The following is a 57671-nucleotide window of genomic DNA, read 5'->3' on the forward strand; positions in this document are numbered from 1 at the left end:
CCCGAGCACCGCACCACCTCCGCACGGACACCACGCCCTCCACCCCGAGCACGCCCAGTCCCCTGAGTCCATCCAGCCCCCTCAGTCCCTCCAGCCCACCCAGCCCGGCTGGGCCGCCCAACCAGCCCCATCCGCCCGAACCGCCCACCCCGCCTCCCACGGCAGGAGCCGACCGTGACCGGCCCGCTGCCCGACGTCCCGCCGGTCCAGGTCGTCGGCCCGCCCCGGCTGACCGCGGGCTTCGACGAGGCCGAGCGCCTCGACCGCCGGGCCCACCTGCTCACCCACGGCTCGCCGCCGTCCCTGTCCGCGAGCCGGCTGGCCGAGCTGGCCGGCGCCATCGCGCTGCGCGGCCGGGGCGGGGCGGGCTTCCCCCTCGTACGGAAGCTGGAGGCGGTGGCCCACCACGCGCGGCGCTCCGGCGTGCGGCCCGCGGTCGTCGTCAACGGCTGCGAAGGGGAGCCCGCCTGCCGCAAGGACACCGTCCTGCTGTGCCGGGCGCCGCACCTCGTCCTGGACGGCGCGCTGCTCGCCGCCGACGCCCTGGGCGCCCGCACGCTGGTGGTCGGCGTGACCAAGGACACGGCCGAGCGGTCGGTACGGGACGCGCTGGCCGAACGCGGCCTCAGCGACCGGCGCCGCGGGCGGTCGCTGCGCGCCCGGCTCGTCCGCGTACCGGAGCGGCTGGTCTCCGGTGAGGCGTCCGCGCTGATCCGGGCCGCGGAGGGCGGGCCGGCGCTGCCGCCGGGGCGGCGCGTGCGGGCCGCCGAGTCCGGGCTGGGGGGCGCGCCCACGCTCTTCTCCAACGCCGAGACGTTCGCGCAACTCGCCGTCGCGGCCCGGATGGGCGCCCACCGCTACGCCGCCACCGGGGCACCCAGCGAGCCCGGCACCCTGCTCCTGACCGTGTCCGGCGCGGTGCCCTCCCCCACCGTCGTCGAGACGCCGAGCGGGGTGCCGCTTCCGTACGTCCTCCAGATGTGCGCCGCCGACCCGGCCCCCGGCGGCGTCCTGGTGGGCGGCTACCACGGCGCCTGGCTGGACGCCGCGACCGCGTACGCGACGGTGGTCACCCGCGAAGCGCTCGCGGCCGGCGGCGGAGCGCTCGGCGCGGGCGCGGTGCTGCCGGTGCCCGCCGGCACCTGCCCGCTCGGCGAGACCCTGCTCGCAGCGCGCTGGCTCGCGGCCGAATCGTCCGGCCAGTGCGGGCCCTGCCGGCTGGGCCTGCCCTCCATGGCGCGCGCACTGGCGGACATCCTGGCGGGCGGCGGCCAGGAAGCCCTGGAGGGCGTACGGCGTGCCGCACAGACCGCGAACGGGCGTGGCGCCTGCAAACACCCCGACGGAGCCGCACGGTTCGTACGCTCCGCCCTGGACGCCTTCGCGGACGATCTCGCCGCGCACACACTGGGCGGCGGATGCGGCCGGGAGACCGCCGGCGTACTGCCCCTCCCCGCACCGGAAGCGGCGGACGCGGCCGACGGTACGGGCACGGGGGCCATGGCACCGACGGCTGCCGCAGGGCGACTGGCGGTGGACTGGACGCTGTGCGAGGGGCACGGCCTGTGCGCGAAGCTGCTGCCGGAGGCCGTGAACCTCGACCCGGACGGCTATCCGCTGATCACAGAGACCGCCCTGCCGGCCCGCCTCCACCAGCGCGCCCAGCGCGCGGTCAGCCGCTGCCCGGCCCTCGCCCTGCGCCTGGAGAAGTCCTGAGGGAGCCCGCGGGCCGGCGGCGGACCTGACCGCTGTCCACCAGGGCCCGGAAGGCGTCCACGTCCCCGATGACCTGCGGCAGTTGGAACGCGACGGCCTCGTGACCCGTACCGTCCATGCCTGCGTCCCGCCCCGCGTGGAGTACGCGTTGACGGAACTGGGCGCGACGCTGCTGGACTCCGTCGTCGCACTCGGGGAATGGGCCACCGCCCACCGGCAGGAGATCGGCGACCACCGCCGCCGCTACGACGCGGCCCACCCGCCACGGACGCGGCCCTGAGGTCGGCGCACCGACCCCAGCGCAGCGCCGTGACCGGGGCAGGCACGTGCCCCCTGGAGTGGGCGGGCGTGGGCGGTGGTGTCAGGTGGTGCGGGTGTAGACGGGCACCACGGTCCTGTGCAGCTTGGTCTGCTGGCTGCTGTCGGTGCAGCCCCAGACGTAGCGGTAGAGATTGAGTTCCTTGGTGGGCACGGTGTGGGTGATCTGCCCGCCGGTGGCGTCGGCGGCCCCGAAGGGCTTGTGGGCCGTGTGGTGGTGGGAGGCTGCGGTCCGCCAGCGGTCTTCGTGGGCGTCGTAGCGCTCCAGGGCACTGGTGAAGCGGATGTCGGTGGCACTGATGTCCGGGACGACGCTTACGTTCCGGGAGGCGGTGACCTCGGCGCTGACCTCCGTCTCGGTGGCCGAGGTGCGGCGGGTGGTGACCTCGGCGAAGGCTTCCAGGTGGTGCCCGATGACCCGGCCGTCTCCCGTGCTGTGGTGGCGGCCGGTGTGCGGATCGCGCAGGGTGCCGAACTCCAGGCCCTGCATCGAGGGCGGCACGAAGAGCACCAGGCGGCCGTGGACACGGGCCCCGGACAGCAGGCTGCCGCCGATGTGTTCGTCGGTGCCGAAGGTCCACTGGAACGCGTAGTCGCTGAGCCGGTCCGCGTCCAGCTTCGCGGAAAGACCGACCGGGACGTCCGGCTGCAGGCCGGGATCCTCGCGGAAGTTCTCCCGTTCTTCGACCACGGTGGTGAAGCGGCCGTTGATGTCCCGGCGCAGCAGCTTGAGCCAGCCCCGCGACCGGTAGGTGCCGGTGCGCTTCCAGGGCGCGTCACCGCTCTCGCTGTCACGGTGGTGGGCTGTGCCCCGCACGTGGCCGACGACCCAACGCTTGCCGTTGCTGTCCGGCTCTTCGATGTCGACCACCAGGTGCGCGTCCGCGCGCCAGCGGCCCACCGCGTTGGAGCCGCCGATACGGTGCCAGCCCACCCGCGCCCGGTCCTCCGCCGGATCACACAGGCGGATCACGCCCGGCTCGGCCGGCTCCGGCGCCTCGATCGGCACCTCGGCCTCGGCACCGTCCTTGATGGGCTGCGTCTGCGTCGTCATGCCGCCTCCGTCACTCGCGTACGAAAGATCACACGACGACGCCTGCTCCACCGCGCGCCGCCCACGCATCGCTTTTCAGCCCCGCTCGGCCGGCCGCGGCGGCGCCGTTCCGGGCGGGCCCGCAGCCGCCCGCGGCGGCCGAGCGCTCTCCACCCCGGGCGCCGTGATGTCCGCACGTGAACAGCCCCACCCGGGCATCGCGATGATCCGCACGTGAACAGCCCCACCCGGGCACCGTGATGCTCCGCACGTGAACAGCCCCACCCACCACCGCCACGCGACCGTCCCGGCCCCGCAGCCACGCCACCCGCACGCTCCACGGCACGAGCCGTCCCCGGACAGCGCCGCAAGGAACTGCGGAGCCGGCCCCTCAGTCGCGGTCGGCCCCGACTCGGCCTCGAAAACCAGAAGATCCCGCCCGATCGAATCGATCGGACGGGATCCCGTGGACCGGACCTGAGAGATCTCAAGAACGGTCCTGCTGTGGAGCTAAGGAGAATTGAACTCCTGACCTCCTGCATGCCATGCAGGCGCTCTACCAACTGAGCTATAGCCCCTTGCTGTGGTCCGCCGCGGTTCTTTTCCTTGCGGCTCCCCGCTGCGGCATCGCCTACATTACACGGCCCTCCCCGCCTTCTGCCAAATCGGTTGTCCAGGGGCCTGCGGAGAGGGGCCGATGTACTGTCGGCGGGCCGTGCCCGATTCGTCCTGGGGAGCTGTTCGTCGTGTCCGCGCTGGAGCTGGAACAGTCCGCTGCACCCGGCGGCGCCTCCCCGCTGAGGAGCTTCGTCCGCCGCCGTCCGCTGCTGGTGGCTGCCGTCGGCTGTGTGCTGTCCTTCGCCGCCTTCTGGATCACACAGCGGCTGGTGAACGTGACGATGATCGATCTGATGGTCTACCGCGCCGAGGGCTGGACGGCCCGTAACGGCGAGGACCTGTACGACATGGTCGCGACCTCCGCGAACCTGCCCAACACCTATCCGCCCTTCGCGGCGCTGCTGTTCACGCCGCTGACGCTGGTCGATGTACCGACGATGCGTACGCTCGCCACCCTCGGCAACCTCCTGCTGATGGTGGCGGTCGCCCACCTCGGGCTGCGGCTCGCCGGGCGCCCGAGGCGGGTGCCGCCGCTCGCCGCGGCGCTGGGCGTGGCCGCGCTGCTGGTCTGGTGCGAGCCGGTGTGGACGACGCTGCGCTACGGCCAGATCAACCTGCTGCTCGCCGTGCTGGTCCTGTGGGACCTGACCCGTAAGGACACCAACCGGTGGGCCGGTGTCGGCATCGGCCTGGCGGCCGGCATCAAGCTCACCCCGGCCCTCTTCGCCGTCTTCCTCGCGCTGGCCGGGCTCGTACGGGCTGGGCAGCGGCTGCGGGCGGGGGCGGGACCGCGGGCCGCGTGGAACCCCTGGCTGCGGCAGGCCGCCGTCGCCTGCCTCACCTTCCTCGGCACCGCGCTGCTGTCCGCGTTCGTGCTGCCGCACGACTCCCGGCGCTTCTGGACGGAGATCATCTTCGCTGCCGACCGGGTCGGCGAGGTGGAGATCACCGCCAACCAGTCGCTGCGCGGCGCGCTGGCCCGGCTGCTGCACACCCACGATCCCGGCCTGTGGTGGCTGGTGACCGCGGCCGTCGTGGCCGTCTTCGGGCTGACCGTGGCGGTCGGCGCGCTGCTGCACGGCCGCCGGGCCTGGGCAGCCGTCGCCTGTGCCGTGACCGCGCTGCTGGTCAGCCCGATCTCCTGGTCGCACCACTGGGTGTGGGGCGTACCGATGCTGATCCTGCTCGGGTCGGAGGCGATCGGCCGCGGCGGCTTCGGCAGCCGGACCGGGCGGCGCTGGTGGACGGGGACGCTCGCGGCGGGCCTCCTCTTCTGTTCGTTCGCCCTCTGGTACGTGCCGCACCGCTACCACCACCACGAGGAACTGCACCAGAACGGCGGCCAGATGCTGCTGTCCGGGATCTATCCGATCACCGGGCTGGTCTTCCTGGCACTGACCGCCGTCCTGGTGCGGCGGGACCGTGCGGGTGGAGGCGGGTCGCTGCCGGACACCGGGCACGGCACAGCCGCGCCCGGCAACAGCCGCAGGACGGTCACCCCGCGGCCCTGAGCCGCCTCCGGAGGACTGGGCACTGGGCGCCGGGCACCGCCCGGCGCCCCGAGCACGTGCCCGTCCCCGCCTCGGCGCGTGCACCGCCCCCCTCAGCGAGCTCCGTGGCCGTGCCCGCCCGGCTGGTGATGATGGAACTTCAGCACCTCACCCGGCATGACGACGAACGGGCGCATCATCCCCATGTCCTCGTGCTCCAGCAGGTGGCAGTGGTACATGAACCGCCCCTTCGCACCCTGGAAGCGGGCGAGCACGTTCACCAGCTGGCCCGGCGGGACCTGTATGACGTCCTTCCAGCCCTGGTCGCCCGGCGATATCGGGGCCGTACCGCCGTATTCGAGCGGGGCGCGGGTGCCGCCGACCTCGTTGTCGTACGGGCTGTTCGGGTCGCCGTCCGCCGGGTAGCGGTCCCGGCTCAGCACCTGGAAGTCGACGAGGTGGATGTGCATCGGGTGGGTGCCGGCGCCGCCCAGGTTCAGGAAGCTCCACTGCTCCCAGTCGCCGTGCCGGACCATGTGGCCCAGCGTGTCGTCGAACATCCGGGCCGTACGGCGGTACGTACGGACCTTCCCGTCCGCGCCGCGTATCTGGATGATCCCTTCGGTGGGCTCCTGGACGGGCGGGGTGGGGATCTCCTGCATCTCCCACATCTCCGGGTGGAAGTTGCCGACCGGTCCGGGCGGAGTGAGGGCGACCAGCCGGTGCTCGTGCCGGGGTACCGAGTCGTGGGTGAGCCGCTCGAAGGACGGGGAGATCACCTGCGGGAGCACGAACGGGTCGCGCACCTGCGCCGTGCCCACCCGGAACTGCATCACGTCCGGATACGTGACCCCGGGCGCTGCGTTGACGAGCCGGAGCGTACGGCCGCGCAGCCGCCCGAAGTCGATGAGCAGGTCCATCCGCTCGGCGGACGCCAGCGACAGCGGGCCGTCCACCGGGACCGGCCGCGGCAGCAGGCCGCCGTCCGAGCCGATCTGCCACACCGCGCCCGTCACCGGCGCACCGGTCGCGTCGTCCACCAGCCGGAGCTGGAAGGTGCGGCTGTTCGCCGCGTTCAGCACGCGGAAGCGGTACCAGCAGGCCGCGACATCGGCATGGGGCCAGATGACCCCGTTGACGAGGGTGTACGGGCCGGTGAAGGGCAGGGAGACGTTCTTGCCCTGCTTGTCCTGGGCCACGACCTGCGTCTTGTGCAGCAGACGGCCCGTCAGGCGGCCGTCCGCGTCCGTGTCGAGGTTGCGGTCCTGGATGACGAGCGGTATCTCCCGCCTGCCGGAGGGCAGTTGCAGCACGTCCTCCTCGTCGTCGCGGATCAGATACATGCCGGCGAGGCCCGCGAAGACGTTCCACCGGGTGATGTCCATGGCGTGGTCGTGGTACCACCAGCACGTCGCCCGGTGATCGTTGGGATACTCCGAGAGCTGGCTGTCGCCGGGCGAGACCGCGTTCTCCGACCAGCCGTCGTTGCCGCCGCCGGTCACCGCGCCGTGCAGGTGGGTGACCGTCCAGGGCGGGAGGTCGGCGACACCCTCCACGAGGGTGCTGTTCGCCCGGCCCGGCTCGTCGGTGGGTAACGGCGCGCCGTCCAGGGGCTTGGCCTCGGCGGCGGTGACCGGATAGCCGCCGGTGAGGCGGTTGTTCCAGTTGACGCGCAGCCGCCGGCCGCGGCGTACCTCGATGGTCGGGCCCGGGTAGTGGCCTTCGTACGCCCACACCTTCGTCGGCGGCAGCTCGGAGTGCAGCCGGACCCAGGTGGTGGTCTGGTCGATGTCGATGCCGCGCAGGGCCTCCTTGCGGCTGGGCCGCAGGACGGGCGGGATGCGCAGCTCGTCGACGAAGGGTGTCAGCCCGGCCGCGGCCGCCCGCTTGGGCGGCGCCTCGGACGGCCGGTCCGCCGCCGCTTCCCGGACAGGTTGAATGGTCATGTCACTCACGATGCGACCCCCGTAACGCTTCCCCCGTGCCGCCGGCCGTCTCCGGCGGCAGCTTTCCCACGGACAACGCCCCGCCGTTCGCACGGAGTTCCGCCTTCAACGGGAAATTTCGCACTGATGCCCGCAACACCACCGCACCCGGTAGGAGACCCCTCATCCCGTAGGACGCCACCCCATTCGGTTCATCCCGTAGGACGCCACCCCATTCGGCGGGACACCACCCCATCCAGCAGGTATGCCGACATCTTTGGCCAAAGCCAGAAGCCCTGCCCGAGCCGGAGGCCCCGCCCGAGCCGGAAGCCCAGCCCAACCTGGGAACCCGTCAGGACCCGTCACACCACTCGCTGCTGGACGGCACCGCGCTCGGCCCCGCCGCACCGCCGACCGCACCGCCGACCGCCCCGCCACCGCCCTCAGGCGGTCGCGAAGGAATAGAAACGCTTCAGCGTGCAGTGCTCGTCGAGCAGACGTCCGTAGATCGGCTCCCCGTCGAGTTCGCGGTACGTCTCGATCGGGTCGCCTTTTATGACCAGGGCCCGGGCGCACTCCTCGCACCAGTACTGGTAGTCGGGGTTGACCGGCTCCATGTCCCGGACGATCGGCGTCCCGCTGCCGCACCAGTCGCATTTCCTGCTGTGAGCGCCCATCAGTCAGCTCCAGCTGTGGCCGCAGGCCGTACACACGAACGAGATGCCGCCGTTGTCGCCGAGCACCTGCGCCACGTGGGCCGAGCCGCAGGACGGGCACTGGAGTGCGGCGCTGCCCGCGCCGTACGTACCGTCGGCGGGGCGGGCGGCGTGGCCGGGGCGGTCGGTGCGGGGCCGGAGAGCATCCTCGGGCAGCGGGCCGGCGCCCTGCGCGGGAGCGGCCGCGTCGAGCAGGTCATCGACCTCCTCCATGATGCTCGTGGGCATCGCGTTCTCTCCTCCCCTGCCGGCGCCGTCCGAATTCTGCCACGGACCGCCGACCGGGTCAGTCCCGCCGCCGCACCCGTTGTACCGGCCGCCCTGCTTCGTACCGGGGGCTTCGCACCCGCCGGTGCACGAAATGATCCCGCCTCCCAGAGTGGGAGACGGGATCATCCGAGGTGTGGAGCTAAGGAGAATTGAACTCCTGACCTCCTGCATGCCATGCAGGCGCTCTACCAACTGAGCTATAGCCCCGGGTCTTGTTCCGCTCCTCCGGGGTTTTCCCCGGCGGCGCCGCGAACAAGAAGAACTCTAGCCTGCGACCAGCCCAATTGTGAAATCCGGTCGTCCCGGCCGCTCGGAGAGGCGGTCCGCGGGACCGCGGGGCCGGGTCACGGGGCCGCTCAGGCGTCGTCGCCGAGGACCGGCTCCGGCAGGGTGCCGGCGTTGTGCTCCATCAGGCGCCAGCCTCGGGCGCCCTCGCCCAGCACGGACCAGCAGCAGTTCGACAGGCCGCCCAGCCCCTCCCAGTGGTGGGACTCCAGGCCCAGCAGCCGCCCGATGGTCGTACGGATCGTGCCGCCGTGGCTGACGACCACCAGGGTGCCGCCGTCCGGCAGCTTGTCGGCGTTGCGCTCCACGACGGGGGCCGCGCGGTCGGCGACCTCGGTCTCCAGTTCGCCGCCGCCGCGCCGTACGGGCTCGCCGCGCTTCCACGCCGCGTACTGCTCGCCGTACTGCGCCACGATCTCCTCGTGCGTCAGGCCCTGCCAGGCGCCCGCGTACGTCTCCCGCAGCCCTTCGTCGTACGTGACCTCCAGGCCGGTGACGGCCGCCAGCTCACGGGCGGTGGCCACGGCTCGGCTGAGGTCGGAGGCGATGATCGCGTCCGGCTCCAGGGCCGCGAGCAGCCGGGCGGCGCGCCGCGCCTGCGCCACGCCCTCCTCGGTCAGCTCGATGTCCGTGGAGCCCTGGAAGCGGCGCTCCAGGTTCCACGCCGTCTGGCCGTGGCGCCACAGGACTATCCGGCGGCCACGGCCGCCCTTGGTGCCGTTCAGCTCAGGTCTCCGTCCTGCTCGGCAGCGGTGGCCTCGGCGTGCGCCGCGGCCTTGCCGCGGGTGGCCTTGGCCTCCTCCGGGAGGTCCAGCTCGGGGCAGTCCTTCCAGAGGCGCTCCAGGGCGTAGAAGACGCGCTCTTCGCTGTGCTGGACGTGGACGACGATGTCCACGTAGTCGAGCAGCACCCAGCGGGCCTCGCGGTCGCCCTCGCGGCGCACCGGCTTGGCGCCCAGGTCCTTGTTCAGCCGCTCCTCGATCTCGTCGACGATCGACTTGACCTGGCGGTCGTTGGGGGCCGAGGCCAGCAGGAACGCGTCGGTGATGGAGAGCACGTCGCTGACGTCGTACGCGATGATGTCGTGCGCGAGCTTGTCGGCGGCCGCCAGCGAGGCGGCCTTGATCAGCTCGATGGAGCGGTCGGTGGCGGTCACAATCCAGCTTTCGGGATCGGTGGTCAGGTACTCACCAAGGGTCTCACGGACCGCCGACACTCCCACCGGGCTTTACGGGCGGGCCCCGGCGGCCGTCCCCGGCCGCTCCGCAGGCCGGGCAGCCAGGGGCGGCCCGGACCCGTCCCGGACCGCCCTCCCGGCGCCCTCAGCCCTTGTAGTCCTGGCCCAGGACCACCGACACGTCCGCGTTCGAGGCGACCTTGCCCTGCTTGACCGCGCCCGCCGGCAGCCCCAGCGTCTTGGCGGCCTCCTCGGCCTTCGCCTTCTGGGCGGCGTCCGCATACGTCACCTCGGACGCGGGCTTCGCCGCGGCGGTGCCGCCGTCGACGAACGAGTACCCGCCGTTGACCAGGGAGATCCGTGCCTTGTCGGTCGCTTCCTTCTTGCCGGTGGCGTTCTGGACGCTGATCCGGGGGGTCGAGCTGGGGTCGGCCTTCTTGACCGTACCGCCGAGCACCTCCTTGACCACGCCGTCCGCCGCCTGCCGGCTGAGCGTGCCGTCCTGCTGCACGGGCAGCAGGGTGGTCCCGTAGGCACCCGCCTTGGCCAGCTCGGCGCGCTGCGCGAGCGAGCTGCCCAGCTCCGCCTCGGTGAGCGGCGGGTCCAGGACCTGGAGCAGCGACTTCACGGTGGCCGTGGCGCCGTCCGCGTCGCTGGAGACCTTCTTCAGGGTGGCCTGCATCACCTGGCCGAAGCGCTCCAGCTGCTTGTTCTGCGGTTCGCCGGGCGCCTGGTAGGTGGCGTACGCCACGGCCGCCTGGCCGTTCAGCTCCTGGGCCCTGCCCTGCTTGACGAGCGGCTTGTCGTCCTTCTTGGCGCCGGGAACGGTGGCGTCGGTGTCCAGGGTGATGCCGCCGGTCGTCTCGACCAGGTTCTCCAGGTACGGGGTGTCCAGCCGCCAGCTGGCCTTGATGTCGGCGCCGAGGAGGGTGTTCAGGGCCTCCCGGGTGGGGTCGATGCCCTGGTCCTTGACCGACTTGGCCAGCGTCGTGGACCCGCCGTCCTCGGTGGAGACGACCAGACTGTTGGGGAGCAGGACGGTGGTGCCCTTGTGGGCGCTCTCGTTGTCGACGAGGAGTGCGGTGGAACTGTTGCCCTTCGGGTCCTTCAGATGCACGACGAGCACGTCGCGCTTCTCCCCGGCGCCCCCGGCCTCCTTGCCCGCCCCGGCACCCGAGAGGCCGGGCAGTTTGCCCGCCCACCACAGGTAGCCGGCGCCGCCGAGGAGCAGCAGGACCAGCAGCACGATCAGCATGACCTTGCGGCTGCGGCCGCGCCGCTTGGCCTCCTCACGCCGCTCGGTCCGGCTCTCGGTGAACTTGAGCCAGTCGATGACGTCCTCGGAGTCCTCGGTCGGCTCCTCGATGAACGAGAACTGCTCGGTGCGGTAGTCCGTGTCCGGGGCGCTCCCGGAAGCCGGCGCGGCGCCCTGGCCCGGCGCCCGGCCGCCGGGGCCCGACGCCCCGCCGCGCGGGGTCCGCCCGGCGGTCTCCTGGCCGGCCTGCCCGTACGGCTGCTGCTCCGGCTCCTGGTAGGCGACCTGCTCGTACGGGGGCTGCGCCGACTGCTGCGGAATCCAGCCCTGCTGCTGGGACTGCTGAGGCTGATGAGACGGCTGGGCCTGGTGAGGTTGCTGGACCTGCTGGACCTGGTGGGGCTCCTGGAACTGTTGGGGCTGCCCGTACGGGTCGTACTGCTGAGGGTGCTGAGGGCTCTGAGGGTGCTGAGACTGATGCGTCTGCTGAGAATGCTGCGCCTGCGACGGGTGGTGCTGCGCCTGCTGGGGGTACTGAGCCTGCTGAGGCACCTGCTGCTGACCGTACGGGTCATAGCCGTACCCCTGCTGCCCGGCGCCGCCCTGCCCCGCCCCCTGCTGCCCCGGAATCTGCCCACCGGTGCCGTGCTGCCCGCCCTGCTGCTGACCGTACGGGTCGTACCCGGCCTGCGTGCCGTACGGGTCGTAGCCCACCGGCTGCCCGTACTGGTCGTACGCGACCTGTTGCGGCGCCTCCGGGTACACCGGCTGCCCGTAGGCGTCGTAGGTGTACCCCGGCTGCCCCTGCTGGTCCTGGGCATACGGGTCCTGCGGCACGTACGGGTCGTGTCGGTCGTTCACCGGTGCCCCTTTCCGTGAGCCCCGTCGGCGGCCGTCGTCGCGGCCGTCGGCAACAGATGTCAACGGCCGTCGTGGCCGGTCAGGTCCTCGCGGTACAGCTCGCGCTTGTCGATGTAGCGCACGACACCGTCCGGCACCAGGTACCAGACCGGATCCCCCTGGGCGACGCGCGCCCGGCAGTCGGTCGAGGAGATGGCCAGGGCCGGCACCTCGACCAGGGACACCGCTCCTTCGGGCAGCCCGGGGTCGGCGAGTATGTGCCCGGGCCTGGTCACCCCGATGAAGTGGGCCAGCGAGAACAGCTCCGGCGCGTCGTGCCAGGTCAGGATCTGGCCGAGCGCGTCGGCGCCGGTAATGAAGAAAAGGTCCGCGTCACGGTGCAGGTCGTGCAGTTCCCGCAGCGTGTCGATGGTGTAGGTCTTGCCGCCGCGGTCGATGTCGATCCGGCTGACGGAGAACTGCGGATTGGACGCGGTCGCGATGACCGTCATCAGATAACGGTCCTCGGCCGGCGACACCGTCTTGTGGCTCTTCTGCCACGGCTGCCCCGTCGGGACGAATATGACCTCGTCGAGGTGGAACTGGCTGGCCACCTCGCTGGCGGCGACCAGGTGTCCGTGATGGATCGGGTCGAACGTCCCGCCCATCACTCCGAGCCGCCGCTTCACGGGCCCTGTCTGCTCTCCCATGCGTGCAGACCCTACTGGGCGCTGCGCGGTGCCGGTGCCCGCCCTCAGCGGTCCCGGTTGAAGCGAGTGGTGATCCAGAGCAGCAGGAGCAGGGCGATCAGCGCGCCGCCGCCCGTGACGAACGGGCTCAGGCTCTCGTGCCCGCCGCCCTTCTCACCGCCTTCGGCGAGGGTGACCAGGTGCTGTGCGGTGGTGTGCAGGCTCATCGTCGGCAGAACCAATCCGGGATGGGGTCGGACAGAGACTTCCGCCACATCGTATGCGCGAGCTCACCCGCGTCTCACGCCGACTCCGCCACGGAGGGCGTTCGTACGCCCGTCCGCGGGCCCCTCGGGGCCGCGGGCAGGCGGGGCGGCCGGGAACGGGGCGGTGTCAGCCCCGGTCGTCCCTGACGTTCTTGGCACCCCTGACGTCCTTGGCGTCCTTGGCGTCCTTGGCGTCGTTGTTCCCGTAATTGTGCAGCAGGACCCATGCGAGGAGCACGGCCCCGAGGATGCCGACGATCAGGACGGTGCGCAGGATCCATCCCGGGCCGTCGTTCTTCGAGGTCTCCGCCGCGGCGGCGAGCAGCACGCTCGGGTTCGGCATGACTGAAGCGCTCCCTTTGTACGGGCATGTGGGCATCTGCGGGCCCCTGGTGCGCTCGCCAGCGTACGCCTGGGCATCCAAATGGCTGTCAGTGGCGTCCTCTAGTCTGAATCACACGCAGTCGAACAGGGGGAGGCCCCAATGACGGAGAGCCCAGGCGGCAGCGAGCGCGTACCGAGCCGGGACCGCAGGAGGTTCCCCGGGATCTCGTCCCGCGCCTACGAGCACCCTGCGGACCGTTCCGCGCTCGTGGCCCTGCGCAAGCTGAGCGGGTTCGACACCGTCTTCAAGACGCTCAGCGGTCTGCTGCCGGAGCGCAGCCTGCGGCTGCTGTTCCTGTCGGACTCGGTGCGGGTCAGCGACCAGCAGTTCGCGCACCTCAACGACATGCTGCGGGACGCCTGTTACATCCTGGACCTGGAGAAGGTCCCGCCGATGTACGTGAACCAGGACCCCCAGCCGAACGCCATGTGCATCGGCCTCGACGAGCCCATCATCGTGCTGACCACGGGTCTGGTCGAGCTGCTGGACGAGGAGGAGATGCGCGCGGTCATCGGCCACGAGGTCGGCCACGCCCTCTCCGGCCACGCGGTGTACCGCACGATCCTGCTGTTCCTGACGAACCTCGCGCTGAAGATCGCCTGGATTCCGCTGGGCAATGTCGCGGTCATGGCGATCGTGACGGCGCTGCGGGAGTGGTTCCGCAAGTCGGAGCTGTCGGCGGACCGGGCCGGTCTGCTGGTCGGGCAGGACCTGCAGGCGTCCATGCGCGGTCTGATGAAGCTGGCCGGCGGCAACCACCTGCACGAGATGAACGTGGACGCGTTCCTCAAGCAGGCCGAGGAGTACGAGGCCGGCGGCGACCTGCGCGACTCCGTGCTGAAGGTGCTGAACATGCTGCCGCGCAGCCACCCGTTCACCACCGTGCGGGCGGCCGAGCTGAAGAAGTGGGCGGCCAGCCGCGACTACCAGCGCATCATGGACGGCCACTACCCGCGCAAGGACGAGGACAAGGACACCTCGGTCTCCGACTCCTTCCGCGAGTCCGCCGCGCACTACGCCGAGTCGGTGCGCACCAGCAAGGACCCGCTGATGGGCCTGGTGCGCGACATAGCCGGCGGCGCCGGTGACCTGGGCGGCAAGCTGCGGGACACGGTCTTCCGCGGCGGCTCCCGGCCCGGCGGCTCCGGCGGTACGGGCGGCTCCGGCGGCGCGAACGGTTCGGACGGCGCTAACGGGTCGGACGGTCCGGGGCCGGCCGGCCAGTAGCCGCCAGCCTTCCGCACAGCCCGGTGTTCGAACGGCCGCGGGCGTACGGGTCGGTGGCCGCCGGCCCGGCACCCTCGGCCCGCTGCCCCGCGAGCAGCGGACGCAGCGTGCCCGACGCGTCGGCGGAGCAGGACATCGGCCCCGCCTGGAGGTTGCTCTGCAGCACCTCCAGGCGGTGGTCGCCCAGGTCGTCACGGCTGATACGGAAGCGCAGTTCGCGGCGGACGGTGAACAGCGAGGCGGCAGCAGCCTGTTGGCCCGGTGCGGCTCCGGCGGTGGCCGGACGCAGGGCGTAGGCGAAGGTGAAGTCGGCGCTGACCTCCAGCGTGTCCGCGCTGACCTCGGTGGCCGAAAGTGTCCCGCTGACCCGTACGGCGGGATCCGCCAGCTCCACCTGCCCCGGGTCGAAGCGGGTCAGCCAACCGGTGGCCGCGTGCCGTCCGTCGTCGGCCGGGTGCGCCAGACTCCGGTCGAACTGGTCGAGTTGGCCGGGGTCGAGCAACAGCCCCACCGGCCGTACGGACCCGCCCGTCAGGGTGGCCGGGTCGATCGAGGAGCGCACGATGTAGTCCTTGGCCAGGGTCAGGGCGGAGACGACCTGGCCGTCGGAGAAGTGCTCGGTCCGCTCGACGGCGGGCAGGTTCACACCCGCCGCGCCGATGCGGTACTGCGCCGCGGGGCTGCGCGCGAAGAGGTCCGCCGGTTTCCCGCCCGGCACGGCGCCGTCCGGCGCCAGCGGTACGACCGTGGACCGCAGCGGCTCCGCCGCCATCGGCTCGGGCGGCCGGTAGGGGTGGCGGACGCCCATGTAGATGGCGGTGCCGAAGGCGATGACGATCAGCAGGGCGAGGAGCACGGCCTGCCGGGCGCCGCCGAGCCGGGCCCAGACGTGCCGGGTGCGTACGGCCCGCGCGTGGTCCTCCATGCGCTCCCTCGCCGAGTACTCCTGAAGGCGTGCAGCTCGTACGAACGATTCGTCGAAGACGACGGATCGGTATTCGTCCTCTCCGCCTCCCGCGGCGCCCTCGGGAGTCCCTTCGGGAGGGTCACCAGCACCGGCCATACCACAAGAGTAGGTCTGCGGAGGCGCCGGTAAACGCCCTGGTACGGGACAAGTTCGGCGGATTCTTCCGGAGCTGGGTCTGCCGCTTGCGGCGGCCGGGCCCGCTCAGGGAGCCCGTCCGGCTCTGCCGTGCGCGCTCAGCCCGTACGCGGCGTGGCCGGCGCGGGCGGCGGCGTCGACTCGGCCGAGGCGGACGCCGACGGCAGGAGGCTGGAGCGCACGGGCGGCACGCCGTCCACACCGCTGGTCGCGGGCGGTGGTGTCGGATTCTGCGTGCGCCCCCCGGATGCGCCGCGGTAGACCGCGGAGAAGGCCAGCGCGACCAGACCAATGCCCATGAGGACGGCGAGCACCCAGGCCACCGGGCGGTGCCAGCGGACACTGCCGCGGTAGGGGCGCAGGGCGCCGCCGTACGGCCCGTACGGTCCATGGGGGCCGTACGCGTCCGGGTCCGCGCCCCGCTCGCGGGGGTCGTCGGCGCCGCGGCCGTAGCGGCGGCCCGTGGCGCGGGGCCGGCCGTCCGGGGGGTCATCGGCGTCCGGGTCGGTGCCGTAGCCCGGGCGGGCGCGGGCGGCGTCGGCCTCGGCGCGGGCCTGGGCGGCGGCCAGCATCCGTTCCACCGCGGTGGGTTCGTGGAAGCGCGCGGACCGCACGAAGTCCTCGTCGAGGACCACGGAGGCGAACTCCTCGTCCGCTTCCCCGTGGCTCGGCTGACTGTGCTCGTCGGGCTCCTCGCCGTCCGGGAACGGCTTGCCCCCCACGTCGTCCGGCACCCGTCCAGACTAGCCCGGGGCGGCCGGTCATGGGCGGGGAGCACGGGAATTCGGCCGCGGACCGGGGCGCTCGGCGCCCGTGGGGCCGACGGACGGCGTGCTCACCGCCGTACCGCCGGCGCCGGCAGCGGAGACCGGACTTCCCCCGCGTCACGGACGTCCCGCCCCACCGTCAGCGCGTGCCGTGCCCCCGCCCTACCGTCAGCGCCTGCCGTACCCCCGCCCCCGTCAGCGCGTGTGACCGTCCCCCGTGACGATGTACTTCGTCGAGGTCAGCTCCGGCAGTCCCATCGGGCCGCGGGCGTGCAGCTTCTGCGTGGAGATGCCGATCTCGGCGCCGAACCCGAACTGGCTGCCGTCGGTGAAGCGGGTGGACGCGTTGACCGCGACCGTCGTGGAGTCCACCAGCTGCGTGAAGCGGCGGGCGGCGGCCTGCGAGGTGGTGACGATCGCCTCGGTGTGCCCGGAGGACCAGCGGCGGATGTGCGCGACCGCCGCGTCCAGGTCCTGCACGACGGCCGCCGCGATGTCGTACGAGAGGTACTCCGCCGCCCAGTCCTCGTCCGTGGCGGGCGCGACCAGGCCGGGCCCGGCCTGCTGCCAGGCCGTGTCGCCGTGCACGATCACACCGGCCTGGGTGAGCGCCTCCAGCGCCCGCGGCAGGAACGTCTCGGCGATGCCGGCGTGCACCAGAACCGTTTCGGCGGCGTTGCACACGCTCGGCCGCTGCGCCTTGGAGTTGATCAGGATGTCCAGCGCCATGTCGATGTCGGCGTGCTCGTCCACGTAGACATGGCAGTTGCCGGTGCCGGTCTCGATCACCGGGACGGTCGACTCCTCCACGACCGTACGGATCAGCGAGGCGCCGCCGCGCGGGATCAGCACGTCGACCAGGCCGCGCGCCCGCATCAGCTCGCGCACCGAGTCGCGGCTCTCCCCCGGCACCAGCTGGACGGCGTCGGCGGGCAGCCCGACGCTCGCCACCGCGTCCCGCAGCACCTCCACGAGCGCGGTGTTCGAGGCGTAAGCGGAGGAGGAGCCGCGCAGCAGCACCGCGTTCCCCGCCTTCAGGCACAGCGCGGCGGCGTCCACCGTCACGTTCGGCCGGGCCTCGTAGATGATCCCGACGACGCCCAGCGGGACGCGCACCTGCCGCAGGTCGAGGCCGTTGGGCAGGGTCGAGCCGCGCAGCACCTCGCCCACCGGGTCCGGCAGCGCCACCACGTCGCGGACGTCGGCGGCCATCGCCGTGACCCGCTCGGGCGTCAGGGTGAGCCGGTCCACCAGGGACTCGCCGGTGCCCGCGGCGCGGGCCTTGGCGACGTCCCCGGCGTTGGCCTCGACGATCTCTTCGGTGCGGGCCACCAGGGCGTCGGCGATGGCGAGCAGCGCGCCGTCGCGCGCGGTGCGCGGCTGCGGCGCCAGGACGGCTGCCGCTTCCTTGGCGCGCCGGGCGGTCTCGATGACGGGTGAGGAGTGCGCTGATTCGCTGGTCATGGCTCACAGCGTAGCCGGACGGCGGAACCCGGCCCGGCCGCATCTTGCCTGGCGGGACGCGGCCGGGCCGGTACGAGGACCGGTGCGGGTGTCAGTACGGATGCACGCCCACCCGGGAGGCGGGCGGCGGCCCGTACCCCTCGGCGACACGCTGGTGGTACGTCTCCCGGTCGATGACCTCCAGGCCCACGATCTCCCACGGCGGCAGCCCGGCCGAGGAGCGGTGCTCGCCCCACAGCCGCAGCGCGACCGCCGCCGCGTCGTGCAGGTCACGGGCCTCTTCCCAGTAGCGGATCTCGGCGTGGTCGTGGGCGTAGCGGCTGGTCAGCAGGAAGGGGTGGTCGTGGGCGAGCTGTTCGAGCGCCCGCCGGACCTCCTGGACGGGGGCCTCGGCCCCCGAGACGCTGAGGGTGACGTGCCACAGCCGGGACGCTTCCCGCCGGGCGGCCACCGGCCGCTCGGACGGCGTCCGGCCCGGCCCCGCACGGTCCCCGGACGCGGCACCGCCGGCCGCTGCGGCGGTTCCCACGCTGGTCAGTGTGCGCTCCGCCGTCCCTCGGGGCAGCGCCCCTGAGCGCCCTCGTCTCACCGGCGGCCTCCTGGTATGCGTATCGCTCCGCTCGTACGTACGGGGGCGGAGCCGATCGGTGCTGTCGTCCTTCACCGGCACCGGACCGCCGCCGGATGCGCCGCCGCGTGCGGACCTCCCGGGTCACCGCGGGGCGCGCTGCTCCGGGGCCCGGTCGCGGGCGGTTCCTCGGCAGTGGTCCGGCACTGCTGTCCCACGGCGCGCACTCGCGCGCGGCGGACGGCGCTCCCCTGACGCCGTCCCCGCAACAAAGTTGACCAGCCCGCGGGCCGTCGCGGGGGCATTTTCGAGAAGGTCTCCGTGGAAAGGCTGGTCTTTGGACCTTTCCTGCCACTTGTTTCCCTGTTGTGACGACCGTCAGTGGTGCAGGACGACCAGATCGTCACGGTGCACGACCTCGCGTTCGTACGCGGGGCCCAGCTCGCGGGCGAGATCGCGGGTGGAGCGGCCGATCAGCCGCGGGATCTCCCGGGCGTCGAAGTTGACCAGGCCGCGGGCGACGGCGCGGCCCGCGGTGTCCCGCAGCTCCACCGGATCACCCGCGCTGAACTCCCCTTCGACGGCGGCGATGCCGGCCGGCAGCAGCGAGGAGTGCCGTTCGACCACGGCCGTCACGGCGCCGTCGTCCAGCACCAGCGCGCCGCGTGGGGTGGAGGCGTGCGCGAGCCACAGCAGCCGGTCGGCGGAGCGGCGGCCGGTGCGCAGGAAGTGGGTGCCGGTGGGGCCGCCGGCCAGCGCGTCGGCGGCGTGCACGGCGGAGGTCAGCACGACCGGGATGCCGGCCGCGGCGGCGATCCGGGCCGCCTCGACCTTGGTGACCATGCCGCCGGTGCCGACGCCGGCCCGGCCCGCGCTGCCGATCGAGATGCCCTCCAGGTCGGCCGGGCCGCTCACCTCGGCTATCCGGGAGGTGCCGGGGGTGCTGGGGTCGCCGTCGTAGAGCCCGTCCACGTCCGAGAGCAGTACGAGCAGGTCGGCGCGGACGAGGTGGGCGACCAGGGCGGCCAGCCGGTCGTTGTCGCCGAAGCGGATCTCGTCGGTGGCGACGGTGTCGTTCTCGTTGACGATCGGTACGGCGCCCATGGCCAGCAGCTGGTCCAGGGTGCGGAAGGCGTTGCGGTAGTGGGCGCGGCGGTTGGTGTCGTCGGAGGTCAGCAGGACCTGGCCGACGCGGCGGCCGTAGCGCGCGAAGGAGGCGGTGTAGCGGGCGACCAGCAGGCCCTGGCCGACGCTGGCGGCGGCCTGCTGCCGGGCCAGGTCGCGCGGCCGCCTGTCCAGGCCGAGCGGCGCGAGGCCGGCCGCGATGGCGCCGGAGGAGACCAGCACGATCTCCTTGTCCTGGTGTTTGGCCAGCACGTCCACGAGCGCGTCCACCCGGTCCGCGTCCAGGCCGCCGCTCGCCGTGGTCAGCGAGGACGAACCGACCTTGACCACGATCCTGCGGGCGTCCGTCACGTCCTGCCTTGCGCCTGCCACTGCCTACCCCTGTGCTCGCCTGTCACCGCCGGGTACGGGACGTCCCGTGGGCGGGAGGTTCCGTCCGGGTGTTTCCGTACGTCCGCAAATCTACGGCAGCCGGGCGGCCCGACGCCCGCGGGAGCCCCGCGGCCCCGGCAGCGCGGAAGGCCCCCGGTGCTCCCGGGGGCCTTCCGCGTACGCGTTCCCGTGTGTCAGAACGGACGGAAGTCCTGGAACTCGCCCTCCGCCTCGTCCCGCGCCGCCTCGCGGTCGCGGCGGCGCACCGCGGCCGGACGCGGCGCGTCCATGCGGTGGTCCTCGCCGCGGCGGCCGAGCATCTCGGCGCCCGCCGCCATCATCGGCTCCCAGTCGAAGACGACCGCGTTGTCCTCGGGGCCGATCGCGATGCCGTCGCCGGCGTGCGCGCCGACCTTGCGCAGCTCGTCCTCGACGCCGAGGCGGTTGAGGCGGTCGGCGAGGTAGCCGACGGCCTCGTCGTTGTTGAAGTCGGTCTGGCGCACCCAGCGCTCCGGCTTCTCGCCGCGCACGCGGAAGAAGTTCTCGCCCTCCGGGGTGACGGTGAAGCCCGCGTCGTCCACGGCCTTCGGGCGGATGACGATACGGGTGGCTTCCTGGACGGGCTTGGCGGCGCGGGCCTCGGCGACGATGCCGGCCAGCGCGTACGACAGCTCCTTGAGGCCGGTGCGCGCGACGGCCGAGACCTCGAAGACGCGGTAGCCGCGCTCCTCCAGGTCGGGGCGGATCATGTCGGCGAGGTCCTGCCCGTCCGGGATGTCGATCTTGTTGAGGACGACGACCCGCGGCCGGTCGTCCAGGCCGCCGTACTGCGCCAGCTCCGCCTCGATGATGTCGAGGTCGGAGACCGGGTCACGGTCGGACTCCAGGGTCGCGGTGTCCAGGACGTGCACGAGCACCTCGCAGCGCTCGACGTGCCGCAGGAACTCCAGGCCCAGGCCCTTGCCCTGGCTGGCGCCGGGGATCAGGCCGGGTACGTCCGCGATGGTGTAGACGGTGGAACCGGCCGTGACCACGCCGAGGTTGGGCACCAGGGTGGTGAACGGGTAGTCCGCGATCTTCGGCTTGGCGGCCGAGAGCACCGAGATCAGCGAGGACTTGCCGGCGCTCGGGTAGCCGACCAGCGCGACGTCCGCGACGGTCTTGAGCTCCAGCACGATGTCGCGGGCCTCGCCGGGCTCGCCGAGCAGCGCGAAGCCGGGGGCCTTGCGGCGGGCGGAGGCCAGCGCGGCGTTGCCGAGGCCGCCGCGGCCGCCCTGCCCGGCGACGAAGGTGGTGCCCTGGCCGACCATGTCGGCGAGCACGTTGCCCGCGCGGTCCAGGACGACGGTGCCGTCCGGGACGGGCAGGACCAGGTCCTGGCCGTTCTTGCCCGCGCGGTGGTCGCCGGCGCCCGGCTGGCCGTTGGTGGCCTTGCGGTGCGGGTGGTGGTGGTAGTCCAGGAGGGTGGTGACGTCCTGGTCGACGACCAGGATCACGTCGCCGCCGCGGCCGCCGTTGCCGCCGTCCGGGCCGCCGAGCGGCTTGAACTTCTCGCGCATCACGGAGGCCACGCCGTGGCCTCCGTTACCCGCGGCGACATGCAGCTCGACGCGGTCCACGAAGGTGGTCATGGTGGGGATGCCTCCAGATACGACGGGATTGTCTCTGTACTAACACGCCAAGGGCGGACCGGCCTTCCCGCGTACTGCGGGGAGAGGCGGTCCGCCCTCGGAGTGGTGCTGCTGAGCTATCGCTCGATACCGAAGTGGTGGGTCACTCGGCGATCGGGACGATGTTCACGACCTTGCGGCCACGGTGGGTGCCGAACTGCACCGCGCCCGCGTCCAGGGCGAACAGGGTGTCGTCGCCGCCGCGGCCGACGCCCGTGCCCGGGTGGAAGTGGGTGCCGCGCTGGCGGACCAGGATCTCACCGGCGTTGACGGCCTGACCGCCGAAGCGCTTCACGCCGAGCCGCTGAGCGTTGGAGTCGCGACCGTTCCGAGTGGACGATGCGCCCTTCTTGTGTGCCATGTCTCCTCAGTCCCTTACTTCGCCGGCGAGTCGATGCCGGTGATCTTGATCGCCGTGTACTGCTGGCGGTGACCGATCCGCTTGCGGTAGCCGGTCTTGTTCTTGTACTTCAGGATGTCGATCTTGGCGCCCTTGTGGTGGTCCACAATCTCCGCCTGGACCTTCACCCCGGCCAGCACCCACGGGTCGCTGGTAACCGACTCGCCGTCGACGACGAGCAGCGTCGAGAGCTCGACCGCGTCGCCCACCTTGCCGGCAGAAATCTTGTCAACCTCGACGATGTCGCCGACAGCAACCTTGTGCTGGCGACCACCGCTACGCACGATTGCGTACACGCGGATCTCACTCTCTCGCTAGATACGGGACCACTGATGCCAGCCGCCCACACGGGTTCAAGACGATCCCGTGAAATCCGAATGGACGAGCGGCCTCCCCCGGCGGACCGGGAGGTGTTTGCTCAGGGGTTTGGCGTGCTACAGACGCCGACGGTCAAGGTTACGGGGCCTTGACCGGGGGGTCAAACCGGCCCCGGGCCGCGTACGGCCCGGAGCGCGGTCCACCCGCTCAGTCCTCCGTCGAAGCCGACACCGACGCGGCCGGGGCCTGCTCGGCGGCAGCGGTCTTCTTGGCCGCCGCCTTCTTCGTCGTGGCCTTCTTCGTGGCGGCCTTCTTGGCAGGCGCCTTCTCGGCCGCGGTCTTCTTGGCGGTGGTCTTCTTCGCCGCCGTCTTCTTCGCGGGCGCCTTCGTGGCCGTCTTCTTGGCCGCCGTCTTCTTCGCGGGCGCCTTCTTGGCCGCCTTCTTCGCCGCGGTCTTCTTGGCGGGCGCCTCCTCGGCGGCCTCCTCGACGGCCTCGGCGGCTTCGGGCGCCTCGGTGACCGCGACGTCGCCCGTGCGCACGGCGTCGTCCGCGGGGACGGCGTCCGTGGGCGCCTCGACAGCCGGTTCGGCGACCGGCTCGACGACGGCTCCGGCGACCGGCTCGGGCGCGGCTTCCGCCGCCGGAGCCTCCTCGGCGACCTTGGGCGAACCCGCGGGAGCCGACGCCTTACGGGTCGCACGGCGGCGCGGACGGGCCGGCGCGGGCTCCGCGGCCGGTTCCGGCGCCACGGCGGGCTCCGGCTCGGCGGCCGGTGCCGGGGCGGGCTCCGGGGCCTCCACCACGATCGCGGCGGCCTCGGACGCCTTGGGCGCGCCCGCCGGGGCGGTCACCTTGCGGCCGGCGCGACGACGGCCACGGCCGCGTACGCCACCGGCTGCCGCCTCGGCCTCCGCCGGGCTGCCGAACCACTCGTCGGTGTCGGCCACCGCGGGCTGCAGCTCCGCCTCGGTCACCGCGGCCGGCTCCAGCTCCGGGTGCTCACCGGCCCGCGCGCTCTCGGCGGCGTCCTGGTGCTCGTCGTGGTGCTGGTGGTCGTGGTGCTGGTGGTCCTGGCCGGACGCGCCGCCCTTGCCGCCCTTCTTCTTGCGCTTGCCGCCGCCACCGCCGCCGACCGAGGACGGCTGGTCCATGTGGACGATGACGCCGCGGCCGTTGCAGTGCACGCACGGCTCGGAGAAGGACTCCAGCAGGCCCTGGCCGACCCGCTTACGGGTCATCTGAACCAGGCCCAGCGAGGTGACCTCGGCGACCTGGTGCTTCGTACGGTCGCGGCCCAGGCACTCCAGCATCCGCCGCAGCACCAGGTCCCGGTTGGACTCCAGCACCATGTCGATGAAGTCGATGACGACGATGCCGCCCAGGTCGCGCAGCCGCAGCTGGCGCACGATCTCCTCGGCCGCCTCCAGGTTGTTCCTGGTCACGGTCTCTTCGAGGTTGCCGCCCTGGCCGGTGAACTTTCCGGTGTTCACGTCGATGACGACCATGGCCTCGGTCTTGTCGATCACCAGCGAGCCGCCGGAGGGCAGCCAGACCTTGCGGTCCAGCGCCTTCATCAGCTGCTCGTCGATGCGGTACGTCGCGAAGACGTCGACGTCCGAGGTCCACTTCTGCAGGCGGTCGACCAGGTCCGGCGCCACGTGCGAGACGTAGCCGTGGATGGTCTCCCACGCCTCGTCGCCGCTGACGATGACCTTGGAGAAGTCCTCGTTGAAGATGTCACGGACCACCCGGACGGTCATGTCCGGCTCGCCGTACAGCAGGCTCGGCGAGCTGGTGGAGCCCGCCTTGGCCTTCTTCTGGATGTCCTCCCACTGCGCCTGGAGGCGCTCCACGTCGCGGCGCAGCTCGTCCTCGCTGGCGCCCTCGGCGGCGGTCCGGACGATGACGCCCGCGTCCTCGGGGACGATCTTCTTCAGGATCTGCTTCAGGCGCGCCCGCTCGGTGTCCGGCAGCTTGCGGCTGATGCCGGTCATCGAGCCCTCGGGCACGTAGACCAGGTAGCGGCCCGGCAGCGAGACCTGGCTGGTCAGGCGGGCGCCCTTGTGGCCGATCGGGTCCTTGGTGACCTGCACCAGCACGGACTGGCCGGACTTCAGCGCGGTCTCGATGCGGCGCGGCCCGTTGGCCATGCCGAGCGCCTCGAAGTTGACCTCGCCCGCGTACAGCACGGCGTTGCGGCCCTTGCCGATGTCGACGAAGGCGGCCTCCATCGACGGCAGGACGTTCTGCACCTTGCCGAGGTAGACGTTGCCGACGTACGAGGTCGCCTGCTCCTTGTTGACGAAGTGCTCGACGAGCACGTTGTCCTCGAGGACGCCGATCTGGGTGCGCTCGCCGCTCTGGCGGACGACCATGACGCGCTCGACGGCCTCGCGGCGCGCCAGGAACTCCGCCTCGGTGATGATCGGCACCCGGCGGCGGCCCTGCTCGCGGCCCTCGCGGCGGCGCTGCTTCTTGGCCTCCAGACGCGTCGAGCCCTTGATGGACTGGACCTCGTCGGACGGCTCGTCCTTCTTGCGCGGCTCACGGACCTTGACGACCGTACGCTCCGGGTCGTCGCCGCCCTGGGCGGCGTCCCCGTCACCGAGGTCGCCGCTGCGACGGCGGCGGCGCCGACGCCGACGGCTGCTGCTGGAGCCGCCGCCCTGCTGCTCGTCCTCCTCGGCGGGCGCGGCCTGCTCGGCCGGCTCCTCCTCGGCGGCGAGCTCCCCGGCGTCGGACTGCGGCGCCTCGCCCGGCTGCTCGTCGCTGCCGTCGGCGGCCTCACCACGACGGCGGCGGCGGCCACCGCGGCGGCGGCGGCGCGAGGGGCGGTCGCCCGACTCGTCGTCGCCCTGTGCGGTGTCGCCGCGCTCGTCGTCGGTGTCGTCCTCGTCGTCGTCCTGGAGGTCCTGCGCGTCCTGGACAGGCTCGGCCTGCTCGGCCTTCTCGGCCTTCTGAGCAGGCGCCTGCTCGGCGGCGGGCTGCTGCTCGGCCTCGACGGCGGCACCCCGGCGGCGACGGCGACGGCCACCGGCCGCGGGCTGCTCGTCCTGCTCGGCGGGCTCCTCGACAGCCTGCTCGGCCGCCGCGGCGGCGGCAGCGGCAGCGGCCGTCTCCGGGGTCTGGAACATCGGCTCGGTGAAGACCGGCGCCTGGAAGACGGCCGTCGGCGGGCGCCGGTCGCGGCGGCGGGAGCCACGGACGGGCTCCTCCGGCGCGGCCTCGGCCTCGGCACGCGGCTGCTCGGCGGCGGACTGCTCCTGCTGCGGGGCCTCGGCGGCACGCTCGGTACGGCGGCGCGAGCGGCGGCGCGGCGCGTCACCGGAGCCGGCCGCGGCGGCCTGCTCGGCGGCCTCAGGGGCGGCAGCGGCGGCCGGAGCGCTCTGCGCGGCGGCGTCCGCCTGCGGGGAGCCCGCGGGGGCGGTGGCCTTACGGGTGGCACGGCGGCGCGTACGGGCGGGCTTGGTGTCCTCGACGGGCGCGGCCGGGGCCTCGGCGGCCTGGACCTCGGCGGTCTCCTCGGCCTCTTCCTCGTCCTCGGCGTCGGTCTGCGCCGGGGCCGCCACGGCGGGCTGCTCGGCGGCGGGCTGCGGCGAGCCGGCCGGAGCGGTGGCCTTACGGGTGGCACGGCGACGCGTACGGGCCGGCTTGGCGTCCTCGCCGGAGACGACCGTGGAGGCGTCGCTCCGGCCGTCCTGCGCGGCGCTCACAGCCGCGCCGTCCGCGGTTCCGGCGCCGCTGTCCGCGGTCACCGGGCTCTCGGCCGGAGTGCTCGCCGCCGTGGGCGGGCCGGCCGGCCGGGAGGCCGCACGGCGCCGGCGGCGCGGCGGCAGCGTGTCGCTGGGGGTGCTGCCTCCGGAGGACTGCTCCGAAGGGCCGCTGGGTTCGTTGGGCTCAATGGGTTCGAGCATGCGGGCGGTTCTCCCGTCACGCTCCCGGGCGCCACGCCTGATTCCGGACGCGGCCCGCCGATGATGCGCGGTGCCGCCCTCCGGGGCGCGGGCGCCGCACGGGAGCTGTCGTCTCGCTCGCCGGGCCCGTAGGTCGGGGACCGGCGAAAGTCTGCTGGTCAGTGCGTCTGCCGGACCGGGGTGGCTCCCTGGTTGATCGGCGACGCGACGACGGCGGTCCTGAGCAGGACCGTCCGGCGCCTCGCGGCACTCAGCCGGCGGCCGTTGTCGTGCCGGCCTCGGCAGCGTCGCGGTCGGGCGCGAGCGGGTCGGTCACCGCGCCGGTCTCCTCATCGAGCAGCCCCTGCGCCAGCCTGGTCACCGCTGCGGGGACCGGCGGCGCCAGGTCGGCCGTAGCTCGGAGGCCGGACAGGACGTCGTCGGGTCGTACGGCAGGTGTCAAATGCCGAACAACCAGCCGCAGTATCGCACAGGCTTTGCCGTCCGGCCTATCGCCCTCGGGGGCGGCGGCTTCGAGGCGGGTGACCGCTGCCCGCGCGTCGAAGGTCCGCATGCCGTTCTTCGTACGGCGTTCGACCTGCACGTCCTCGGCGGCCAGGAACGCCTCGACGGCCCGTGCCGCCTCGGCGGGCTCGACGCCGTCGAGCCGCAGCTCCCACACCGAGGCCTGCAGCCGGTCGGCGAAGCCGGAGGTGCGGGCCTCGACCGCGTCGGTGATGTCCAGACCGGCCGGCAGCGACGCGTCCAGCAGCTCCCGGAGCAGCGCCGGGTCGCGGCGCTCGGCGAGCTGGATCTCCAGGTACTCGGCCTCGCTGCCGGTACCGGTCGGCGCGGCGTTGGCGTACGACACCTTGGGGTGCGGGGTGAAGCCCGCCGAATAGGCCATGGGGACCTCGGCGCGGCGCAGCGCCCGCTCGAAAGCGCGCTGGAAGTCGCGGTGGCTGGTGAACCGGAGGCGGCCGCGCTTGGTGTAGCGCAGTCGGATGCGCTGCACCGCCGGTGCGGGCGGCGGGCCTTCGGGCTGTCGCTTGCCCAGTGTTACTTCTCCTTGTGTGAGGGCGCTGCTGGACGTGACCCCCGCGTGAGGCGGGGACGGTCCCGGATGACACCTACCCGGCGTCGACCGGTCCAGGCCCCCGCCCAGGCGGGGACACGTCGCGCCCGGACGTCTTACCTAGAGTACGTGCCTGCGGTACCGCCGGTTCCCGCCGGGGCTCCGGCACCGCGGCACGCTCCGGCCGCCCCGGCGCCCCGAACAGGGCCCGCCGGACGTCGGCACGGGCCTGCCGTACGGACTGCCGGGCGGCGGCCAGCGCACGCCGCGCGGCGCGGCCCGCCCGCCCCGCCGCGCGCCGCACCGGGCACCACAGGCCGTCCCGTACGGCATGGCCCACCGGAGTGAGAACCGTGCGGTACACCCAGCGGAACGGCTCGACGAAGATCCACCGCAGGAGTGTGCCGAGGAACCGGCCGACGGCCCGGGAGACGTACCCGGCCACCCGCCAGCAGTGCCCGAACGCGGCGCCGGTCTCCCGCACCACGACCGTCACCGCGACGCCGACCGCCCGGCCCACCGGGGCCAGCACGTACCGCCACACCGCGACCGCCGGGACGACGACCGTCCACCGTACGAGCGCGGCCACGGCGGCCCCGATGCCCCGGACCACCCAGGCGATGCCGTGCCCCACGGGGGTCAGCACCCGCCGGTAGCACCACTGGGCAGGCAGCACGAACACATGCCGTCCGAACCATGCCAGCCCCGCCCCCAGCCCGCGGACCAGCCACGCGGCCCCGCCGCCGAGCCACAGCACGGCATGCCCGACCGGCGTCAGCACCCAGCGGTACACCCAGACCGCCGGCACCACGACGAGGTAGCGCACCAGCCAGGCCACAGCCACACCGAGGCCGGTCCCGACCGGCACCACCACATACCGCCACAGAGCAACCCAAGGCCAGAAGAAGAGCGCCTTGCCCACCCACGACAACGCAGCACCCAGCCCCCGCCCGGCCCAGGCGACCCCACGCCCGGCCGGCGCCAGCACCCACCGGTACACCCAGACCGCCGGCGCGACGACCAGCACCCGCCCCAGCCACCCGAGCCCCCACCCCACCGGCCGCAGCACCCCGCGGTGCAGCGCCCGCCCACCAGCGACCAGCCCGTCCCACACCAGCCGCACCGGCACCACGAACACCAGCACCACAATCCGCACCGGCACCCGCACCACCCGCGTCAGACACCCCTCCCCCGCCCCGTACCGCTCAGACACTCCACCCCGTCCCCGCCCCTCGGACAACCCCGCCCCACCCATGGGCTCCATGCGGCTTCTTCCCCCTCGCGCCCGATATGAGCACTGTCACACCTATGCCACGGCCCGGCCACCGCGCCATCGCGGGGGCCGGGCCGGGTACGTACCTGGAACTTCGTCGTTGGTGAGCTTATGACGAAGCACACGGCACGCGAACAGCGGACCCACGAAGCGGAGGTGACCTGGAAAGCGGCTGACCTGCGCCTGCTGCACGAGCTGGAAGCAAAGGAGAGACTGCTCCCGCCGGACGCGCCACGAGCGCTCCTGTCCGTACGGCTGTCCGTCCTCACAGCGGAGACCACTTCACCCGCCCGACAGGAACTCGACCTTCGCGTCTTCGCACTGGAGCGCGGCTACCGGGTCGTAGGCGTCGCCCGCGACCTGAACGTCTCCGCGACCAGAGTCCCACCGTGGAAGCGCCGCCGGCTCGGCCCTTGGCTCAACGACAGAGTGCCGGATTTCGACGTCCTGCTCTTCTGGCGCCTCGACCGCTTCGTCCGCCGACTGACCGACCTGAGCACGATGACGGACTGGTGTCTCAAGCACGGCAAGAACCTGGTGTCCGTGCACGACACGATCGACCTGTTCAGTCCGGCCGGAAGAGCCGTCGCCGAGATCATCGCGAGCATCGCCGAACTGGAGACGGCGGGTACCAGCCGACGCGTGGCGAGCCTGTGGGATACACCAGGGAACAGTCCGACTGGCTGGTCGGAAAGCCGCCGTACGGATACGTCATCGACGACCGCGGCAGACTGGTCATCGATCCGAAGGCGCGCCGCGTGCTCCGCTGGTGTCTGGACGCCGCACATCGTGGGGTGCCGGCGCGCCGCATGACCACCGTCCTCATGCGCGCTCGGATCCCCACCGGAGGCGGTGGGAACTGGACCACCTCGACACTGCTGCGCAGGCTGAGGAACCCGGCGCTCATGGGACTCCGGGTCCGAGAGGACAAAAACGGCGGTGTCCGCCGGTCGAGGCTCGTCCTCGGCAGGGACGGCAATCCGATCAAGGTGGCGGACGCCGTCTTCACCGAAGCGGAGTGGCAGTCCCTCCAGAATGTCCTCGACGCGCGTACGAGGTGCCAGCCCGCCAGGAGGCCGGGCGGTGCGACCGAATTCCTGGGCATTCTGGTGTGCGCCGACTGCGGGACGAACATGACCGTGCACCGAACGCTCACGGAGCAGCGTGCTTACAGCTATCTGCGCTGCCGCGGCTGCCGGAGCGGTGGCCGGGGCGCTCCGGCACCGGAAACCGTCTACACCCGCCTGCTCGACGCCGTCACCACGGCACTCGGCGCGGTACCGGTCAGGGTGCGGGAGTACCTGCCCGCCACGGAGCCCGGGCCGCAGTGGGCCCGCGGGACCGGCACCGTCGAACGGGATCGATGGGTCATGGTCGGCAACGGCGACACCTTCCGCGACCGCTGGAAACGGGCCGGCCGGGGGACGGTGGCCGAGGATCTCCGACGCGCAGGCGTCACCTGCACGGTGCGCCGGAAGAAGGTCCCCGGGGCCAGAGCGCCCGAGGTCCAATTGGTACTGATCATTCCGGACGACGTCGAGGAACGTCTCGTCATCAAGAACGACGCCTTCGCGGACCGATGAGAACGGGCCTCCCCTGCCCAGCGGCAGAGGAGGCCCGTCGTCAGGCGCTACTTGTTGACCACGCTCAGCGGCAGCAGCTTCTTGCCCGTCGGGCCGATCTGGATGTCGAGATCGAGCTGCGGACACACCCCACAGTCGAAGCACGGCGTCCACCGGCAGTCCTCGACCTCGGTCTCGTCGAGGGCGTCCTGCCAGTCCTCCCAGAGCCAGTCCTTGTCCAGGCCGGAGTCGAGGTGGTCCCAGGGGAGGACCTCCTCGTAGGTGCGCTCGCGGGTGGTGTACCAGGCGACGTCGACGCCGTACTCGGGGAGGGTCTCCTCGGCGGCCTTCATCCAGCGGTCGTACGAGAAGTGCTCGCGCCAGCCGTCGAAGCGGCCGCCGCCCTCGTAGACGGCGCGGATCACGGCGCCGACGCGGCGGTCGCCGCGGGAGAGCAGGCCCTCGACGATGCCGGGCTTGCCGTCGTGGTAGCGGAAGCCGATGGAGCGGCCGTACTTCTTGTCGCCGCGGATCTTGTCGCGCAGCTTCTCCAGGCGGGCGTCGGTCTCCTCGGCGGAGAGCTGCGGCGCCCACTGGAACGGCGTGTGCGGCTTGGGGACGAAGCCGCCGATGGAGACGGTGCAGCGGATGTCGTTGGACTTGGCGACCTCGCGGCCCTTGGCGATGACGTTGACCGCCATGTCGCCGATCTGGAGGACGTCCTCGTCGGTCTCGGTGGGCAGGCCGCACATGAAGTACAGCTTCACCTGCCGCCAGCCGTTGCCGTAGGCCGTGGCGACCGTACGGATCAGGTCCTCTTCCGAGACCATCTTGTTGATGACCTTGCGCATCCGCTCGCTGCCGCCCTCGGGCGCGAAGGTCAGTCCGGAGCGTCGGCCGTTGCGCGTCAGCTCGTTGGCAAGATCGACGTTGAAGGCGTCGACGCGGGTCGACGGCAGCGACAGACCGATCTTGTCTTCCTCGTACCGGTCGGCGAGCCCCTTGGCGATGTCACCGATCTCGGTGTGGTCCGCGGAGGACAGCGACAGCAGGCCGACCTCCTCGAATCCCGTGGCCTTCAGACCCTTGTCCACCATCTCGCCGATGCCGGTGATGCTTCGCTCCCGCACGGGGCGCGTGATCATGCCTGCCTGGCAGAAACGGCAGCCGCGGGTGCAGCCACGGAAGATCTCGACCGACATCCGTTCGTGGACGGTCTCGGCCAGCGGGACGAGCGGCTGCTTGGGGTAGGGCCACTCGTCCAGATCCATGACGGTGTGCTTGGACACCCGCCACGGGACGCCGGAGCGGTTCGGCACGACGCGCGAGATGCGCCCGTCGGCCAGGTACTCCACGTCGTAGAACTTGGGGACGTACACGCTGCCGGTCTTCGCGAGACGGAACAGCAGCTCGTCGCGCCCGCCCGGGCGGCCCTCGGCCTTCCAGGCGCGGATGATCTCGGTGATCTCCAGCACGGCCTGCTCGCCGTCACCGACGACCGCGCAGTCCAGGAAGTCGGCGATCGGCTCCGGGTTGAAGGCCGCGTGGCCGCCCGCGAGGATCAGCGGGTGGTCCTCCGTACGGTCCTTGGCCTCGATCGGGATGCCCGAGAGGTCCAGGGCGGTGAGCAGGTTGGTGTAGCCCAGCTCGGTGGAGAAGGACACGCCGAGTACGTCGAAGGCGCTCACCGGGCGGTGCGCGTCCACGGTGAACTGCGGCACATTGTGCTCGCGCATCAGCGCTTCGAGGTCGGGCCAGACGCTGTACGTGCGCTCGGCCAGCACACCCTCGCGCTCGTTGAGGACCTCGTACAGGATCATGACGCCCTGGTTGGGCAGCCCGACCTCGTAGGCGTCCGGGTACATGAGCGACCAGCGCACATCGCAGGAATCCCAGTCTTTGACGGTGGAGTTGAGCTCTCCACCGACGTACTGGATGGGCTTCTGGACATGCGGGAGAAGCGCTTCCAGGCGCGGGAAGACCGTCTCGACAGGCATCGCGGCGTCTTTCATGAGCTGGCTGGGGTGACCATCCAGCGTACCCCGGGAACGGGGAGCTGTTGACGGGCGGCGGGGTGGTGGGCGTGGGGTGATGAGGTGGGGACGGTGGGTTACGGGGGGGATGGGGGGTGGGGGGATGGGGTCCGTCGAGTTACCGGGGGCGGGGTACGGGCGCCGGGGGCGGGGCACGGGCGCCGGGGGGCGGCCGGGTGCCCCGCCCGCCGGTGCGTCACCCCCGCAGTTTCCTGCGGTGCGCCTTCTTGGAGGCCTTCCGCCACACCTCGGGCAGCTCGCGCTCGCGGGCGGCCGCTGCCGCTTCCTCCCGCCCGTACAGCAGTCCGAAGCTGAACCCGCCCTCCCCCGCGCTGTGCGCCTGTACGGCGAGATCGCGCAGCGCCGCGCGGGCCACCACGCTGTCCTGGTGATCGCCCAGGAGCTGCTGCACCCGCTTCATGCGGGTGGCGAACTTCTTCGCCGGGCGCCCCAGCACCGGCCGCGCCGCCTCCGCCGTGTACCGGACCCGCTTGGCCGCCTTGCGTGCCGCGTGCAGCGCCTCGTCGCGCTCCGTGCCGGGCGGTGCCGCCAGCGCGGCCGCCATCCGCCCGTCGAGCCGCCGGTAGTCCTTCAGCACGGCCTTCACCATCACCCGCGCCGGCGGGCGCGCCGCGGCAGGACGCAGCGGCGGGGCCGCGAGGAGGGCGTGCAGGCTGTCCAGCAGCGCGAGGTGCCGCGCCCCGTCCAGGACCGCGAGCAGCGACTCCCGGGAACCGAGGCGGCGGCGCTGCGACCACAGGCGCAGGCGTGCTGCCACCGGCCCAAGCCGCAGCGTCCGCGGCAGATCCGCCAGCCCGGCACGCAGCCGCTCCGCGAGCACCTCACGGTCCCGGTCGACACCCAACTCCCCTGCCAGCCATTTGAGTTCGACGCCGATCGGGTCGGTTGCCGACCTGTCCAGGACCGCGCCGTACGAGCGGAAGGCGCTGCGCAGGCGGCGGGTGGCGACGCGCATCTGGTGCACCGAGTCGGGCACGTCACGGCGGACGGCCGGGTCCAGCTCCACGAGGGCGCGGACCTGCTCATGGACATAGGCGAGGACGGCTTCGCCGGCGGTGGGGGGTGTCCGCGTTTCCTTTCCCTTCTTGCCCCTCTCGCTCCTCTTGCCCCTTCCACCCCTCCCGCCCCTCTTGGCCCCTTTCATCCCCTCGGACTTCTTGGCCCCCTTGACCCCTTCCGCCCCCTCAGGCCTCTCGGCCTCCTTCGCCCCTCCGCCCCCACGGGGCTGCTCCGCCGTCTCCGCCAGCGCGCGGGCCAGCTTGGAGGCCGAGGCCGCGGGCCGTACTCCTGAGGTCAGGAGGACCTCCTCCACGGCGTCCAGGAGGACGGGGGTGCCCTCCCCCACCAGTTCCACCTCGATCTCGCGCCAGCGCGCCCCGACCGCCACCCGGCCCGACGACGCCATTCCCTGGTTCTGACCCTGACCCTGGTCCTGACCCTGGCCCAGCGCCCCGTCCTCCCGCTCCGTGCCGTCCACCCGGTGCGCCACCACCTCGTCGACCGCCACCTCGGCCAGCGGCTCCCCGCGCGCGTCCTCCAGCACCCGCAGTGTGCGCCGGGTCCGCAGGTGTGCCACGGGCGCCAGGCGGGTGCCGCGGACGCGTGAGCGCACCAGCGCCGCGAGTTTCGGCGGCAGCCGGTCGGCCGGCGGCATCCGTACCTCGTCCCGTACGCCGGGGGCGACCGGGAGTTTCAGGTGCCAGCCCGCGTCACTGCCCCCGGTGCGCCGCCGCAGCGTGATGCCGTCGGCGGCGAGCCGCTGATCAGGGGTGTCGTAGTAGGTGGCGGACAGGACGACGGTGCCCTGGTCCGCGATGGCCTCGACCCCGGCGACGCCGGTCAGGTCGGGCAGTTCGGTGCTGTCGTCGGCCTCGTACTTCCGCTCGATTTCCCGCACGGTGTCCGCCATGGATCGAATCTAGCCGCGTGTGAGGCGCCGAGGCAGTCCCCGACCGGACGTTCGCGCGGTGGCGCGTCGCGCGGTGGACGGGTTCCGGGCTGGCCACGCGGCACCCGGGCCAAAAACAGTTCATCTCTGTATGAACACCTGCGAATGGTGGATAGCTCCTTTCCGGCCGGTTGCGGAAATACGCCGTCTTGCCGTCGGCAGTTGCCGCTCGGACGATCGGTCCCCTCATCCCGTGCGGACCGCGGCGGCCAGGAGGGCCGCGGTGCGTCCGCGCGCCCTTTCCCAAGGAGGAGCGATGACCACTCCCAACGGCCGCCAGAGCCTCAGTCCCGATGCGGCACGGCAACTCGCCACCGCCACCAAGACCACGCCGCAGATGCGCGGCATCACCCCGCGCTACCTGCTGCGCGCCCTGCCGTGGGTGGACGTCGACGCCGGTGTCTACCGCGTCAACCGCCGTCGTACGTTCATCCTCGGTGACGACCGGATCAGCACGTTCTCCGAGGGCGACAGTCACCGCATCGTCCCCGAGGACCTGCGCGAACTGCCGTTCCTGCGGCAGGCCGACGAGGGCCAGCTGCGCGAACTCGCCGAGACGTGCGACGAGGTGGCCTTCGAGGCCGGGCAGACGCTGTGCTCGGAGAGCGACACCGCCGACCGGCTCTGGGTGCTGGTGCGGGGCCGCGCCGAGAAGCGGGTGACCGGCCGCTACGGCGAGGACGCGCTGCTGGAGATCGTCGGCGACGGCCAGTTCTTCGACCTGGAGGCCTGGGCCAAGGGCGAGACGCTGCCGTACCGGGTGCGTACGCTCACGCCCGGCGTCGCCCTGTGCATCCACCGCTCCAAGCTCGCCGAACTGGCCGACCGCGACGAGGCGTTACGCAACTCGATGGAGACCTACTGCGCCGGCGACGGGCCGACGCCGGGGGCCGAGGCGCCGGTCGACCTGGCCTCCGGGCACGTCGGCGAGCCGGTGCTGCCGGGCACGTACGTGGAGTACGAGGACACACCGCGCGAGTACCACATGAGCCTCGCCCAGACCGTGCTGCGCGTACACACCCGCGTCGCCGACCTGTACAACCAGCCCATCGACCAGACCCGGGCGCAGAGCAACCTGACCGTGCACGCCCTGCGTGAGCGGCAGGAGTCGATGATGCTCAACCACCCGGACTTCGGCCTGTTCAACCAGGTCGCGCCGGGAATGCGGGTGCAGCCGCGCACCGGTGCGCCGACCCCCGACGACCTGGACGAGCTGCTGGCCAAGGTGTGGAAGCAGCCCGCGTACTTCGTCGCGCACCCGCGGGCGATCGCCGCGTTCGGCCGCGAATGTACCCGCCGGGGTGTGCCCCCGGTGACCGACACACGGTTCGGCAGTCCGCTGCTGACCTGGCGCGGCGTGCCGCTGCTGCCGTCCGACAAGGTGACGATCAACGGCGCGGGTACGACGGAGATCCTGCTGATGCGGGTGGGCGAGGCCGAGCAGGGCGTGGTGGGTCTGCGCCCCAGTTCGGTGCCGGACGAGGCGGAACCGGGCCTGTCCATCCGCAACATGGGCGTCGACCAGAAGGCCATCACCTCGTACCTGGTCACGGCGTACTTCAACACCGCCGTCCTGGTCGAGGACGCCCTCGCCGTCCTGCAGAACGTCGAGGTGTCCAAGTACCATGACTACTCCTGAGGCCACGGGGCTCGCGGCACCGCTGAGCGCGCTCCTCGGCAAGGGGACCAGGACGGGCACCGCGGCTCCCACCACCAGCACGGGCACGGCAACGGGCACCACCGCGGCCCCGAGTACCGCGCCGGTCACCGCACCGAACAGCGCACCGAGCACGGGCGCGGCTCCGGGCGCGGGGGCGACCGTCGTACCGGCCGCGGCCATGGCGGGCCTGCCGGGCATGCAGCAGGTCCCGAGCGCGGACTCCGCAACGGGCGGTGCCACGTCAACTGCCGTACCGGGTGCGTCAACTGCCGTACCGAGTACGGCGAATGCGGCCACCGGAACGGACCAGTACCTCGGCACCGGCGCCGGCACCGTCCCGGGCATGAGCGCGGTCCCGGGCACGAGCACAGCTCCGGGTACGAACGCGATCCCGGGCATGACCGCACTCCCGACCACGAGCGCAATCCCAGGCATGACCGCACTCCCAACCACGAGCGCAATCCCAGGCATGACCGCACTCCCAAGCGCGGACGCCGTCCCAGCAACCGCCACCACCGAAGCGATCCCCACCACCCCAGCCCCCACCACCGTCCCCAGCGCTCCCACCACCCCGAGCGCTACCACCACCCCCACCCCATCCACCCCGCAACAGCCCCCCGGCACCCAACGCGGCGCCTTCTCCCCCGAGATGGCCCGCGGCGACTTCCCGATCCTGCACCGGCTGGTCAACGGCCGGCCGCTGGTCTGGCTCGACAACGGCGCCACCACGCAGAAGCCGCGCCAGGTGATCGAGGCGCTGGCCGCGTTCTACGGTTCGGCCAACTCCAACATCCACCGCGGCGCCCACACCATGGCCCGGGACGCGACCGCCCTGTACGAAGCGGGCCGGGCCGCCGTCGCGGACTTCCTGGGCGCCCCGTCCCCCGAGGAGATCGTCTTCGTCCGGGGCACCACCGAGGCGATCAACCTGGTCGCGCAGACCTGGGGGCGGGCCAACGTCGGTCCGGGCGACGACATCCTCGTACCCGTACTGGAGCACCACTCCGACATCGTGCCCTGGCAGCAGCTCGCCGCCGAGACGCATGCCCGGGTGGTGCCGGTCCCGCTGCTGCCGGACGGGCAGATCGACCAGTTCGCCTACGCCGACCTGCTGTCCTCCCGTACCCGGCTGGTGGCCGTCAGCCATGCCTCCAACGTGCTGGGCACCGTCCCGCCGGTGGCGGAGATGACGGCGCTGGCCCACCGTTACGGCGCCAAGGTGCTGGTGGACGGCGCGCAGGCGGTGGCTCACTTCCCGGTCGACGTGCAGGCTCTGGACGCCGATTTCTACGCCTTCTCCGGTCATAAGCTGTTCGCGCCCACGGGCATCGGCGCGCTGTACGCCAAGCCCGAACTGCTGGCGTCGATGGCGCCGTGGCAGGGCGGCGGGAACATGATCGAGTCCGTTTCGTTCGACCGCACGACGTTCGCGCCCGCGCCGCACCTCTTCGAGGCCGGTACGGGCCACATCTCCGGCGTGGTGGGGCTGCTCGCGGCCCTCGACTGGCTGTCGGCCTTCGACCACGAGGCCGTCGCCGCGTACGAGTCCCAGCTGCTGGCCTACGCGCAGCAGGCCCTGGCGGCCGTGCCGGGCCTGCGCGTACTGGGCGAGGCCCCGGACCGTATCGGGGTGCTGGCCTTCACCCTCGCGGGCCACGACTCGACGGCGGTGGCGCAGGCCCTGGACCTGGAGGGCATCGCCGTCCGCTCCGGCCACCACTGCGCCCAGCCGGCCCTGGCCCACTACGGCCTGGACAGCGCCGTACGCGCCTCCCTGGCCCTGTACAACACCCCGGAGGAGGTGGACCAGCTGGCGGCTTCCCTGCTGCGGCTCCAGCAGTCGTCGTGAGCACCACCGTGAGCTGACCGGCAGCGCCCGCCCCACCGTCGGGGCGGGCGCTGCTCCGCCCACCCCTCCCGATAAAGTGCGCTTCTCGACTCGCGCACATCACGGCAGGGGGGACGATGCTCGCGCATCTGGCGGACACCGCGCGTCAGTTGGCTGGTGTGTTGTGGCAGCAGCACACGGTTTACCGGGACCGGGCGGGTGGGGTGGTCATACGGGGGGAGCATGTGCAGCGGTGGATCAGTTTGTCCGCCACCGGGACGCGTGGTGAGGTGCTGATACGGGCGGGGCGCATTCTGGAGGGTGGTACGAGTGCGCCGGCGCGGGCGGAAACGGTCCTGCGGCTGGACAGTGGTACGGCTGAACTGGCTACCGCGTGCCGCCGGTTGCTGGCCGACATCGCGGTCGGTGCCGCGCCGGACGCGGGCCGCGTGTTCCGGCCCGACGAGACCCGGTCGCGGGGTCGCAAGCGGCCGGGCGCGGCGCGGGTCGCTCTGTGGATCGTCCTCGCCACGGTGGCCGGCGCCGCCGTGGTCGCCGCCCTCGTCGCGTACAGCTCCTACCGCGCCGCCCGCTGACGTACGGGCGGCGCGGCGTCAGGCCGACACCGGCCGCTGCACGTGGATGGACTGGAGCAGTCCTATGGCGATCCAGACCGCGAACATGGACGTGCCGCCGTACGAGACGAACGGCAGCGGCAGTCCGGTGACGGGCATGATGCCGAGCGTCATGCCGATGTTCTCGAAGGCCTGGAAGGAGAACCAGGAGACGCAGCCGGCCGCGACGATCGTGCTGTACAGCTCACTGGCCTCGCGGGCGATCCGGCAGGCGCGCCACAGGACCACGCCCAGCAGGACGATGATCAGGCCCGCGCCGAGGAAGCCCAGCTCCTCACCAGCGACGGTGAAGATGAAGTCGGTCTGCTGTTCCGGGACGAACTGGCCGGTGGTCTGGCTGCCCTGGAAGAGGCCGGAGCCGGTCAGCCCGCCGCCGCCGATCGCGATGCGCGCCTGGTTGGTGTTGTAGCCGACGCCGGCCGGGTCCAGGCTCGGGTTGGCGAAGGCGGCGAAGCGGGCGATCTGGTAATCGTCCAGCAGGCCGAGCTGCCAGACGGCGACACAGCCGGCGACGCCGGCGCCCACCAGGCCGAGGATCCACCGGTTGGAGGCCCCGGAGGAGAGCAGGACGCCGAGGATGATCGCGCCGAGGACCATCACCGAGCCGAGGTCCGGCATCAGCATGATGATGAGGACGGGGACGGCGGCCAGGCCGAGGGCCTGGACGACGGTGCGGTGGTCGGGGTGCGGGCGGTCGCCCGCGTCGACCCGGCCCGCGAGGATCACCGCCATCCCCAGCGTGATCGTGATCTTGGCGAATTCGGCGGGCTGGAGGGAGAGCCCGCCGGGGATGGCCAGCCAGGAGCGGGAGCCGTTGATGGTGGCGCCCAGCGGGGTGAGGACCAGCAGCGACAGCAGCAGCGACAGGACGTAGAGGATCGGCACCGCGCCGCGCAGCGTGCGGTGGCCCAGCCAGACCGCGCCGGCCGCCAGGGCCAGGCCGATGCCGGTGTTCAGCAGGTGGCGCAGCAGGAAGCCGTACTCGTCGCCGTGGTTCAGCTCGGTGCGGTTGCGGGTGGCGGAGAAGACCAGCACCGCGCCGATCAGCGACAGGGCCAGGCAGCACAGCAGCATGACCCAGTCGAGGCGGCGCACGACCGAGTCGCGCGCGGTCAGTCTGCCCCAGGCGCCGCGGTCGGGGCTGTAGCGGCGGACGGTGAAGCCGTTCGCCGTGTGCGAGCTGGTCACTGTTCCCGCCTTCCGGCCGCGGCGGGCGGCGGGGTGGCGGCGACGGGCTTGATGGGCTGCGCCTGGATCGTGCCGTCGCCCAGGATCTTGGGCAGGCCGGTCTGCGGCTTCGGCAGCAGCGCCGCCTTCTCGTCGATCTTGCCCTTGTCGTCCACCCCGTACAGCGCGTTGTAGATCTTGCGCACGGCGGGCCCGGCGGAGCCGGAGCCGGTGCCGCCCTGGGAGATGGTCATGACGATCGTGTAGTCCTTGGTGTACGTGGCGAACCAGCCCGTCGTCTGCTTGCCGTAGACCTCGGCCGTACCGGTCTTGGCGTGCATCGGGATCTTGTCCTGCGGCCAGCCCTGGAAGCGCCAGGCGGCGGTGCCGCGGGTGGCGACACCGGCCAGCGCGCCGTCGATCTGGGACAGCGTCTTGGCGGTCACCGGCAGCTTGCCGTGCGCCTTGGGCTCGATGTGCTCGATGTGCTTGCCGTCGGGGCTGACGACGGCCTTGCCCACGGTCGGGTTGTAGAGCGTGCCGCCGTTGGCGATGGCCGCGTAGATCGTCGCCATCTGTATCGGGGTGACCTGGGTGTCGCCCTGGCCGATGGAGTAGTTCACGGAGTCACCGGCGCGCATCTTCATGCCGGACTCGCAGTTCTCCCTGGCGATCTTCGACACGTAGTCGTCGCCGCTCTTGCCCTGCTTGCACCAGCTGTCCTTGTTGGCCTCCCAGTAGCGCTTCTTCCACTGGCGGTCGGGGACGCGGCCGGTGACCTCGTTGGGCAGGTCGATGCCGGTCTCCTTGCCGAGGCCGAACTGGTGTGCCGTCTTGTAGAACCAGTCCGCCGGGTTCTTCGGCTTGTTGCCGCCGTCCTTCTGCCACTGCTGGTACGCCAGGTTGTAGAAGACGGTGTCGCAGGAGACCTCCAGCGCCCGGCCGAGGTTGATCGGCCCGTAGCCCTTGGACTCGAAGTTCTTGAAGACCTGGCCGCCGATGTTGAAGGAGGCGGTGCAGGGGTAGGTGCCGTCGAAGTCGTAACCGGCGTTGACCGCGGCCGAGGTGGAGATGACCTTGAAGATCGAGCCGGGCGCGGCCTGTCCCTGGATCGCGCGGTTGAGCAGCGGGTAGTTGGAGTCCTTGCCGGTCAGCTTCGCGTAGTCCTTGCCGCTGATGCCGCCGACCCAGGCGTTGGGGTCGTAGGACGGGTTGGACGCCATGGAGATGACCCGGCCGGTCCTGTTCTCCATGACGACCACGGCGCCCGCGTCGGCCTTGTAGTTGGTGCCGGTGTTCTTGTCGTGCGTGTCGCGGGCGTCCTTCATCGCCTGGGCGAGTTCCTTCTCCGCTATGGCCTGGACACGGGCGTCTATGCTCGTGACGACGTTGGAGCCGGGAATCGCCTTGTCGCTCTTGGCCTTGCCGATGACCCGGCCGAGGTTGTCGACCTCGTAGCGGGTCACGCCGGCCTTGCCGCGCAGCGCGCTGTCGTAGGTGCGCTCCAGCCCGGACCGGCCGATCTGGTCGGAGCGCAGCAGCGGCGAGCGGGTGTTCTTGGCCTTCTGGATCTCCTCGTCGGTGACCGGCGAGAGGTAGCCGAGGACCTGGGCGGTCTGGGCCTTGCCGGGTGCGGCGTAGCGGCGTACGGCGGTGGGTTCGGCGGAGATGCCGGGGAAGTCCTCGGAGCGTTCGCGGATCTGGAGGGCCTGCTGGGTGGTGGCCTCGTCGGTGATCGGGATGGGCTGGAAGGGTGAGCCGTTCCAGCAGGGCTGCGGGGTCTTGGCGTCGCACAGCCGGACCTTGTTGCGGATCTCCGTCTCCGACATGCCCAGGACCTTGGCGAGCCGGCCGAGTACGGCCTTGCCGTCGTCCTTCATCTTCAGCAGGTCGGTGCGGCTGGCGGAGACGACCAGGCGGGTCTGGTTGTCGGCGAGCGGGATGCCGCGGGCGTCGAGGATGGAGCCGCGGGTGGCCGGTTCGACGACCTGCTGGACGTGGTTGTTGCGGGCCTCGTCGGCGTACTCCCGGCCGTTGCGGATCTGGAGGTACCACAGCCGGCCGCCGAGGGTCAGCAGCAGGGAGAAGACGAGGATCTGGATGGCGACCAGCCGGATCGTGACGCGCGAGGTACGGCCGGTCTCCGGAATGTTGGTCACAGTCGCTTGACCCCCTTGATGCGTCCTGGCTTGTTACGGGCCGGTCTGCCGAGCAGTCCGCCGCGCTGGCCGCCGATCCGGGCCTGCTTGGAGGTCAGGCCGGTGCGCATCGAGCGGCTCGCCTTGAGGCCGGTGCCGGAGCCGATCCAGCCGTGGACGCTCTTGCGGCCCTTGGCGGAGCCGCCCGTTCCGCCGGCCGCGTCGGTCGCCAGCGGGTCGTGTTCCGTCCTGCGGGCCAGCGCCATGACCAGGGGTACGGCGAACGGGGCCAGCAGCAGGTCGTAGAGCGTCGCGGTGAACAGCAGCCAGCCCAGGCCCACGTGCCGGGCGGCGGAGTCCCCGACGAGCGAGCCGACGCCCGCGTACAGCAGCGTCGAGCCGAGGGCGGCGGCGACCACGACGATCAGCGGCATGGTGGCCGAGCGGTGCTGTCCGGTGTCCGGCTTGGTCAGCCCGGCCACGTACCCGATGACGCACAGCACCAGCGCGTACCGGCCGATGGCGTGGTCGGAGGGCGGCGCGAGGTCGGCGAGCAGGCCGGCGCCGAAGCCGACCAGGGCGCCGCCGGTGTGCCCGTAGACCAGCGCCAGGCCGAGGACGACCAGGAGCAGCAGGTCCGGGGTGGCGCCGGGCAGTTGGAGCCGTGCCAGCACGCTGACCTGGACCAGCAGGGCCACGACCACCAGGGCGGCCGAGAGCAGGGTCCTCTTGATGCGCATCGGTCAGCTCCTGGGGGAGGCGCTCGCGGTGGGGGTGGCCGTGACGGTGACCGTCGGGGTCGGCTTGGGTTTGGCGGGTTTCTGCGGCAGCACCGTGTCGCGCGGGTCCTCGCGGGGCGGCTGGACGACCACGCCGACGATGTCCAGCTGGGAGAAGCCGACGAACGGGCGGACCTGGAGGGAACGGGTCAGATCGCCGTTGGACGGGTCGACCTTGACGACCCGTCCGACCGGGACGCCGGGCACGAACGGCTTGTCGGCGCTGGAGCCGAAGGTGACCAGCCGGTCGCCCTTCTTGACCTCCGCCTTGCCGTTGAGGAGCTGTACGCGCAGCGAGTCGCCGCCCTGGCCGGTGGCGAAGCCGATCTCGTTGGTCTTCTCCATGCGGGTGCCGACGGTGAAGTCGGGGTCGTTGGCGAGCAGCACGGTGGCGGTGGTGCGGCCGACGGTGGTGACCCGGCCGACCAGGCCGTCCCCGTTCAGGACGGTCATGTCGCGGGCGATGCCGTCCTTGGAGCCGGCGTCGATGGTGACGGTCCAGGAGAAGCCCTGCGCCGCGCCGATGGCGATGACCTGGGCGCCCTTGATGCCGTACTGGCCGGTGCCGGCGGTCTTGAGCATCTTGTCCAGCTCGGCGGCGCGGTTGCGGTTGCGGTCGGAGGAGCCCAGTTTCGCCTTGAGTGCGGCGTTCTCCCGCTCCAGGGCGCTGATACGGGTGTGCCGCTCGCCGGAGTCGCGTACCGCGCCGACCGCGTTGCCCACCGGGTCGACGACCGTGGCGATGCCGCTCTCGACCGGACCGAAGGCCGCGGCGGCGGCCTGCCGGGCACCGGCGAGCGGGGACCGTTCGCCGCCGCGGATGTCCACCGTGATCAGCGCGAACGCGATCGCGACCAGCAGCACCAGTAGCAGCCGGCTCTCTCGTGTGTCCCTCACGTGCGGCGGCCGTGTCCTTCCTCGTAGGACCGGCCGGCTGCGGGCCCGCGCCGGTCGCGCTGGGGAGTGCGGTTGTGCCTGTGTGCGCACAGCTCGCCCCTGGGGGCGTGGTGCCTTTATACGCAGTGCTCGCCCGTAGGGGCGTGGTGCTTGTATATCAACGATCCGCCGTACGGACGATCAGCCGCCCGTACGGCGGAATGTCGGCTTCCGCTAGCGGCGCGGCTGGGAGTCCAGGACCTGCTGGAGCGCCTCGAACTCCTCGACGCACTTGCCGCTGCCGAGCGCGACGGAGTCGAGCGGGTCCTCGGCGATGTGGATCGGCATGCCGGTCTCGCGGCGCAGGCGCTCGTCGAGGCCGCGCAGCAGGGCGCCGCCGCCGGTGAGCACGATGCCGCGGTCCATCACGTCGCCGGACAGCTCCGGCGGGCACTTGTCGAGCGTCGTCTTGACCGCGTCGACGATGGAGTTGACCGGCTCCTCGATGGCCTTGCGGACCTCGGCCGCGGAGATCACGACGGTCTTGGGAAGTCCGGAGACCAGGTCCCGGCCGCGGATCTCGGTGTGCTCGTCCTGCTCCAGGTCGTACGCCGAACCGATGGTGATCTTGATGCTCTCGGCGGTGCGCTCGCCCAGCAGGAGGCTGTACTCCTTCTTGATGTGCTGGATGATCGCGTTGTCCAGCTCGTCGCCGGCCACCCGGATCGACTGGGCCGTGACGATGCCGCCGAGCGAGATCACGGCGACCTCGGTCGTACCGCCGCCGATGTCCACGACCATGTTGCCGGTGGCCTCGTGGACCGGCAGGCCGGAGCCGATCGCGGCGGCCATCGGCTCCTCGATGATGTGCACCTGGCGGGCGCCGGCCTGGGTCGACGCCTCGATGACCGCGCGGCGCTCGACTCCGGTGATACCGGAGGGGACACAGACGACCACGCGCGGGCGCGCCAGGTAACGACGCTTGTGGATCTTGAGGATGAAGTAGCGGAGCATCCGCTCGGTGATCTCGAAGTCGGCGATCACGCCGTCCTTCAGGGGCCGCACCGCGACGATGTTGCCGGGGGTGCGGCCGATCATCTTCTTCGCCTCGGCCCCGACGGCCAGGATGCCGCCGGTGTTGGTGTTGATGGCCACGACCGACGGCTCGTTGAGGACGATCCCGCGACCCCTGACGTACACCAGCGTGTTGGCGGTCCCGAGGTCGACAGCCATGTCACGGCCGATGAACGACATGTTGTTCCCCATGAGGATACGTCTGGCCTTCCCAACTGGAGCGAATGCTTACTTGAGGTCGGCAGGTGTGGTGCGCCGGGGCGCGGAAGCTCCATCGTAGTCACGAAGTCCCCGCCGCTCGAACGCGGTGCGGGGTTCCTTCGCCATTGTCGGCGGAACACGGACCCGCCCCCCTCAATGGGGACGTCGTGTCGCGCCGAAGCGTTCCCCCCGTTCGCGGCGCGGAAACCGCGGGGCGGCCGGCGGGCGGCCGGTCGCCCCAGGTCATCAGGGGTTCCGGTGCGGCAGGATCAGGACAGACCCGGGAAGAAAATCTTGATTTCACGCTCCGCCGACTCCGGCGAGTCCGAGGCGTGGACGAGGTTCTCCCGGGTGATGGTCCCGAAGTCGCCGCGGATCGAACCGCTGGGCGCCTTGATCGGGTCGGTCGGGCCGGCCAGGGCCCGTACGCCCTCGATGACCCGCTCGCCCTCGACGACCAGGCTGACCACCGGGCCCGAGGACATGAACTGCACCAACGGCTCGTAGAAGTCCCGGCCGACGTGCTCGGCGTAGTGCTGCTCCAGGATCGCGCGGTCCAGGGTGCGCAGCTCCAGCGCGCTGATCGTCCAGCCCGCCTTGCGCTCGATACGGCCGAGAATCTCACCGACCAGGCCGCGGCGGACCGCGTCGGGCTTGAGGAGGACGAGCGTGCGCTGGCTCACGGGGGTGGCTCCTTGTGTTACGCGACAGACGGCAGGTGCCCTGAGGCTACATGGGTGACGGCGTTGCGCTGTACGCGGTACCGGGGCCGGTCACAGGGCCGAACGGGTGGTGCGGGCGGAGATTTCGTACGGGTGTCCGATACGGGTCCGGCCCCGGACGGACGCCGGGGCCGGACCGCACGCGCTCGCGCTCAGGCCGTGCCCGGCTGCGCCCCCTCGTCCGCCTGGGCCGCCTGCGCCGCCCAGCGTGCCTTCGCCTCGTCGATCTTGCGGCCGAAGTGCACCGACGCCCACCACAGCGCGGCGAAGACCGCCCCGAGGAAGAACATCGTGCCCACCACGAAACCGCTGGCGATCAGGGCCACCTGGAGGGCCCAGCCCAGCTGGACACCGCCGGGGCGGGTGAGCACCCCGCACAGCAGGACGCACAGCAGCATCGCGATCCCGCTGACCGTCCAGACCGTGGCCGTGGAGTGCCCCGAGGTCTGCATCGCGACCAGACCGGCGAAGCCGATCACGAAGAACTCGCCGATCAGCGTGCTCGCACACAGCGTGCGCATGGTCAGTTCCTCCCCAGGAGCAGCCGGGCCTCGCCGACCGTGATCACGGAGCCGGTGACCAGCACGCCGGCTCCGGAGTACTCGCCCTCCTCCTCCGCGAGGGTGATCGCCGCCTCCAGCGCGTCGTCGAGCCGCGGCTCGACCTGCACCCGCTCGGAACCGAAGATCTCCACCGCGACGCCCGCCAGCTCGTCCGCGTCCATGGCGCGGTGGCTGGAGTTACGGGTCACCACGATCTCCGCGAAGATCGGCTCGAAGGCCTCCAGGACGCCGCGTACGTCCTTGTCCGCGCTGGCGCCGAGCACCCCGACGAGTCGGCTGAATCCGAACGCCTCGCTGACCGCCTCGGCCGCGGCCCGCGCGCCGGCCGGGTTGTGCGCCGCGTCCAGGATCACGGTCGGGCTCTTGCGGACGACCTCCAGGCGGCCCGGCGAGGACACCGCGGCGAACGCGGAGCGGATGGTGTCGATGTCGAGCGTGCGGGCGTGCTCGGAGCCGATGCCGAAGAACGCCTCCACGGCGGCGAGCGCCACCGCGGCGTTGTGCGCCTGGTGGGCGCCGTACAGCGGCAGGAAGATGTCCGGGTACTCGCCGCCCAGGCCGCGCAGCGTCAGCAGCTGGCCGCCGACCGCCACCTCCCGGCTGAGCACGCCGAACTCCATACCCTCGCGGGCGACCGTGGCGTCCACCTCGACCGCGTGCTTGAGCATCACGGACGCCGCGTCCACCGGCTGCTGCGCCAGGACGACGGTGGCGTCCTTCTTGATGATCCCGGACTTCTCACCGGCGATCTGCTCGGGAGTGTCGCCGAGGCGGTCGGTGTGGTCCAGCGAGATGGGCGTGACGACGGCGACGTCCGCGTCGATCACGTTCGTCGCGTCCCAGGTGCCGCCCATACCGACCTCGACGACCGCGACGTCCACCGGGGCGTCCGCGAAGGCCGCGTACGCCATGGCGGTGAGCACCTCGAAGAAGGACAGGCGGTACTGCTCACGCTCGTCGACCATCTGCACGTACGGCGCGATGTCCCGGTACGTCTCGATGAACCGTTCCGCCGAGATCGGGGCGCCGTCCAGGCTGATCCGCTCGGTCACCGACTGCACGTGCGGGCTCGTATACCGGCCGGTACGCAGGTCGAAGGCGGTCAGCAGGGACTCGATCATGCGGGCGGTGCTGGTCTTGCCGTTGGTGCCGGTGATGTGGATGGACGGGTACGCGCGCTGCGGCGAGCCCAGCACGTCCATCAGCGCCTCGATGCGCCGCACCGAGGGATCCAGCTTCGTCTCCCCCCAGCGGCCGGCCAGCTCGGCCTCCACCTCGCGCAGCGCGCGGTCCACCTCGGGGTCCTCGGGACGGGCGGGTACCCCGTCGCCCTGGGGCGGGCCGGCCTGCGCGCGCAGGGTACGGCTGCCGGCCTCGATCACCGCGAGGTCGGGGTCGCGGGTGGTCTCGGCCTCCACCATCTCCTCGAAGGGGTCGGCCGGATCGGGGATCGGGTCGGGGTCGTCGTTTCGGGGGCGGTCGTCGCTCACGGGTCCAGTCTACGAGCCGCCTGTGACAGCGGCGGCGCCGCGGGCCCGCGGCCCGGGCCGCCGCCGGAATCGGGCCCGGCGGCCCCCGCCGCTACGACAGCGCCGCCTTCATCATCGCCTTGGCCACCGGCGCGGCCAGCCCGCCGCCCGAGATCTCGCTGCGGGCCGCGTCGCTGTCCTCGACCATGACGGCGACGGCCACCTGGCGGCCCTTGCCGTCCTTGGCGTAGGAGACGAACCAGGCGTACGGGGTGCCCTTGTTGTCCACGCCGTGCTGGGCGGTGCCCGTCTTGCCGCCGACCGTCAGGCCGTCGATCTTGGCGTTGGAGCCGGTGCCCTCGTTCACCACGGTCTCCATCGACGACTGGAGCTGCTGGGCGGTGCGCTGCGACATCGCCTTGCCGTACGTCTTCGGCCCGTACTGCTGGAGCGTGTTGCCGCCGCCGTCGGTGAGCTTGTCCACCAGCTGCGGCGTCCGGAGTTCGCCGCCGTTGGCGATGGCCGAGGAGACCATGGCCATCTGGAGCGGCGTCGCGGTGTCGTCGAACTGGCCGATGCCGGACAGCGCGGTCTGCGCCTTGTCCATGCCCTGCGGGTAGAGGCTCTTGCCGGCCCGTACCGGGGTGTCCAGCTTGCCGTCGTTGAAGCCGAACTTCTCGGCCTGCGCGCGCACCTTGTCCTGGCCGAGGTCGGCGGCCAGCTTCGCGAAGACGGTGTTGCAGGAGTACTGGAGCGCGGTGCGGAGGGTGGCGTTCTTGCAGGGGGCGGAGGCGCTCTCGTTCTTCAGCGGGGTGCGGGTGCCCGGCAGGGTGTACGGGTCGGGGCTGTCGGTGGCCTCGTCCACGGAGGAGTACAGGCCGTTCTCCAGGGCGGCCGCCGCGACGACCAGCTTGAAGGTGGAGCCGGGCGGCAGCGGCTGCCGCAGCGCGCGGTTGATCTCGGGGTGCTTCTCGTCCGCGGACAGCGCCTTCCAGGCCTCCTGGTCGTCGCTGCCGGAACCGGCGAACTTCCCCGGGTCGTACGAGGGCGTGCTGACCATGCCGAGGACCTTGCCGGTGGCCGGGTCCAGGGCGACCGCGGCGCCGGTCTTGCCGTGGAGCGCCTCGTAACCGGCTTTCTGCACCTTGGAGTCGATGGTGGTGGCCACGTCGCCGCCCTTGGGGCGCTGGCGGGTCAGCGCGTCGCCCGGGTTCTGGAGGCGGCTGTCGGAGCCGTCCAGGAGGTCGCCGTACAGGCTCTCCAGCTGGTTGCTGCCGAAGATCTGCGAGGTGAAGCCGGTGACGGGGGCGTAGAGCGGGCCGTTCTTGTAGGTCCGCTTGTTCTTGAGGGTGCCGTCGGTGGCGGTGGAGCCGGTCACCGGCTGCCCGTCGACGAGGATGTTGCCCAGCGGCTGCGCGTACTTGGCTATGGAGACGCGTGGATTGTGCGGATCGTCCGAGAACGTGGCCGCCTTGGCCCCTTGCAGCCAGGTGACCCACGCCAGCAGCGCGAGGATCAGCAGGATGCAGAAGACCGAGACGCGGCGCAGGGGTTTGTTCATGGGTGGCGCGGCTCCTCGTCGCTGGACGGTGCGTGCGGCCGGCGTCGTACGCTGTACGTTTCGCCGGAAAGTCCCGTTTGCGGGCCCCATGCTCCCCCGTCTCGATGAGAGGCGGATGAGAACGCACCGGCCACCGCCGCAGAACGCACCGGCCACCGCCGCACCGTGACGCACGCCTCGGATCGCCGCCCCCGAGCAACGCACCACCCCCCTGCCCGCATCTTCTCCGGCGGGCTCTGTGAGCCTTGACCCACACGAAGATCGAGGAAGTCCGGAAGAAACGGGCCCCGGGGGCGGCGGCGTACGGCCGCCGGGCACCGCCGGGCAGGGCAGGAGCTGAAGAGCGTGCGGGTGCCGGCCATCAGTCAGCGGATGCACTTGGTGCTGCTCACCGCGTGGACCGTGCTGTGGTTCGTCGTGGTCGAGCCGAACGGGGGTTTCTCCTGGCACTACCTGCGTACCGGCGGCGAGCTGATCTACCAGGGCTCCGCCGGCGACGGCACCGGCGGCCTCAACCTCTACGCCCACCACCCCGAACTCCAGATGGGCCCCATCAGCTTCCTGGTGGCCGGCCTGTTCAACCCGTTCCCCGAGCACACCGGCCAGTTCCTGGCCGCGGCCCTGATGTCGCTGCTCGGCCTGGTGATCGTGGTGCTGGCCGGGCGCAGCGCCGCCTGGCACTTCCTGGGCACCGGCACCAACCACCAGCGGCTGCGCCAGCGCGTCCTGATAGCCGGCCTGGCCTTCATCCCCATGTGGATCGAGGTCTCGGTCCGCTTCGGGCACCTGGACGACGTCCTCGCACTGTTCTTCACCGCGCTGGCCGTACGGTCGGTGACCCGCGGCAACGCCGCGCTGACCGGCGTCTTCCTCGCCCTGGCGATGGACTCCAAGCCGACCGCGCTGGCCTTCGTACCGCTGCTGCTCGCCCTGCCGAAGGAGAAGTGGCTGCGTGCGGGGCTGTGGATGGCTGGGCTGGTCGCGGTGGCCTGGCTGCCGTTCTTCGTCGGTGACCTCCATTCGTTCTCGGCGGCCAAGTTCGCCATTCCCAACCATCCGGCGTCCGCGCTGCGCTGGCTGGGCGTGGCCGACCCGGAGACGCCCGGCTGGGACCGGCCGGCGCAGTTCGCGCTGGGTCTGCTGCTGGGCTGCCTGGCGGTGTGGCGGGGGCGCTGGGCCGCCGTCGTCCTGCTCGGCGCCAACGCCCGGATCGTCCTGGACCCCAGCGTCTACACGTACTACACCGCGTCCGTCCTGCTCGGCACGCTGCTGTGGGACGTCATCGGCCAGCGCCGTCTCGTGCCCTGGTGGAGCTGGCTGGCGCTGCTGATCCTGTACGGCAGCGTCTTCGCGGTCCCCGACGACTCGGCGCGCGGCCTGATCCGCCTGGCGTTCGTGGCGGTCTCGACCGCGTACGTCCTGCTGTGGCCGGTGCGGGAACGCGGCGACCGGCGCGGCTCGGGACGGCGCAGGCCCCCCGCCCGTAAGGACGAGGGGCCTGCGGAGAGCCACGCGCCGGGGACCGCCCCGGCGCCCGGCGTCACGCCTTGGGCAGGGCCTCCAGCTGCGCGCTGATGCGCACGATGTCGGCCTCGGCCGTCTCCAGCCGCGTACGGATCTTGGCGACGACGTGCTCCGGGGCCTTGCCCAGGAACGCCTCGTTGCCGAGCTTCGCGGTGGCCTGGGCCTTCTCCTTCTCGGCCGCGGCCAGGTCCTTCGACAGCCGCTTGCGCTCGGCCTCCACGTCGATGGCGCCCGACAGGTCCAGCGCCACCGTCGCGCCCGCGACCGGCAGCGACGCGGTGGCGGTGAACTCCTCACCCGCGGGCTGCAGGCGCAGCAGCGAGCGCATCGCGGCCTCGTGGGCGGCCAGCTGCGTACCGGCCAGGTCCAGCCGGGCCGGGACCTTCTGGCCGGGCTGCAGGCCCTGGTCGGAACGGAAGCGGCGGACCTCGGTGACGACCTGCTGGACGGTCTCGATCTCCCGCTCGGCGGCCGCGTCGCGGAAGCCGGAGTCGGCGGGCCAGTCGGCGATCACGACGGACTCGCCGCCGGTCAGCGCCGTCCAGAGGGTCTCCGTGACGAACGGCACGACCGGGTGCAGCAGCCGCAGCGTGACGTCCAGGACCTCGCCCAGGACGCGGCGCGAGGCGTCCGCGGCCGGGCCGCCCGCCATGAACGTGGTCTTGGACAGCTCCACGTACCAGTCGAAGACCTCGTCCCACGCGAAGTGGAAGAGGGTGTCCGACAGCTTGGCGAACTGGTAATCGTCGTAGTACGCGTCCACCTCGGCGACGACCGTGTTGAGGCGGGAGAGGATCCAGCGGTCGGTCGCCGACAGCTGCTCGGCCGGGGGCAGCTCGCCCTCGACCGTCGCGCCGTTCATCAGCGCGAAGCGGGTGGCGTTCCAGATCTTGTTGGCGAAGTTGCGCGAGCCCTGGACCCAGTCCTCGCCGATCGGCACGTCCGTACCGGGGTTGGCGCCGCGGGCGAGGGTGAAGCGGACGGCGTCGGAGCCGTACTTGTCCATCCAGTCCAGCGGGTTGACCGCGTTGCCGAAGGACTTCGACATCTTCTTGCCGCGCTCGTCGCGGACCATGCCGTGCAGGGCGATGGTCTTGAACGGCGGGGTGCCGTCCATCGCGTACAGACCGAACATCATCATCCGGGCGACCCAGAAGAAGAGGATGTCGTAGCCGGTGACCAGGACCGAGTTCGGGTAGAACTTCTCGACACTCGGGGTCTTCTCCGGCCAGCCGAGCGTGGAGAACGGCCACAGACCGGACGAGAACCAGGTGTCCAGGACGTCCGTGTCCTGCGTCCAGCCCTCGCCCGTCGGGGCCTCGTCGTCCGGTCCGACGCAGACGACCTCGCCGTTCGGGCCGTACCAGACCGGGATGCGGTGGCCCCACCACAGCTGGCGCGAGATGCACCAGTCGTGGAGGTTGTCGACCCAGCCGAAGTAGCGGGACTCCATCTCCTTGGGGTGGATGTCCACCTTGCCCTCGCGGACCGCGTCACCGGCGGCCTTGGCGAGCGGACCGACCTTGACCCACCACTGCATGGACAGCCGCGGCTCGATGGTCGTCTTGCAGCGCGAGCAGTGGCCGACCGAGTGGGTGTACGGGCGCTTCTCGGCCACGATGCGGCCCTCGGCGCGCAGCGCGGCGACGATCGCGGAGCGGGCCTCGAAGCGGTCCAGGCCCTCGAACGGGCCGTGTGCGGTGATCACGCCGCGCTCGTCCAGCACCGCGAGGTTGGGCAGGTCGTGCCGACGGCCGATCTCGAAGTCGTTCGGGTCGTGGGCCGGGGTGACCTTGACCGCGCCGGTGCCGAACTCCGGGTCGACGTGCTCGTCGGCGACGACCGGGATGCGGCGGCCGGTCAGCGGCAGCTCGATCTCCGTGCCGACCAGGTGGCGGTAGCGCTCGTCGTCGGGGTGGACCGCGACGGCGGTGTCACCGAGCATCGTCTCGGCACGGGTGGTGGCGACGACGATGGAGGCGTCGCCCTCGCCGTACGTGATCGAGACGAGCTCGCCCTCGTCGTCCTGGTACTCCACCTCGATGTCCGAGATGGCGGTCAGACAGCGCGGGCACCAGTTGATGATCCGCTCGGCGCGGTAGATCAGCTCGTCGTCGTAGAGCCGCTTGAAGATCGTCTGGACGGCCTTGGACAGGCCCTCGTCCATCGTGAAGCGCTCACGCGACCAGGCGACACCGTCGCCCAGGCGCTTCATCTGACCGGAGATCTGCCCGCCGGACTCGCCCTTCCAGCGCCACACCCGCTCGACGAACGCCTCGCGGCCCAGGTCGTGGCGCGAGACGCCCTCCTTGGCCAGCTCGCGCTCGACGACGTTCTGGGTGGCGATACCGGCGTGGTCCATGCCGGGCTGCCACAGCGTCTCGTAGCCCTGCATCCGCTTACGGCGGGTGAGGGCGTCGATGAGGGTGTGCTCGAAGGCGTGCCCGAGGTGGAGCGAGCCCGTGACGTTCGGCGGGGGAATGACGATCGTGTACGGCGGCTTGTCGCTCTTCTCGTCCGCCTCGAAGTAACCCCGCTCCACCCAGCGCTCGTACAGCGGCCCCTCTACCTCGGCCGGCGCGTACTGGGTCGGCAGTTCAGTGGGGCTGCTGTTCGTCGGCCCGCCGTCTCGGGGGCTCTGCTGAGTGTTCTCGGTCACGACGCTCAGTGTACGGGCGCGGATGTCGCAGTCTCGAATCGGTTTGGCCCCCGGAGCACCGGCCGGCCGTGGCGTCGTACAGGATGTTGGCGACGCACAGACATCAACTGTGACGGGCGTCATCGGACGCCGTCAGTCGCCACGAGGGGAACCCGCTCCATGAGCTACCACCAGCCGCCTCCCGGCCCGTACGGCCAGCCGCCGCAGCAGCCGGGACCGTACGGGCAGCCCGCGCCGCAGCCGGTCGGGCAGCCCCAGTACGGCTACCCCCAGCAGGGCGGCCAGGTCCCCCCGCAGCAGCCTTACGGATACCCGCAGCAGGCGCCCCAGCCCGGCTACCCGCAGCAGCCCCAGGCGCCGTACGGCCAGCAGCAGGCCCCGTACGGGCAGCAGCCCGCTCCGTACGGCCAGCAGCCGCAGAACGGCGGCAAGGGCAAGGGCCTGAAGGTCACCCTCAGCATTCTCGCGGTGGCGGCCGTGGCGGGCATCGGCGTGGGCGCGTACTACGCGTTCGGCCCGGGCGGCGACGTGAAGCCCTACACGATCGCCCTGCCGGCCGACCTCCTCGGCGGGACGTTCAAGAAGGCCAAGGGCAAGGACCAGACGAAGGACGAGTCCAAGGACGCGGAGACCAAGGCGCTGGGCATCACGGAGGGCACCAGCGTCCAGGGCACCTACGCGAACGGCAAGGGTCAGCCGCTGATGCTCACCGGTGTCTACGGCAAGGTCGCCGACCCCAAGAGCACGGTCAACAAGATGGTCGCCCAGATCGAGAAGAAGTCGGAGCGGACGGACACCCAGGGTGCCAAGGTGGAGACCGTCACCCCGGTGACGGAGTTCTCGCCCGACGGCTTCGACGGTTCGGTCATGAAGTGCAAGGCGGTCAAGGGCACCGCGTCGCGGGCCGGCCTCAGTGCGACATCCACGGTGACGTGGTGCATCTGGGGGGACTCCAGCGCGGTCGGCATCGTCATGAACAACGGGGTGCAGGCGCCCACCAACTCCACCGGCCCCGCCTTCTCCGCGCAGGAGTTCGCCGAGAAGACGCGCGAGATCCGCGACGCGGTGCGGCGCGAGAAGTAAGAGCCGCGGGCGCGCCTGACCACCCGAGGGGGATACACCATGAGTTTCGACCAGCCGCCGCCGGGGCCGTACGGCAGCAGCGGACAGCAGCAGCCGCAGGGCGGGGGCTTCGGGCCGCCCCAAGGGCTGCCTCCGGGCCCGCCACAAGGCCCTCCGCAGGGCCCGCCCCCTGGGCCGCCGCCCGGTCCGTACGGCTACGGCGTACCCCAGCAGCCCCAGGCCCCGCAGCAGCCCGTACAGCCGATGCAGCCGATGCAGCCCGCGCCGTTCCCGCCGCCGGGTCCGCCCGGTGGCGGCGGCGGGAGCACCGGCAAGATCATCGCCGGGGTGGCCGCCGGGGTCGTCCTCGTGGGCGCCATCATCGGCGGGGCCGTCATGCTCGTCTCCGGTGACGACAGCGGCCGTACCCGGACCGGCGGCAACAGCTCCGCCGAGGACGGCGCGCGGCAGCCGATGCGGCTGACGACGCCCGCGACGGTCGACGACGGCGCGTACACGCTGGAGAAGGACAAGGCGGCCCTCCAGCGCGACGGCCGGAAGCTGGGCTCGCCGCCGCCCGGCATCACGCAGGAGATCGCCCGCTACCGCGGCACCCGCGACGGCCGGACGACCGGTCTGGTGATCTCCGGTGGGTACGGCACCATCTCCGACCCGGACCGCGTGATGGACGGCATGTTCAGCGGCGTGACCGGCGGGGGCACCACCGTCGTACGGCAGCGCGAGACGTTCCGGCCCGGCGCGGCCGGCGGCGACGTGAAGATCGACTGCGAGGTCCTGAAGATCCCGGCGTCCGGCTACGCGCCGGTGTGCGGCTGGGCCGACGGCTCGACCGCCGCGGTGCTGCTCTACATGAACGGCGAGCTGCGCTCCCCCTCGGACATCAGCCTGGCGCAGTACGCGGACACCACCGCCGTGGTGCGCGGCGAGACCCGTACCCCTCGGTAGCCGGGCGAGCACAAGGGCCGCCTCGCGACCGGTGGTCGCGAGGCGGCCCTGGGGCGCGTCCGTGCGGGGGGAACGGACGCGCTACGCGCTCTTCTCGTGGTGCTCGCCCGGCTCTCCGCCGCGGTTGCGCGGGACCAGGGTCGGGTTCACGTTGGAGTGGACGACGTCTTCGGTGATCACGACGCGGGCCACGTCCTTGCGGGACGGGACCTCGTACATCACCGACTGGAGGACCTCCTCCATGATGGCGCGCAGGCCGCGCGCGCCGGTGCCGCGCAGGATCGCCTGGTCGGCGATGGCCTCCAGGGCCGGGCGGTCGAAGTCCAGCTCCACGCCGTCCAGTTCGAACAGGCGCTGGTACTGCTTGACGAGCGCGTTGCGCGGCTCCAGGAGGATCTGCAGCAGCGCCTCGCGGTCGAGGTTGTGCACCGAGGTCAGCACGGGCAGCCGGCCGATGAACTCCGGGATCATCCCGAACTTCACCAGGTCCTCCGGCATGACGTCCTGGAGCTGGTCCTTGGACTCGATCTCGCGCTTGGAGCGGATGTTGGCGCCGAAGCCGATGCCCTTGGCGCCGGACCGGGCCTCGATGATCTTCTCCAGACCCGCGAAGGCACCGCCCACGATGAACAGCACGTTCGTCGTGTCGATCTGGATGAACTCCTGGTGGGGGTGCTTGCGGCCGCCCTGCGGGGGCACCGAGGCGGTGGTGCCTTCCAGGATCTTCAGCAGGGCCTGCTGGACGCCTTCACCCGAGACGTCACGGGTGATCGACGGGTTTTCGCTCTTGCGGGCGACCTTGTCGATCTCGTCGATGTAGATGATGCCGGTCTCGGCCTTCTTGATGTCGAAGTCCGCGGCCTGGATCAGCTTGAGGAGGATGTTCTCGACGTCCTCGCCGACATAGCCGGCCTCCGTCAGCGCCGTCGCGTCGGCGAAGGCGAACGGGACGTTGAGCATCCGGGCGAGCGTCTGCGCGAGCAGCGTCTTGCCGGAGCCGGTCGGGCCGAGCAGCAGGATGTTGGACTTGCCGAGCTCGATGCCGTCGTCGCCGCCGCGCGCGCCACCGTTCTCACCCGCCTGGACCCGCTTGTAGTGGTTGTAGACGGCGACCGAGAGCGCCTTCTTGGCGGGCTCCTGGCCTACGACGTAGCTCTCCAGGAACTCGTAGATCTCCCGGGGCTTGGGCAGTTCCTCCCAGCGGACCTCGGAGGTCTCGGCGAGCTCCTCCTCGATGATCTCGTTGCAGAGGTCGATGCACTCGTCGCAGATGTACACACCAGGCCCCGCGATGAGCTTCTTCACCTGCTTCTGACTCTTCCCGCAGAACGAGCACTTGAGCAGGTCGCCGCCGTCACCGATGCGTGCCACGAGGTGCTTCCCCTTCGCCTGGGATCCGCATTGCTCCGCGGACCCGGGTGCTTGCCTATCGACGGTACCTTGCCGGGCCCCCCGTACGGGCCCCCCTTGGACCGACTCGGTCAACCCGGTCCAAGGGGGCGTGTCACCGGCTCACTTCGCGACGGGTCGCGATCAGACGGAAGCGGCCGTCTTACGGGTGGAGACGATCTGGTCGACGAGACCGTACGCCAGGGACTCCTCGGCGGTCAGGATCTTGTCGCGCTCGATGTCGTCGCGGATCTTCTCGATCGGCGTGGTGGAGTGCTTGGCCAGCATCTCCTCCAGCTGCGTACGCATCCGCAGGATCTCGTTGGCGGCGATCTCCAGGTCGGAGACCTGGCCGCGGCCGGTCTCGCTGTACGGCTGGTGGATCAGGACGCGGGCGTTGGGCAGCGCCATCCGCTTGCCGGGGGTGCCGGCGGCGAGCAGCACGGCCGCGGCGGACGCTGCCTGGCCCATGCAGACCGTCTGGATGTCGGGCTTGACGAACTGCATCGTGTCGTAGATCGCGGTCAGCGCCGTGAAGGAGCCGCCGGGCGAGTTGATGTAGATCGAGATGTCCCGGTCCGGGTCCATCGACTCCAGGCACAGCAGCTGCGCCATGACGTCGTTGGCCGACGCGTCGTCGATCTGCACGCCGAGGAAGATCACGCGCTCCTCGAAGAGCTTCGCGTACGGGTCGTACTCGCGCACGCCCTGCGAGGTGCGCTCGACGAAGCGCGGGACGATGTAGCGGGACTCGGCGGGCATGCCCTGGAACTCTGCCTGCGGGGCGTCGGTGCGCTCGTAGAGGCTACGGCCGGGGAAGTTGTTCATCTGGAGGTTCACCGTCCTGGTGGCGGTCAGAAGGGGCTGGAGTCGGCTGCTGGGTGCGTCTGCGGGGCGCTCAGGCCCCGGTGCCGCCCCCGCCCGGAACGCCCGCCGCGGTGGTCATGACGTCGTCGATGAGGCCGTACGCCTTGGCCTCCTGCGGGTCGAACCAGCGGTCCCGGTCGGAGTCGCGGGTGATCTGCTCGACGGTCTGGCCCGTGTGCTGGGCGGTGAGCTCGGCCATGCGCTTCTTGGTGTGCAGCAGCCGCTCGGCGTGGATCTTGATGTCCGACGCGGAGCCCGCCAGGCCCGCGGAGGGCTGGTGGATGAGGATCTCGGCGTTGGGCAGCGCGAAGCGCTTGCCCGGGGTGCCGGCGCTCAGCAGGAACTGGCCCATCGAGGCGGCGAGGCCCATGGCGATGGTGACCACGTCGTTCTTGATGTACTGCATGGTGTCGTAGATCGCCATGCCGGCCGAGATCGAGCCGCCCGGGCTGTTGATGTAAAGGAAGATGTCCTTGTCCGGGTCAGCGGCGAGGAGCAGCAGCTGCGCGGTGATCTTGTTGGCGATGTCGTCGTCGACCGGCTGGCCGAGGAAGATGATCCGCTCGCCGAGCAGCCGGTTGTAGACCTGGTCGCCGAGGCCACCGAAGGTCGGCTCAGCGGCGGCGGAAGGCATCGGGATCGTCACGTGTCCACCTGCTCGTTGTCGGACGGCCCAGGGCCGTCTCAGCGTCGTCTTCTGGGGCGTGGGGAGGGCGCGGCGTGCTCCGC

The 57671-nt window shown here is 71.8% G+C and carries 48 protein-coding genes, 2 tRNA genes and 1 pseudogene (1 of these 51 only partly in view); 13 read left to right on the forward strand and 38 right to left on the reverse strand.

Annotated features, from left to right (window positions below):
- The 3 genes and pseudogenes from AB0L45_RS01425 to AB0L45_RS01435 all read left to right on the forward strand — a co-directional run.
- Positions 1–178, forward strand: the final stretch of a protein-coding gene (locus tag AB0L45_RS01425; protein ID WP_365834903.1) for a hypothetical protein. Its footprint begins 890 nt before the window's first position; only the last 178 of its 1068 coding nucleotides appear in the window; its start codon lies off the left edge, out of view; its stop codon occupies positions 176–178.
- Positions 175–1716: an NADH-ubiquinone oxidoreductase-F iron-sulfur binding region domain-containing protein gene (locus AB0L45_RS01430; RefSeq protein ID WP_365834905.1), complete on the forward strand. Its 1542-nt coding sequence runs from the start codon at positions 175–177 to the stop codon at positions 1714–1716. Before AB0L45_RS01425 ends, AB0L45_RS01430 begins: the two co-directional genes overlap by 4 nt.
- Before the next feature lie 73 nt (positions 1717–1789).
- A pseudogene (locus AB0L45_RS01435) lies at positions 1790–1996 on the forward strand (helix-turn-helix domain-containing protein); the annotation flags it as partial.
- Positions 1997–2077: 81 nt separating this feature from the next.
- Here AB0L45_RS01435 and AB0L45_RS01440 read toward each other — a convergent pair.
- Both AB0L45_RS01440 and AB0L45_RS01445 read right to left on the reverse strand, forming a co-directional pair.
- The gene (locus AB0L45_RS01440) at positions 2078–3088 is read right to left on the reverse strand and encodes a hypothetical protein (protein ID WP_365834907.1); all 1011 of its coding nucleotides are present in this window, start codon (positions 3086–3088) and stop codon (positions 2078–2080) included.
- A gap of 484 nt (positions 3089–3572) precedes the next feature.
- Positions 3573–3645 (reverse strand) — tRNA-Ala (locus AB0L45_RS01445).
- A gap of 168 nt (positions 3646–3813) precedes the next feature.
- On the opposite strand from AB0L45_RS01445, the gene AB0L45_RS01450 reads away from it, so the two are divergent.
- Entirely contained in the window at positions 3814–5196 is a 1383-nt protein-coding gene (locus AB0L45_RS01450) for a glycosyltransferase 87 family protein (RefSeq protein WP_365834909.1), read from the forward strand.
- A 92-nt stretch (positions 5197–5288) separates the two neighbouring features.
- Here AB0L45_RS01450 and phsA read toward each other — a convergent pair whose 3' ends face one another.
- The 10 genes from phsA to AB0L45_RS01500 form a co-directional block, all read right to left on the reverse strand.
- Complete coding sequence (gene phsA, locus AB0L45_RS01455; RefSeq protein ID WP_365834911.1) at positions 5289–7121, reverse strand: O-aminophenol oxidase PhsA; 1833 nt, start codon at positions 7119–7121, stop codon at positions 5289–5291.
- Positions 7122–7543: 422 nt separating this feature from the next.
- The gene (locus AB0L45_RS01460; protein WP_073761452.1) at positions 7544–7777 is read right to left on the reverse strand and encodes a hypothetical protein; all 234 of its coding nucleotides are present in this window, start codon (positions 7775–7777) and stop codon (positions 7544–7546) included.
- 3 nt (positions 7778–7780) lie between these two features.
- Entirely contained in the window at positions 7781–8044 is a 264-nt protein-coding gene (locus AB0L45_RS01465; protein WP_365834913.1) for a hypothetical protein, read from the reverse strand.
- Positions 8045–8220: 176 nt separating this feature from the next.
- Positions 8221–8293 (reverse strand) — tRNA-Ala (locus AB0L45_RS01470).
- A 149-nt stretch (positions 8294–8442) separates the two neighbouring features.
- Complete coding sequence (locus AB0L45_RS01475; RefSeq protein ID WP_365835607.1) at positions 8443–9096, reverse strand: histidine phosphatase family protein; 654 nt, start codon at positions 9094–9096, stop codon at positions 8443–8445.
- Positions 9093–9527 (reverse strand): ribosome silencing factor, encoded by a 435-nt coding sequence (gene rsfS / locus AB0L45_RS01480; protein ID WP_361144177.1) that lies wholly within the window; start codon positions 9525–9527, stop codon positions 9093–9095. The genes AB0L45_RS01475 and rsfS overlap by 4 nt, the downstream gene beginning before the upstream one ends.
- A gap of 166 nt (positions 9528–9693) precedes the next feature.
- Complete coding sequence (locus AB0L45_RS01485; RefSeq protein WP_365834915.1) at positions 9694–11664, reverse strand: LCP family protein; 1971 nt, start codon at positions 11662–11664, stop codon at positions 9694–9696.
- A 59-nt stretch (positions 11665–11723) separates the two neighbouring features.
- Positions 11724–12353: a nicotinate-nucleotide adenylyltransferase gene (gene nadD, locus AB0L45_RS01490; protein ID WP_365834917.1), complete on the reverse strand. Its 630-nt coding sequence runs from the start codon at positions 12351–12353 to the stop codon at positions 11724–11726.
- 44 nt (positions 12354–12397) lie between these two features.
- Entirely contained in the window at positions 12398–12559 is a 162-nt protein-coding gene (locus tag AB0L45_RS01495; RefSeq protein ID WP_365834919.1) for a hypothetical protein, read from the reverse strand.
- A gap of 166 nt (positions 12560–12725) precedes the next feature.
- A complete protein-coding gene (locus AB0L45_RS01500; protein ID WP_365834921.1) occupies positions 12726–12941 on the reverse strand; it encodes a hypothetical protein in 216 nt (71 codons plus the stop codon).
- A gap of 141 nt (positions 12942–13082) precedes the next feature.
- On the opposite strand from AB0L45_RS01500, the gene AB0L45_RS01505 reads away from it, so the two are divergent.
- Positions 13083–14210 carry a M48 family metallopeptidase gene (locus AB0L45_RS01505; protein WP_365834922.1) on the forward strand — a complete coding sequence of 376 codons (1128 nt, stop codon included), beginning with the start codon at positions 13083–13085 and terminating at the stop codon, positions 14208–14210.
- Here AB0L45_RS01505 and AB0L45_RS01510 read toward each other — a convergent pair.
- From AB0L45_RS01510 to AB0L45_RS01560, 11 genes are all read right to left on the reverse strand, one after another.
- Positions 14173–15273, reverse strand: a complete 1101-nt coding sequence (locus tag AB0L45_RS01510; protein ID WP_365834925.1) for a hypothetical protein — start codon at positions 15271–15273, stop codon at positions 14173–14175. The genes AB0L45_RS01505 and AB0L45_RS01510 overlap by 38 nt on opposite strands.
- A gap of 137 nt (positions 15274–15410) precedes the next feature.
- Complete coding sequence (locus tag AB0L45_RS01515) at positions 15411–16046, reverse strand: hypothetical protein (RefSeq protein ID WP_365834927.1); 636 nt, start codon at positions 16044–16046, stop codon at positions 15411–15413.
- A gap of 228 nt (positions 16047–16274) precedes the next feature.
- Positions 16275–17543, reverse strand: a complete 1269-nt coding sequence (locus tag AB0L45_RS01520) for a glutamate-5-semialdehyde dehydrogenase (RefSeq protein ID WP_365834929.1) — start codon at positions 17541–17543, stop codon at positions 16275–16277.
- 91 nt (positions 17544–17634) lie between these two features.
- A complete protein-coding gene (locus AB0L45_RS01525; protein WP_365834930.1) occupies positions 17635–18132 on the reverse strand; it encodes a hypothetical protein in 498 nt (165 codons plus the stop codon).
- A gap of 357 nt (positions 18133–18489) precedes the next feature.
- Positions 18490–19587, reverse strand: coding sequence for a glutamate 5-kinase (proB, locus tag AB0L45_RS01530; protein ID WP_365835610.1), 1098 nt, complete (start codon positions 19585–19587; stop codon positions 18490–18492).
- A gap of 215 nt (positions 19588–19802) precedes the next feature.
- Positions 19803–21239 carry a GTPase ObgE gene (obgE, locus tag AB0L45_RS01535; protein WP_365834932.1) on the reverse strand — a complete coding sequence of 479 codons (1437 nt, stop codon included), beginning with the start codon at positions 21237–21239 and terminating at the stop codon, positions 19803–19805.
- A gap of 142 nt (positions 21240–21381) precedes the next feature.
- Positions 21382–21639: a 50S ribosomal protein L27 gene (rpmA, locus tag AB0L45_RS01540; protein ID WP_360122472.1), complete on the reverse strand. Its 258-nt coding sequence runs from the start codon at positions 21637–21639 to the stop codon at positions 21382–21384.
- Positions 21640–21653: 14 nt separating this feature from the next.
- On the reverse strand, positions 21654–21974 hold the full coding sequence (gene rplU / locus AB0L45_RS01545) for a 50S ribosomal protein L21 (protein WP_031001886.1): 321 nt from the start codon (positions 21972–21974) through the stop codon (positions 21654–21656).
- A 229-nt stretch (positions 21975–22203) separates the two neighbouring features.
- Positions 22204–25911, reverse strand: a complete 3708-nt coding sequence (locus AB0L45_RS01550) for an Rne/Rng family ribonuclease (protein ID WP_365834934.1) — start codon at positions 25909–25911, stop codon at positions 22204–22206.
- Positions 25912–26161: 250 nt separating this feature from the next.
- Positions 26162–26905, reverse strand: coding sequence for a TIGR03936 family radical SAM-associated protein (locus AB0L45_RS01555; RefSeq protein WP_365834935.1), 744 nt, complete (start codon positions 26903–26905; stop codon positions 26162–26164).
- 115 nt (positions 26906–27020) lie between these two features.
- Positions 27021–28178 (reverse strand): hypothetical protein, encoded by a 1158-nt coding sequence (locus tag AB0L45_RS01560; RefSeq protein WP_365834937.1) that lies wholly within the window; start codon positions 28176–28178, stop codon positions 27021–27023.
- A 171-nt stretch (positions 28179–28349) separates the two neighbouring features.
- On the opposite strand from AB0L45_RS01560, the gene AB0L45_RS01565 reads away from it, so the two are divergent.
- Positions 28350–29051, forward strand: coding sequence for a recombinase family protein (locus tag AB0L45_RS01565; protein ID WP_365834938.1), 702 nt, complete (start codon positions 28350–28352; stop codon positions 29049–29051).
- Positions 29048–29821 carry a recombinase zinc beta ribbon domain-containing protein gene (locus tag AB0L45_RS01570; RefSeq protein WP_365834939.1) on the forward strand — a complete coding sequence of 258 codons (774 nt, stop codon included), beginning with the start codon at positions 29048–29050 and terminating at the stop codon, positions 29819–29821. The genes AB0L45_RS01565 and AB0L45_RS01570 overlap by 4 nt, the downstream gene beginning before the upstream one ends.
- 47 nt (positions 29822–29868) lie before the next feature.
- Here AB0L45_RS01570 and AB0L45_RS01575 read toward each other — a convergent pair whose 3' ends face one another.
- Complete coding sequence (locus AB0L45_RS01575; RefSeq protein ID WP_365834940.1) at positions 29869–31797, reverse strand: TIGR03960 family B12-binding radical SAM protein; 1929 nt, start codon at positions 31795–31797, stop codon at positions 29869–29871.
- A gap of 232 nt (positions 31798–32029) precedes the next feature.
- Entirely contained in the window at positions 32030–33763 is a 1734-nt protein-coding gene (locus tag AB0L45_RS01580) for a CYTH and CHAD domain-containing protein (RefSeq protein ID WP_365834941.1), read from the reverse strand.
- Positions 33764–34058: 295 nt separating this feature from the next.
- On the opposite strand from AB0L45_RS01580, the gene AB0L45_RS01585 reads away from it, so the two are divergent.
- The 3 genes from AB0L45_RS01585 (at position 34059) to AB0L45_RS01595 (ending at position 37886) form a co-directional block, all read left to right on the forward strand.
- Positions 34059–35441 (forward strand): family 2B encapsulin nanocompartment shell protein, encoded by a 1383-nt coding sequence (locus AB0L45_RS01585; protein WP_365834943.1) that lies wholly within the window; start codon positions 34059–34061, stop codon positions 35439–35441.
- A 490-nt stretch (positions 35442–35931) separates the two neighbouring features.
- Positions 35932–37311: a SufS family cysteine desulfurase gene (locus tag AB0L45_RS01590; protein ID WP_365834945.1), complete on the forward strand. Its 1380-nt coding sequence runs from the start codon at positions 35932–35934 to the stop codon at positions 37309–37311.
- 116 nt (positions 37312–37427) lie between these two features.
- A complete protein-coding gene (locus tag AB0L45_RS01595; RefSeq protein WP_365834946.1) occupies positions 37428–37886 on the forward strand; it encodes a hypothetical protein in 459 nt (152 codons plus the stop codon).
- Positions 37887–37904: 18 nt separating this feature from the next.
- Here the strand turns inward: AB0L45_RS01595 and rodA are convergent, their stop codons facing one another.
- From rodA to AB0L45_RS01640, 9 genes are all read right to left on the reverse strand, one after another.
- Positions 37905–39113, reverse strand: coding sequence for a rod shape-determining protein RodA (gene rodA / locus AB0L45_RS01600; RefSeq protein WP_365834948.1), 1209 nt, complete (start codon positions 39111–39113; stop codon positions 37905–37907).
- Positions 39110–41251 carry a penicillin-binding protein 2 gene (gene mrdA, locus AB0L45_RS01605; RefSeq protein WP_365834950.1) on the reverse strand — a complete coding sequence of 714 codons (2142 nt, stop codon included), beginning with the start codon at positions 41249–41251 and terminating at the stop codon, positions 39110–39112. The genes rodA and mrdA overlap by 4 nt, the downstream gene beginning before the upstream one ends.
- Positions 41248–41970, reverse strand: coding sequence for a rod shape-determining protein MreD (gene mreD, locus AB0L45_RS01610; protein WP_365834952.1), 723 nt, complete (start codon positions 41968–41970; stop codon positions 41248–41250). Before mreD ends, mrdA begins: the two co-directional genes overlap by 4 nt.
- A gap of 3 nt (positions 41971–41973) precedes the next feature.
- Positions 41974–42906, reverse strand: a complete 933-nt coding sequence (gene mreC, locus AB0L45_RS01615) for a rod shape-determining protein MreC (protein WP_365834954.1) — start codon at positions 42904–42906, stop codon at positions 41974–41976.
- 213 nt (positions 42907–43119) lie between these two features.
- Positions 43120–44139, reverse strand: coding sequence for a rod shape-determining protein (locus tag AB0L45_RS01620; protein WP_003985182.1), 1020 nt, complete (start codon positions 44137–44139; stop codon positions 43120–43122).
- A 290-nt stretch (positions 44140–44429) separates the two neighbouring features.
- Positions 44430–44843, reverse strand: a complete 414-nt coding sequence (gene ndk, locus AB0L45_RS01625; protein ID WP_365834956.1) for a nucleoside-diphosphate kinase — start codon at positions 44841–44843, stop codon at positions 44430–44432.
- Positions 44844–45034: 191 nt separating this feature from the next.
- Positions 45035–45403: a DUF4233 domain-containing protein gene (locus AB0L45_RS01630; protein ID WP_365834958.1), complete on the reverse strand. Its 369-nt coding sequence runs from the start codon at positions 45401–45403 to the stop codon at positions 45035–45037.
- 2 nt (positions 45404–45405) lie between these two features.
- Positions 45406–46866 carry a folylpolyglutamate synthase/dihydrofolate synthase family protein gene (locus tag AB0L45_RS01635; protein WP_365835612.1) on the reverse strand — a complete coding sequence of 487 codons (1461 nt, stop codon included), beginning with the start codon at positions 46864–46866 and terminating at the stop codon, positions 45406–45408.
- Between the two features lie 160 nt (positions 46867–47026).
- On the reverse strand, positions 47027–48475 hold the full coding sequence (locus tag AB0L45_RS01640) for a penicillin-binding protein 2 (RefSeq protein ID WP_365834960.1): 1449 nt from the start codon (positions 48473–48475) through the stop codon (positions 47027–47029).
- A 372-nt stretch (positions 48476–48847) separates the two neighbouring features.
- Between AB0L45_RS01640 and AB0L45_RS01645 the strand changes: the two genes are divergently transcribed.
- Positions 48848–50050, forward strand: coding sequence for a hypothetical protein (locus AB0L45_RS01645; RefSeq protein ID WP_365835614.1), 1203 nt, complete (start codon positions 48848–48850; stop codon positions 50048–50050).
- On the opposite strand, the gene AB0L45_RS01650 is transcribed toward AB0L45_RS01645, so the two are convergent.
- Positions 50016–52658 (reverse strand): valine--tRNA ligase, encoded by a 2643-nt coding sequence (locus tag AB0L45_RS01650; RefSeq protein WP_365834962.1) that lies wholly within the window; start codon positions 52656–52658, stop codon positions 50016–50018. The two genes, AB0L45_RS01645 and AB0L45_RS01650, sit on opposite strands and share 35 nt — an antisense overlap.
- A 159-nt stretch (positions 52659–52817) precedes the next feature.
- On the opposite strand from AB0L45_RS01650, the gene AB0L45_RS01655 reads away from it, so the two are divergent.
- Positions 52818–53741, forward strand: a complete 924-nt coding sequence (locus tag AB0L45_RS01655; RefSeq protein ID WP_365834964.1) for a hypothetical protein — start codon at positions 52818–52820, stop codon at positions 53739–53741.
- A gap of 39 nt (positions 53742–53780) precedes the next feature.
- Positions 53781–54686, forward strand: a complete 906-nt coding sequence (locus AB0L45_RS01660) for a hypothetical protein (protein ID WP_365834966.1) — start codon at positions 53781–53783, stop codon at positions 54684–54686.
- A gap of 81 nt (positions 54687–54767) precedes the next feature.
- Here AB0L45_RS01660 and clpX read toward each other — a convergent pair whose 3' ends face one another.
- The 3 genes from clpX to AB0L45_RS01675 all read right to left on the reverse strand — a co-directional run bounded on the left by clpX (position 54768) and on the right by AB0L45_RS01675 (position 57576).
- A complete protein-coding gene (gene clpX / locus AB0L45_RS01665; protein ID WP_365834968.1) occupies positions 54768–56057 on the reverse strand; it encodes an ATP-dependent Clp protease ATP-binding subunit ClpX in 1290 nt (429 codons plus the stop codon).
- A gap of 162 nt (positions 56058–56219) precedes the next feature.
- The gene (locus tag AB0L45_RS01670) at positions 56220–56903 is read right to left on the reverse strand and encodes an ATP-dependent Clp protease proteolytic subunit (RefSeq protein ID WP_365834970.1); all 684 of its coding nucleotides are present in this window, start codon (positions 56901–56903) and stop codon (positions 56220–56222) included.
- 70 nt (positions 56904–56973) lie between these two features.
- Positions 56974–57576, reverse strand: coding sequence for an ATP-dependent Clp protease proteolytic subunit (locus AB0L45_RS01675; RefSeq protein WP_030643979.1), 603 nt, complete (start codon positions 57574–57576; stop codon positions 56974–56976).
- Positions 57577–57671: the final 95 nt, after the last annotated feature.

The sequence above is a fragment of the Streptomyces sp. NPDC052496 genome (assembly GCF_040679095.1).
Lineage (GTDB): Bacteria > Actinomycetota > Actinomycetes > Streptomycetales > Streptomycetaceae > Streptomyces.

Coding starts and splice junctions, on each gene's coding strand:
- AB0L45_RS01440 (WP_365834907.1), bottom strand. CDS start 3,088: ATGACGACGCAGACGCAGCCCATCAAGGACGGTGCCGAGGCCGAGGTG.
- phsA (WP_365834911.1), bottom strand. CDS start 7,121: ATGACCATTCAACCTGTCCGGGAAGCGGCGGCGGACCGGCCGTCCGAG.
- AB0L45_RS01460 (WP_073761452.1), bottom strand. CDS start 7,777: ATGGGCGCTCACAGCAGGAAATGCGACTGGTGCGGCAGCGGGACGCCG.
- AB0L45_RS01465 (WP_365834913.1), bottom strand. CDS start 8,044: ATGCCCACGAGCATCATGGAGGAGGTCGATGACCTGCTCGACGCGGCC.
- nadD (WP_365834917.1), bottom strand. CDS start 12,353: ATGGGAGAGCAGACAGGGCCCGTGAAGCGGCGGCTCGGAGTGATGGGC.
- AB0L45_RS01495 (WP_365834919.1), bottom strand. CDS start 12,559: ATGAGCCTGCACACCACCGCACAGCACCTGGTCACCCTCGCCGAAGGC.
- AB0L45_RS01500 (WP_365834921.1), bottom strand. CDS start 12,941: ATGCCGAACCCGAGCGTGCTGCTCGCCGCCGCGGCGGAGACCTCGAAG.
- AB0L45_RS01505 (WP_365834922.1), top strand. CDS start 13,083: ATGACGGAGAGCCCAGGCGGCAGCGAGCGCGTACCGAGCCGGGACCGC.
- AB0L45_RS01510 (WP_365834925.1), bottom strand. CDS start 15,273: ATGGCCGGTGCTGGTGACCCTCCCGAAGGGACTCCCGAGGGCGCCGCG.
- AB0L45_RS01520 (WP_365834929.1), bottom strand. CDS start 17,543: ATGACCAGCGAATCAGCGCACTCCTCACCCGTCATCGAGACCGCCCGG.
- obgE (WP_365834932.1), bottom strand. CDS start 21,239: ATGACCACCTTCGTGGACCGCGTCGAGCTGCATGTCGCCGCGGGTAAC.
- rpmA (WP_360122472.1), bottom strand. CDS start 21,639: ATGGCACACAAGAAGGGCGCATCGTCCACTCGGAACGGTCGCGACTCC.
- AB0L45_RS01550 (WP_365834934.1), bottom strand. CDS start 25,911: ATGCTCGAACCCATTGAGCCCAACGAACCCAGCGGCCCTTCGGAGCAG.
- AB0L45_RS01565 (WP_365834938.1), top strand. CDS start 28,350: ATGACGAAGCACACGGCACGCGAACAGCGGACCCACGAAGCGGAGGTG.
- AB0L45_RS01570 (WP_365834939.1), top strand. CDS start 29,048: ATGACCACCGTCCTCATGCGCGCTCGGATCCCCACCGGAGGCGGTGGG.
- AB0L45_RS01575 (WP_365834940.1), bottom strand. CDS start 31,797: ATGCCTGTCGAGACGGTCTTCCCGCGCCTGGAAGCGCTTCTCCCGCAT.
- AB0L45_RS01580 (WP_365834941.1), bottom strand. CDS start 33,763: ATGGCGGACACCGTGCGGGAAATCGAGCGGAAGTACGAGGCCGACGAC.
- AB0L45_RS01585 (WP_365834943.1), top strand. CDS start 34,059: ATGACCACTCCCAACGGCCGCCAGAGCCTCAGTCCCGATGCGGCACGG.
- AB0L45_RS01590 (WP_365834945.1), top strand. CDS start 35,932: ATGACCGCACTCCCAAGCGCGGACGCCGTCCCAGCAACCGCCACCACC.
- AB0L45_RS01595 (WP_365834946.1), top strand. CDS start 37,428: ATGCTCGCGCATCTGGCGGACACCGCGCGTCAGTTGGCTGGTGTGTTG.
- mreD (WP_365834952.1), bottom strand. CDS start 41,970: ATGCGCATCAAGAGGACCCTGCTCTCGGCCGCCCTGGTGGTCGTGGCC.
- AB0L45_RS01620 (WP_003985182.1), bottom strand. CDS start 44,139: ATGTCGTTCATCGGCCGTGACATGGCTGTCGACCTCGGGACCGCCAAC.
- AB0L45_RS01630 (WP_365834958.1), bottom strand. CDS start 45,403: ATGCGCACGCTGTGTGCGAGCACGCTGATCGGCGAGTTCTTCGTGATC.
- AB0L45_RS01635 (WP_365835612.1), bottom strand. CDS start 46,866: ATGGTGGAGGCCGAGACCACCCGCGACCCCGACCTCGCGGTGATCGAG.
- AB0L45_RS01640 (WP_365834960.1), bottom strand. CDS start 48,475: ATGAACAAACCCCTGCGCCGCGTCTCGGTCTTCTGCATCCTGCTGATC.
- AB0L45_RS01645 (WP_365835614.1), top strand. CDS start 48,848: ATGCACTTGGTGCTGCTCACCGCGTGGACCGTGCTGTGGTTCGTCGTG.
- AB0L45_RS01655 (WP_365834964.1), top strand. CDS start 52,818: ATGAGCTACCACCAGCCGCCTCCCGGCCCGTACGGCCAGCCGCCGCAG.
- AB0L45_RS01660 (WP_365834966.1), top strand. CDS start 53,781: ATGAGTTTCGACCAGCCGCCGCCGGGGCCGTACGGCAGCAGCGGACAG.
- AB0L45_RS01670 (WP_365834970.1), bottom strand. CDS start 56,903: ATGAACAACTTCCCCGGCCGTAGCCTCTACGAGCGCACCGACGCCCCG.
- AB0L45_RS01675 (WP_030643979.1), bottom strand. CDS start 57,576: ATGCCTTCCGCCGCCGCTGAGCCGACCTTCGGTGGCCTCGGCGACCAG.